Below are 57135 nucleotides of genomic sequence, written 5' to 3'. Positions count from 1 at the left end.
GCAAGTACAAGCGGGTGCGCTTCAAGGGCATCATCTGTGAGCGCTGTGGCGTCGAGGTGACCCGCGCCAAGGTGCGCCGTGAACGGATGGGCCACATCGAGCTGGCCGCACCGGTCACCCACATCTGGTACTTCAAGGGTGTGCCGTCGCGGCTGGGCTACCTGCTCGACCTGGCGCCCAAGGACCTGGAAAAGATCATCTACTTCGCGGCATATGTGATCACCGCGGTCGATGACGAGATGCGGCACAATGAGCTGTCGACGCTCGAAGCCGAAATGGTGGTGGAGCGCAAGGGCGTTGAGGACCAGCGCGACGCCGACCTGGAGGCCCGGGCGCAGAAGCTGGAAGCCGACCTGGCCGAGCTGGAGGCGGAGGGCGCCAAGGCCGACGCCAAGCGCAAGGTTCGCGACGGCGGCGAGCGCGAGATGCGTCAGCTGCGCGACCGTGCCCAGCGTGAGCTGGACCGGTTGGAGGACATCTGGACCACCTTCACCAAGCTGGCGCCCAAGCAGCTGATCGTGGACGAGAACCTCTACCGCGAGCTGCAGGACCGCTATGGCGAGTACTTCACCGGCGCCATGGGCGCGGAGTCGATCCAGAAGCTGATCGAGAACTTCGACATCGACGCCGAGGCCGAGACGCTGCGCGAGGTCATCCGAAGTGGCAAGGGGCAGAAGAAACTTCGCGCCCTCAAGCGGTTGAAGGTGGTGGCGGCGTTCCAGCAGTCGGGGAACTCGCCGATGGGCATGGTGCTCGACGCCGTGCCCGTGATCCCGCCGGAACTGCGCCCGATGGTGCAGCTCGATGGCGGCCGCTTCGCCACCTCCGACCTCAACGACCTGTACCGCCGCGTGATCAACCGCAACAACCGGCTCAAGAGGCTGATCGACCTCGGCGCGCCCGAGATCATCGTCAACAACGAGAAGCGGATGCTGCAGGAGTCGGTGGACGCGCTGTTCGACAACGGCCGTCGCGGCCGGCCGGTCACCGGACCGGGCAACCGTCCGCTGAAGTCGCTGTCGGATCTGCTCAAGGGCAAGCAGGGCCGGTTCCGGCAGAACCTACTCGGTAAGCGTGTGGACTACTCGGGCCGTTCGGTCATCGTGGTCGGCCCGCAGCTCAAGCTGCACCAGTGCGGTCTGCCCAAGCTGATGGCGCTGGAGCTCTTCAAGCCGTTCGTGATGAAGCGGCTGGTCGACCTCAACCACGCGCAGAACATCAAGAGCGCCAAGCGGATGGTGGAGCGCCAGCGTCCGCAGGTGTGGGACGTGCTCGAGGAAGTCATCGCGGAGCATCCGGTGCTGCTGAACCGCGCACCAACCCTGCACCGGCTGGGTATCCAGGCCTTCGAGCCAATGCTGGTGGAAGGCAAGGCAATTCAGTTGCACCCGTTGGTGTGTGAGGCGTTCAACGCCGACTTCGACGGTGACCAGATGGCTGTGCACCTGCCGCTGTCCGCGGAGGCGCAGGCCGAGGCTCGCATCCTGATGCTGTCGTCCAACAACATCCTGTCGCCGGCATCCGGCCGCCCGCTGGCCATGCCCCGACTGGACATGGTGACCGGGCTGTACTTCCTGACCACCGAGGTCGCCGGCGAAAAGGGTGAATACGAGCCGGCGGGTAAGGACAGCCCTGAGGCAGGCGTGTATTCCTCGCCGGCCGAAGCGATCATGGCCTCCGACCGTGGTGTGTTGTCGGTGCGCGCCAAGATCAAGGTGCGGCTGACCCAGCTGCGGCCGCCGGCCGAGATCGAGGCCGAGGTGTTCGGCGCCAACGGCTGGCAGCCGGGCGATCCCTGGGTGGCCGAGACCACGCTGGGCCGGGTGCTGTTCAACGAGCTCCTGCCGCTGGGCTATCCGTTCGTGAACAAGCAGATGCACAAGAAGGTGCAGGCCGCGATCATCAACGACCTGGCCGAGCGCTACCCGATGATCGTCGTCGCGCAGACCGTCGACAAGCTCAAGGACGCCGGTTTCTACTGGGCCACCCGTAGTGGTGTCACGGTCTCCATGGCCGACGTGCTGGTGCCGCCCCGTAAGAAGGAGATCCTCGACCACTACGAGGAGCGGGCCGACAAGGTCGAAAAGCAGTTCCAGCGTGGCGCTTTGAACCATGACGAGCGCAACGAGGCGCTGGTGGAGATCTGGAAGGAAGCCACCGACGAGGTCGGTCAGGCGCTGCGGGAGCACTACCCCGCAGACAACCCGATCATCACGATCGTCGATTCGGGCGCCACGGGTAACTTCACCCAGACGCGAACACTGGCCGGCATGAAGGGTCTGGTGACCAACCCGAAGGGTGAGTTCATCCCGCGTCCGGTCAAGTCGTCGTTCCGTGAGGGCCTGACCGTGCTGGAGTACTTCATCAACACCCACGGTGCTCGAAAGGGCTTGGCGGACACCGCATTGCGTACGGCAGACTCGGGCTACCTGACGCGTCGTCTGGTGGACGTGTCCCAGGACGTGATCGTTCGCGAGCACGACTGTCAGACCGAGCGCGGCATCATCGTCGAGCTGGCCGAGCGTCAGCCTGACGGCTCGCTCATCCGTGACCCGTACATCGAAACCTCGGCGTACGCGCGGACTTTGGGTGCCGACGCGGTCGACGAGGCGGGCAATGTCGTCGTCGCGCGTGGTGAAGACCTGGGTGACCCGTCGATCGAAGCCCTGCTGGCTGCGGGCATCACGTCGATCAAGGTGCGTTCGGTGCTCACCTGCACCACCGGCACCGGCGTGTGTGCGACCTGCTACGGGCGGTCGATGGCCACCGGCAAGCTGGTCGACATCGGCGAGGCCGTCGGCATCGTCGCGGCCCAGTCCATCGGTGAGCCGGGCACGCAGCTGACCATGCGTACCTTCCACCAGGGTGGTGTGGGTGAGGACATCACCGGCGGTCTGCCGCGTGTCCAGGAGCTGTTTGAGGCCCGCGTCCCGCGTGGCAAGGCGCCGATTGCGGACGTCACCGGTCGCGTCCGGCTCGAGGACGGTGAGCGCTTCTACAAGATCACCATCGTTCCCGACGACGGCGGCGAGGAAGTGGTCTACGACAAGCTGTCCAAGCGTCAGCGGCTGCGGGTGTTCAAGCACGAGGACGGTTCCGAGCGAGTGCTGTCCGACGGCGACCACGTCGAGGTCGGGCAGCAGCTGATGGAAGGCTCGGCCGACCCGCACGAGGTGCTGCGCGTGCAGGGCCCGCGCGAGGTGCAGATCCACTTGGTCCGCGAGGTCCAGGAGGTGTACCGGGCTCAGGGTGTGTCGATCCACGACAAGCACATCGAGGTGATCGTGCGCCAGATGCTGCGCCGGGTCACCATCATCGACTCGGGTTCGACGGAGTTCCTGCCCGGCTCGCTGATCGACCGTGCGGAGTTCGAGGCGGAGAACCGCCGGGTGGTGGCCGAGGGCGGCGAACCCGCTGCCGGCCGTCCGGTGCTGATGGGTATCACCAAGGCGTCGCTGGCCACCGACTCGTGGTTGAGTGCGGCGTCGTTCCAGGAGACCACGCGAGTGTTGACCGATGCGGCGATCAACTGCCGCAGCGACAAGCTCAACGGTCTGAAGGAGAACGTGATCATCGGCAAGCTGATCCCGGCCGGTACCGGTATCAACCGCTACCGCAACATCCAGGTTCAGCCCACCGAGGAGGCACGCGCCGCGGCGTACACGATCCCGTCCTACGAGGACCAGTACTACAGCCCGGACTTCGGCCAAGCCACCGGTGCCGCGGTTCCGCTGGACGACTATGGGTACAGCGACTATCGGTAGTTAGCTCACGAGAAAGCCCCGGGCCAACCAAAGAGGCCCGGGGCTTTTTCGTGCGCGCCGGCCGCCGCCGTCGTGCCGCCCGCGCGCCGAACGCGCGGCCAGCTTCACGTTCGCGACCGAACGTGCGGCTAGCTTCACGTACGTGCCTAAACTGGCCAGCGTGCCCATCGGTTCGGAATGCGACCAAGACGATCCCTGGGGCGACGGTGACGACCTGCAACAGGCCATACGCCAGTTGTTGCTCGCTGCTCCGCCACTTGAGACGGTCGTCGATCGTGTTGCGCTGCAACGTTATCGGGACGTCGCGATAGTGACGCTGAGTCATCCGCAGGCGCAGAACGCGCTGAACTTGGCGGGCTGGCGTCGGCTCAAGCTGGTATTCGACGGTCTCGCGGGCGAATCCGAGCTGCGAGCAGTCGTGGTTCGTGGCGCGGGGGATGAGGCGTTCGCCGCGGGCGCCGATATCAAGGAGTTTCCGGATACCCGGATGACCGCAGCCGACGCCACCCACTACAACGAGGCCGTGGCCGCCTGCCTCAGGGCGGTGGCCGCGGTTCCCGTTCCGGTGATTGCGGCGATCCACGGGCTGGCCGTCGGCGGCGGTTGCGAGCTGAGCACCGCCTGCGACGTCCGCATCGCGACCGAGGACGCGCGATTCGGCATTCCGATCGGCAAGCTGGGGGTAATCCTCGGGTTCACCGAGGCCGATTCCGTCGCACGGCTCATCGGTCCGGGGGCCCTGAAGTATCTGTTGTTCAGTGGGGAGTTGGTCGGTGTAGCCGACGCCGCGTGCTGGGGGCTGGTCCAAAAGGTCGTCGCCCCAGCGGATTTGGCGGACGCAACGGCACGCCTGGTGAGCCAGATCTGCCGCCAGTCCGCGGTGACCATGCGCGCCTCCAAAGCGGTTGCCGACATGCACGGGCGAGCGCTTACCCCGGCCGATACCGACGCCCTGCTGCGGTTCAATGTCGAGGCCTATGAGGGTGCGGACCTACGCGAAGGCGTGGCGGCCTTCAGTCAGGGCCGCCCACCCAAGTTCGACGGCAGCGGCTGACATGGCGGCGCTGGACGGCGTACGTGTGCTGGACCTGACTCGATACTTGTCTGGTCCCACGCTCACCATGTTGCTCGCGGACTTGGGGGCGGATGTCATCAAGGTGGAGGCACTGCCGGCTGGCGATCCGGCTCGCGAATCTGGGCCATTCCACGGCACCGAGAGCGTCTTCTTCCTCGCGTCCAACCGAAATAAGCGCAGCGTTGCCCTGGATCTGCACACCGCCGAAGGCATGGCGGCATGCCAAGCGCTGATTCGCGATGCCGATGTGTTTGTGCATAACTACAAACCCGGCACCGCCGAAGCCATGGGGCTGGGCGCAGAAGGGCTGCGGGAGCTATATCCGCGGTTGGTGTACGTCTCGGTGAGTGGCTTTGGTCAGCGTCCACCGGGGTCGGCATTGCCTGGGTTCGACCAGACCGCACAAGCGATGTCGGGCTTGATGAGCATCACCGGCACGCCGGAGACCGGGCCGTTGCGGGCAGGTATCGCCGTAACGGACTCGGCGACCGGTGTGTTCGGCGCCATGGGAGTAGTTGCGGCCCTTTATGAACGGGAGCGCACGGGTGTCGGTGCGGTGGTGGAAGCATCGTTGATGCAGTCGATGCTCACCATGCTGTCCTATCAGGCGCAGAAGTACCTCAGTATCGGCGTGGTGCCCGGCCAGGACGGCAACGACCATCCGATCCTGTTTCCGCAGGGCACTTTTAAAACCGGCGATGGCGCGATGACTTTGGCGTGCGGCAGCGACAAAATGTGGCAGCGGCTGTGTGCCGCGCTCGGAACACAGGAATGGACAAAAGAAGAGCGCTTCCTCGACAACAGCGCGCGGATGCAGCATCGCGGTGAGCTGCGCCGACTGATCGAAGGTGTGCTGGCGGCCAAGACGACCAGCGAATGGCTGGAAATCGTTGGCGCATTCGATGTTCCGTGTGGGCCGGTGCTCACGGTTGACCAGGCTTTGGAGCACCCGATCACCGCGGGCCTCGATATGGTCGCCACCGCTCAGCACAGTTCGCTGGGCGCACTGAAACTGCTTGGGCAGTCCATCAATATCGGCGGAGGAGACGAGGGATGGTTGCGATATCCGCCGCCGATGCTTGGCGAGCACACGTCTGAAGTCCTTCGAGAGGCGGGCTATGACGATTCGGATATCGATGCACTGATCGCAAATAAGCAAGCGGTGCAATGGCATTCGACAAAGTAGCCGACCTGTCGCAAGACGGGGGCGAAATCTGGAAGCTCGAGCTCACCGAACTCGCCGGACTTATTCGTACCCGGCAACTCACCTCGGAAGAGGTGACGGACTCGACGTTGCGGCGCATCGAGTCATACGATTCCCGGCTCAAGAGCTATGCGTGCGTCGCCGCGGACGCTGCGTTGCGCGCCGCGCGGGCGGCCGACGCGGACATCGCCGACGGCCGCTACCGTGGTGTGCTACATGGGGTACCGATCGGTGTGAAAGATCTCTGCTACACGGTCGACGCTCTTACCGCGGCCGGCACCACCATCTTTCGGGATTTTCGACCTGACTACGACGCAACGGTTGTCGCGCGGCTGCGCGCCGCCGGCGCGGTGATCATCGGCAAGCTGGCCATGACGGAAGGCGCCTATCTCGGCTATCACCCCAGCCTCCCGACACCGGTCAACCCGTGGGATCCGGACACCTGGGCCGGGGTGTCATCGAGCGGTTGCGGGGTGGCCACCGCGGCGGGATTGTGTTTCGGCTCGGTCGGATCAGACACCGGGGGATCGATCCGGTTTCCGGCCAGCATGTGCGGCGTGACGGGAATCAAACCGACCTGGGGCCGCGTCAGCCGGCACGGAATCGTGGAACTAGCAGCCACTTTCGACCATGTCGGACCTATTGCCCGAAGTGCCCGGGATGCCGCGGCCTTGCTGACGGTTATGGCGGGATCCGACGTCAGCGATCCCACGTCATCGCTGGAGCCGGTACCGGACTACGTGGCTGACCTCGCGCTGCCGCGGCCACCGCGCGTCGGTGTGGACTGGCCGCAGCTGGATTCGTTCGACGGGGACACGAAATCCATGATGGCTGAGGTGGTTACGACGCTGGAGGGTCTTGGATGGCCCGTCGTCGAAGTGGCGCTGCCCGCGCTGGGTCCGATCGTGACCGCGTTCGGGAAATTGCGCGCGGTCGAGACGGCGGTCGCGCATGCCCGTACATATCCGGCGCGTGCCGAGGAGTACGGGCCGACGCTGCGCGCGATCATTGAGGTTGGCCGTGGGCTGAGCGCTGTGGAGTATCAGACGCTGGTCAGGCAGCGTCTCGAATTCACCGGGCGGCTGCGGCGGGTGTTCGAAGACGTGGACATTGTGCTGATGCCCAGCTCCGGAATCGGTTCTCCGACAGTAAAAACCATGCTGCGGCTGGGGCAGGACGCGGAGCTGACCGCCAAGTTGGCGGCACCGACCGCGCCGTTCAATGTCAGTGGTCACCCTGCGATATGCCTGCCCGCCGGAGTCACGCCACGCGGAACACCGCTCGGGGTGCAGTTCATCGGCCGAGAATTCGACGAACAGTTGCTCGTTCGCGCGGGCCACGCATTCCAGCAGAGCACCGCGTTCCACCGCCGGAGGCCAGCGGTGGCTGCATCTCTAGACTGAGCCGCGATGTTCGTCGGCAGGGTGATCCAGAGTTGAAGGGAGGAGGTGAGAGAGCGATGGACGAACCAGGCGTTGTCGAGACTGGTGCGGTGCCCGCCGAAGAGCTGTTGGTTTACCAGGGCGAGGTATTCATCAACTTCCGCAATCACACCTACCAATGGGTGAGTATAAAGCTGTTCGCACTACACGCCGACGCCGATGATGATGCCGTGTTGCAGTTGTTGATTCGTCACGTGCGTTATCGCGCCAGCTACAACGGCACCGGCGACAAAGACATGGAGAACACTCACGGGCCCTACTGGCTACGGGCTATCACGCCGAAATCGTTCTCGCCAGTGTCTGCGACCGATGCCGAACCGTTATTACGAACCTGGGCCGAATACGCGGCGCCGCTACCGGATGCGCGCCGCGACGATATGGAACGCGAGTTGTACCCGCGGATCCGTAGCGCGACTAGTTGCTACTTGTTGCCCGACCTGCGGGACACCGCGCAGCACGACGAAGGATGGGGCTCGTCGGTCGGTTCAGTTACAGGCTTTTTCGAATTCGTATTAATCGATCGGGCCGCCGCGAGTGTCGCATTGGTAGTCGCCAGCGATGACTAGCTCGGCCGGAACTCCTTGAGAACTGTGGCAATGAACCCCTGATACACCGCATCGCTGAGTTGGATGATGTCCTCGGCGAGCCGCGCGCGAGACGCGGCATCGACGAACAGAGTGTGCACAATCAGCCTGCTCGCGTGAAGAGCCTCTGAACCGGCCAGGTAGTGGCTCTGCTGGATCCACACACTTTGATCATCAGTCAGGACGGTACCGCTGCTCCGCATCGCGGCTGTCCGTTCAATTGGAGGCACGGGCAATGCCTTGACGGTGATACCGGTGGCTGCGAGAGCACGTAGCATGCCGTCCGCGTGGTGGAACACGTCATAGAAGACTGGCCAGCCGGTGTAGCCGAATACGCTGATCGAGTCGGCGGCCTCCCACTCGCCATCACCGCGTAGACCGCGTACCGCCATCCGCGCCATTGGCTGTTCTGCGTTGTCGGGCAGCTGAACCAATTGCCACTCCGCGGGAACGCTTAACTGCCGCAACCATTCCGGTATCTCAGCTCCAGATAGCGCGACCACATCTCGAATGTATTCATCGTCGCCCTTCAGTGCATCGACGAGTGAGGATGACGGTAGGCGTTGCCCGTTCGGCGTTGGAGACGATGCGCTCATGGCACGGATGCCTCGCCGCCCTGTCCGCCGGAAAGGATCGTCCACACCAAGACACCCCCGACTACCACCCATCCGAACACTTTCTTGCCTCCTTCGCTGAGGTCGTGGCTAATTTCCGGCAGCAGCGATGAGCTACTTGGCGGTGGAGGCGCCGGGTGGGGCATCAGAGGGTTTGGTTGGTCCGGTTGATCCCACTCAAATAGCGGCGGAGGTTGCACCGGGCCGACTCGAAACCCCGGCGGCGAGGGATCTACTAACCACTGCGGTAGGTCCGTTGGGTCAGTGAACTGCGTCGGGTAAAGCGGGGCTGGGAGAGGATGCCCGGTCTGTGGTGGCGCGGGTGCCATCGGAGGGTGATCAAGCAGCGGCGGAAGTATAGGAGGATCGTCGACAAATGGTAGCGGCAAGTGCACCTTCGGCCCTTGTTTGGCGCCAGGGGGTTTCACTTCGATGACGGGTCCTCCCGAGCCGGAGTTGGGGCGCATTTCGATTACGGTACCGTCCTCGAGCTCTCGTCGCGGGAAGCCAAACGGCGGAACCTCACGGACAGAACCCTTGGTAATCCACTCATAAAACCTTCGTACCTCTTCGGGGGTATCCAGTTCTCGAACGGTCTTGTTTCTGCCGCGGCGCAGTTGCCGCAACACGTCTCGCACGTCGTCCAATGTCTTTGGCGCAGGCCGGCTCTCCCATGGATCGGGCGGACCAGGCGGTGGAGCTGGGTCTCGTTTCCAGTGGTGGTCGACGGCTTGAATCGTGGGTTTTGGCGGCGGCGCGTCAAGCACGGGATTAAGTGGGAAGGCGTCGCGAATCCCGGCGACGGCTGCGGTGACGTTGCCGGCAATTTGCCGGTCGAGGGCGACCAACTGTGCGGCACGCTGGCGGATGTCGGCGGAGAGGGCTTGGGCTTGGGCGTGTCGGGCGGTGCGCTGCGCAGCCGAGCCGCCAACGAGGCGATCGTTAACCGAAAGGTCTTCGTTCACAACGAATTCCGCCGAGTGGGCATCCTCAACCGCGTAACGAATCCGGGAGCGGGCCGCATAGAGGTCCGAGGCCCCGATGCGGGCTACTTTGGCGGCTTCGTGCAGCTGGTCTGCAACCGCGCTGGTCGTCAGCATGTCGGCGTGCGTCGCGCTGCGCAGCGCGTCGGCGGCTTCGCCTTGCCAATCAACCGATAGGGCGTCGCGCCAGACCTGGTTGGCCAGCCCGAAGTTACGTTCGCCGGTGGCCGCCCAGTGGGCGGCTGCTTCGGTTAAGTGTTCGGTGGGCCAGGCCAACAATTCCGACAGGCCCGGAAACCCGGCGACCGCTGACATCGCTACTAGCCGATCACCGGGCGGGTCAGGTCGCCCAGCTGCTCGGCAGAGTGAGCTTCATTGGCGACATAGCCCATACCGGCTTCGGCCACAGCGGTTGCGCGGGTCCCGATCCGCCCGGCCAGCGCTGCCGTAAAAGCAGTATGCCGACGTGGGCGGCAGCGACTGCGGCCGCACTGGCCTGGCTCGACAACCCCAGCCCCACCGGAGCCGATGCTGCCGGTAACTCACCTGCCGAAGCACCCCAACGCCCGGCCATCGCTTGCACACCAGCGTTGTCGATACGCAGTTCTTGCTGCACGCAGCGCAAGTGTAGTTGGACTGTCAGCCAGCGAAAGTCACTCAGCGCGCAGCCTGCGTCGGCGCCACTTACTAAACTGGCTGACGTGCTCATCGGTTCGCATGTCCACCAGGACGATCCCCTGGCCGCCGCCCAAGCAGACGGCGCCGACGTGGTGCAGTTCTTCCTCGGCAACCCGCAGAGCTGGAAGAAACCCAAGCCGCGGGACGACGCCGACAGGCTGAAGGCGTCCACCGTGCCGCTGTACGTCCACGCGCCATATCTCATCAACGTCGCGTCGGCCAACAACCGCATCCGCATTCCATCGCGAAAGATCCTGCAGGACACCTGTGATGCTGCCGCGGAAATCAACGCGACGGCCGTCATCGTGCACGGCGGGCACGCCGACGACGATGACATGGAAGCCGGCTTCGAGCGGTGGGTCAAGGCGCTGCAGTATCTCGAAACCGACGTGCAGGTCTACCTGGAAAACACCGCCGGCGGCGAGCACGCGATGGCCCGTTACTTCGACACCATCGGCCGGCTGTGGGATCACATCGGCGATACCGGCATCGGCTTCTGTCTGGACACCTGCCACGCCTGGGCGGCAGGGGAGCAGCTGATTGACGCCGTCGACCGCATCCGGGCGCTAACCGGACGTATCGATCTGGTGCACTGCAACGACTCCAGAGACGCGGCGGGATCCGGTGCGGACCGGCACGCCAACTTCGGCACCGGTCAGATCGATCCGGAGCTGTTGCTGGCCGTCGTCACCGCCGCCGACGCGCCGGTGATCTGCGAAACCGCCGACGAGGGCCGCAAGGATGACATCGCGTTTCTGCGCGAAGGAACAAGCGGCTGATTTTAAGGCGTGTTCAACCGGGGCCTCGCAGCCTACGGTTAACGCATGCTTCATCGGGTCTTCACCTTCTTGGGCGTTGTACTCGTGCTCGTGGGCTGCGCACACCGGAGCGCGCTGCCACCGGCGGGTTTCGGGACCGGCACCAGCTTCCACACGATTAATGTCGGCGGCGTCGACCGCACCTACCGGCTCTATAAACCCGCTGGCTTGCCCGCGTCGGCGCCGCTGGTCGTCATGCTTCATGGTGGTTTTGGCAGTGCCAAGCAAGCCGAAAGGTCTTACGACTGGGACGAATTGGCCGAGTCGGAGAAATTCGCCGTGGTATATCCGAATGGCTTCCACCGCGCCTGGAACGCCAACGGCGGCGGTTGCTGCGGCAGGTCCGCCCGCGACGGTGTCGATGACGTTGCATTCATCAGCGCGACCGTCGCAGAGATCGCTAAGAACGTCCGCATCGATACCGCCAGGATCTATGCCACCGGGATGAGCAACGGCGCCATCATGTCCTACACGCTGGCGTGCAACACCCAGATTTTCGCCGCGATCGGCCCTGTTTCAGGAACGCAGCTGGATCCGTGCCGGACCCCGCATCCGACGTCCGTCATGCACATACACGGCACCGGGGATCCCCTTGTCCGATACACCGGCGGCCCCGGCGCGGGTATGGCCCATATCAACGGGCCATCTGTTCAGCAGCTGAATGCCTTCTGGCGCAACGTCGACCAGTGCGACGCTCCGTGGGGCAGTACCAACGGTCTGGTCACCACATCGACCGCGGCATGCCCGAACAACCGCAGCGTCGTGCTCGTCACCGTCGACGACGGAGGCCACGAATGGCCCGCGGTGGCCACCCAGATGTTGTGGAAGTTCTTCGCCGCCCATCCGCGGTAGTATTACAGCCCTTGTGCAGTTGTAGAAAAAATGTAACATTGGTGGCATGCCGGATACCCATGTCGTGACCAACCAGGTGCCTCCGTTAGAGGACCACAATCCTGCATCATCGGCGGTGCTCATCGAGGCGCTGATCCGCGAAGGCGGGCAGTGGGGCCTGGACGAGGTGAACGCGCTCGGGGCGATCTCGGGCAGCCGGGAGGCGCAACGCTGGGGCGAGCTGGCCGACCGCAATCGGCCCATTCTGCATACCCACGACCGCACCGGCCATCGCGTGGACGAGGTCGAATACGACCCGGCGTACCACGAGCTGATGCGCACCGCGATCGAGCACGGCCTGCACGCCGCGCCGTGGGCCGACGAGCGGCCGGGGGCTCACGTGGTGCGGGCTGCCAAGACATCGGTATGGACTGTCGAACCCGGCCACATCTGCCCGATCTCGATGACATATGCCGTCGTCCCCGCATTGCGTTACAACCCCGAACTTGCAACCGTCTATGAGCCGTTGCTGACCAGCCGCGTCTACGACCCCGAGCTGAAACTGGCCGCGACGAAACCCGGTATCACGGCAGGCATGTCGATGACCGAGAAGCAGGGCGGTTCCGATGTGCGCGCCGGAACCACGGAGGCGACCCCTAACGCAGCCGGCACGTACAGCCTGACCGGTCACAAGTGGTTCACCTCGGCGCCCATGTGCGACATCTTCCTGGTGCTCGCGCAGGCTCCAAAAGGGTTGTCCTGCTTCATGCTGCCCCGCATACTGCCCGACGGCACTCGCAACCGGATGTTCCTGCAGCGGCTAAAAGACAAGCTCGGCAATCACGCCAACGCTTCCAGTGAGGTCGAGTACGACGGCGCCACCGCCTGGCTCGTCGGCGAGGAAGGCCGCGGCGTCCCCACCATCATCGAGATGGTGAACCTCACCAGGCTGGACTGCACGCTGGGCAGCGCCACCAGCATGCGCACCGGCCTGACCCGCGCCGTCTATCACGCTCAGCACCGAAAGGCGTTCGGCGCCTACCTCATTGACCAACCGCTGATGCGCAATGTGCTGGCCGACCTGGCTGTGGAGGCCGAGGCCGCCACGATTGTGGCGATGCGGATGGCCGGTGCCACCGACAAGGCGGTGCGCGGCGATCAGACCGAGGGGCTGTTGCGCCGCATCGGTCTGGCCGCCAGTAAGTACTGGGTGTGCAAGCGTTCGACGCCACACGCGGCCGAAGCGCTGGAGTGCCTGGGCGGCAACGGGTATGTCGAAGACTCCGGTATGCCGCGGCTCTACCGTGAGGCGCCGCTGATGGGTATCTGGGAGGGTTCGGGCAACGTCAGCGCGCTGGACACGTTGCGCGCCATGGCAACTCGGCCCGAATGCGTCGAGGTGCTGTTCGACGAGCTCGCGCACAGCGCCGGTCAAGACGCCCGCCTGGACAGCCACGTCGAAAATTTGCGGGCCCAGCTGACCGATCTGGACACTATCGCCTACCGCGCCCGCAAGATCGCCGAGGACATCTGCCTGGCGTTGCAGGGGTCCTTGCTGGTGCGGCACGGGCATCCCGCGGTCGCCGAGGCGTTCCTGGCCACCCGCATCGGCGGGCAGTGGGGCGGGGCATTCGGCACCATGCCCGCTGGGCTGGATCTGGCGCCAATCCTCGAGCGTGCTCTAGTTAAGGGATGACGCACTCGATCAGGCCGGTCGATTTCGACAACCTGAAGACGATGACTTACGAGGTAGCCGATCGGGTTGCCCGGATCACCTTCAATCGGCCGGAGAAAGGCAACGCGATCGTCGCCGACACTCCACTGGAGCTGTCGGCGTTGGTGGAGCGGGCCGACCTTGATCCCGAGGTCCACGTCATCCTGGTGTCCGGTCGCGGCGAAGGTTTCTGCGCCGGCTTCGACCTTTCCGCCTATGCCGAGCAGTCGTCGTCGGCCGGCGGCGACGGCGGTTACCGGGGGACGGTGCTGGACGGCAAGACCCAGGCCGTCAACCACCTGCCCAATCAGCCGTGGGACCCGATGATCGACTACCAGATGATGAGCCGCTTCGTGCGCGGCTTCTCCAGCCTGATGCATTGCGACAAGCCGACGGTGGTCAAGATCCACGGCTACTGCGTGGCCGGCGGTACCGATATCGCGCTGCACGCCGATCAGGTGATCGCCGCCGCCGACGCGAAGATCGGCTACCCGCCGACGCGGGTTTGGGGCGTACCGGCCGCGGGACTGTGGGCGCACCGGCTCGGCGATCAGCGCGCCAAACGCCTACTGCTGACCGGGGACTGCATTACCGGCGCTCAAGCCGCCGAATGGGGGCTCGCGGTTGAGGCGCCGGATCCCAAAGACCTCGACGAGCGCACCGAACGCCTGGTCCAACGGATCGCCGCGATGCCGGTCAACCAGCTGATAATGATCAAGCTCACGCTCAATTCCGCTCTGCTGCAACAGGGTGTGGCCACCAGCAGAATGGTCAGCACGGTGTTCGACGGCGTTGCTCGGCACACCCCCGAGGGGCACGCGTTCGTCGCCGACGCGGTCGAGCACGGCTTCCGCGATGCGGTCAAGCATCGCGACGAGCCGTTCGGCGACTACGGCCGGCGGGCTTCGCAGGTTTGAGCCGAGTCTAACCATGCCGAGCATGACAGCCCGCTCAGTCGTTCTCAGCGTGCTGCTCGGTGCCCATCCCGCGTGGGCCAGTGCCAGCGAATTGATTCGCCTGACAGCCGATTTCGGCATCAAGGAGACGACGCTTCGGGTCGCGCTGACCCGCATGGTCAGCGCGGGCGACCTGGTCCGGTCCGCCGACGGCTACCGGCTTTCGGATCGGTTGCTGGCCCGTCAGCGCCGACAGGACGACGCCATGCGCCCGCGGACCCGGGCCTGGAGCGGACACTGGCACCTACTCGTCGTCACCAGCGTCGGCACGGACGCCCGCACCCGCGCGGCATTGCGAACCACCATGCACCACAAGCGTTTCGGTGAGCTCCGCGAAGGGGTGTGGATGCGGCCGGACAACCTCGACCTCGAATTGGGCGCCGACGTCGAAGCCCGGGTGCGGCTCCTCAATGCGCGCGATGACGACCCCGCGCAGCTGGCCGCGCAGCTGTGGGATCTGCCCGGATGGGCAAGCGCCGGATACCGCTTGCTCGACGAAATGGCGCAAGCTACGGGGGTTCCCGAGCGATTCGTGGTGGCGGCGGCCATCGTGCGGCACCTGCTCACCGATCCCGTGCTACCCGACGAATTGCTGCCCGCCGACTGGCCCGGCGCGCGGCTGCGGGTGGCCTACCACGACTTCGCCACCGAACTGGCGGAGCGCCGCGACTTGGCGCAACAAGACGGGACCCAACTCCTGGAGGTGACATGAGTGACCTGGTGCGTGTGGAGCGCAATGGCCCGGTGACCACGGTGGTCATCAACCGGCCGGCGGCACGCAACGCGGTCAACGGCCCAACGGCCGCCGCGTTGTATACGGCCTTCGAGCAATTCGACCGCGATGACGCCGCTGCGGTCGCCGTGCTGTGCGGAGCAGGCGAAACTTTTTGCGCCGGAGCCGATTTGAAGGCGATGGGCACACCGGAGTCCAATGCCGTGCACCGCACCGGACCGGGTCCGATGGGCCCGTCGCGAATGGTGCTGTCCAAACCGGTGATCGCCGCCGTCAGCGGTTATGCCGTCGCCGGCGGTTTGGAATTGGCGTTGTGGTGCGATCTGCGGGTGGCCGAGGAGGACGCGGTGTTCGGTGTCTTCTGTCGCCGGTGGGGGGTACCGCTCATCGACGGGGGCACGGTGCGGCTACCTCGGCTGATCGGACACAGCCGGGCGATGGACATGATCCTCACCGGCCGCGCGGTCAAGGCTGACGAGGCGCTGCAAATGGGCTTGGCCAATCGGGTCGTTCCCAAAGGCCAGGCCCGGCAAGCGGCCGAGGAGATGGCAGCGGAACTGGCAGGGCTACCGCAGCAGTGCCTGCGATCGGATCGGCTATCGGCGTTGCATCAGTGGGGTCTGCCCGAATCCGCTGCGATTGACCTCGAGTTCGCCAGCATCTTCCGGGTCGCCGGCGAGGCCCTGGAAGGTGCCGGACGGTTCGCCGCCGGGGCCGGCCGGCACGGCGCCCCGACGAGTTAGCGGCTCAGCCGCCCTTCTTGATCTCGTTGCCCGAACCGAGGTTGTCGATGGTGGGGTCGCCGTTCTTGTAGGTGATGGTGTTGTTGAGCCCCACCACGCTCAGGCGCTGGTCGATCTTGTCGAAGGTGATCTTGTTGTTCGCTCCGCCGATGGTCACCGATTGGCAGGTGCCGTTGACCGTCAGGGTGTTATCCGAACCGGCCACATTCAGTGACTTGCCATCGGCGCAGTCAAGTGTCGCCGTCGTTCCCAGCGAGCCATAGGTCAGCATGTTGCCGATCTCGATGGAAGCGGTTGTGGTTATCCCACCCGAGGATGTGGGCGCCGCGGTTCCGCTGCTCGACGTCGTAGTCGAGGGCTTGGTGGAGGTGGTGCTCGAGCCTCCGGGCGGGCTGGCGGTCGAGCTGCACGCGGCCACTCCGACGGCTGTCAGGGCGGCGGCCAGGCCGGCGACGAGCCCGGCCGGGCGGGCTGTAGTGGCGGACAGGCAGAAGCGCATGTTTCCTCGATTCAGGTTCGGGTGGCTCACGGGCCTACTCGTTGGATCCGGTTGGTCATGCCTAGTTCGCGGCCTCGATCCCAGATGGCCGGATCGCCGTTTTTGAAGAACACCGTTCCGTCCCAGCCGTAGACGGTGATGTCGTTGATGACGGTGTCGGCGATGACGGTGTTCGACGAGCCCATCATCGTCACCGCCCAGCAGGTGCCCTTGGCGGTGATGATGTTGGCCGTGCCGTTGACGATCAGGGTGGACTCGTTGCAGTCCAGCGTCTGCTCGAGGCCCTGCCCGGTGATGTGCGTGTCGCCGTTTTTGGCGTAAGCGGCCTGCGGCGGGGCTGCGAGTGTGCCAGCGATGGTGATCGCACAGGTAGCCAGCGTTCTGGCAACGGTTGTCCACCTCACTGCGGGTCCCCTTTGTTGGCAGGTGATCTGCTCACTCGAACCAGGTTCGAACCAGGTTCGAACCAGGTTTGAGATTACGTGCATTCACCTGAGCGGCGACAGACCCAAGTTCAACTAGAGTCATTAGTTGATCCCGCAACCGAAGGGCGAATCGCCATGCCAGCTCAGCCGGAACCAACGTCGGCGGGCAGCCGCCCGCGCAGCGGGAAAACGGCGAAGTCGATGGCCCGCCCGGGCAAATTGAGCCGCGAGGGCATCATCGAAGGGGCCCTGACCTTCCTGGATCGCGAGGGCTGGGACTCGCTGACCATCAATGCGCTGGCCACCCAGCTCGGGACCAAAGGGCCGTCGCTGTACAACCACGTGGACAGCCTGGAGGACCTGCGCCGCGCGGTGCGAATCCGGGTTATCGACGACATCATCACGATGCTGAACCGGGTCGGCGAGGGGCGCGCCCGCGACGACGCGGTGTTGGTCATGGCCGGCGCCTACCGCAGCTATGCCCACCACCACCCGGGCCGGTATTCGGCGTTCACCCGGATGCCACTGGGCGGCGACGACCCCGAATACACGGAAGCGACCCGGGGCGCGGCCGGCCCGGTGATCGCGGTGCTGCTGTCCTATGGACTCGACGGCGAGGAGGCGTTCTACGCGGCCCTCGAATTCTGGTCGGCGTTGCATGGCTTCGTGCTGCTGGAAATGACCGGAGTCATGGACGACATCGATACCGACGCGGTGTTCACCGACATGGTGCTGCGACTGGCCGCGGGCATGGAGTTACGCACCACAAACGGCAAAACGTAACCGCTTTGACCTGCCAGACCGCCGACAGGTATTGTGGTACCTCGTGCCTGGCGGCTTGGGGCGCCTGAAGTAAGGGCGTAAATGCCGGGCCAATTCGCATGTCCACGATGCAACTGATCAGGTCGCGGGGTGCATGCATGCGACACGCCCGGCCGTGGGGTGACCCGGCTGAGCAAAACCGCAGTACAAGAAGACTTCACAGGGAACAAAAGAGAAAGCCGGTAGATGCCAACCATTCAGCAGCTGGTCCGCAAGGGTCGTCGGGACAAGATCGGCAAGGTCAAGACCGCGGCTCTCAAGGGCAGCCCGCAGCGCCGTGGCGTATGCACCCGCGTGTACACCACCACCCCGAAGAAGCCGAACTCGGCGCTTCGGAAGGTCGCTCGTGTGAAGCTGACGAGTCAGGTTGAGGTCACGGCCTACATCCCCGGTGAGGGCCACAACCTGCAGGAGCACTCGATGGTGCTGGTGCGTGGTGGCCGGGTGAAGGACCTGCCCGGTGTGCGCTACAAGATCATCCGCGGTTCGCTCGACACCCAGGGTGTGAAGAACCGCAAGCAGGCTCGCAGCCGTTACGGGGCCAAGAAGGAGAAGAGCTGATGCCGCGCAAGGGGCCCGCACCCAAGCGTCCGCTGGTCAACGACCCCGTCTACGGGTCCCAGCTGGTCACCCAATTGGTGAACAAGGTGCTGCTGAAGGGGAAGAAATCGCTGGCTGAGCGCATTGTTTATGGAGCGCTCGAACAGGCCCGCGACAAGACCGGTACCGATCCCGTCATCACCCTCAAGCGCGCTCTCGACAACGTCAAGCCCGCACTTGAGGTGCGCAGCCGCCGCGTCGGTGGTGCCACCTACCAGGTGCCCGTCGAGGTGCGGCCGGACCGGTCGACCACGCTGGCATTGCGCTGGCTGGTCAGCTTCTCACGGCAGCGCCGGGAGAAGACGATGGTCGAGCGTCTGGCAAACGAGATCCTGGATGCCAGCAATGGCCTGGGCGCCTCCGTCAAGCGGCGTGAGGACACCCACAAGATGGCCGAGGCCAACCGCGCCTTCGCGCACTATCGCTGGTGACAAGCCTGCCGGTGATTCCGGCGGGGCGCGTGCGATAGCGAACTAACTGAGCAACGAAAGAGTGGGAAGACTTCTGTGGCACAGAAGGACGTGCTGACCGACCTGACGAAGGTCCGCAACATCGGCATCATGGCGCACATCGACGCCGGTAAAACCACGACGACCGAGCGCATCCTCTACTACACCGGCATCAGCTACAAGATCGGTGAGGTGCACGACGGCGCCGCCACTATGGACTGGATGGAGCAGGAGCAGGAACGCGGCATCACCATCACCTCCGCGGCCACCACCTGCTTCTGGAATGACAACCAGATCAACATCATCGACACGCCGGGGCACGTCGACTTCACCGTCGAGGTGGAGCGCAGCCTGCGTGTGCTCGATGGCGCCGTCGCCGTCTTCGACGGCAAGGAAGGTGTCGAGCCGCAGTCCGAGCAGGTCTGGCGGCAGGCCGACAAGTACGACGTTCCGCGCATCTGCTTCGTCAACAAGATGGACAAGATCGGCGCCGACTTTTACTTCTCGGTGCGCACGATGGAGGAGCGGCTCGGCGCGAACGTCATTCCGATCCAGCTGCCCGTCGGCTCCGAGGGCGACTTCGAAGGCGTCGTCGACCTGGTCGAGATGAAGGCCAAGGTATGGCGCGGCGAGACGAAGCTGGGCGAGACCTACGACACCATCGACATTCCCGAAGAGCTGGCCGAGAAGGCCGACGAGTACCGCACCAAGCTGCTTGAGGCGGTCGCCGAAACCGACGAAGCACTGCTGGAAAAGTACTTCGGCGGCGAGGAACTCACCGTCGCGGAGATCAAGGGCGCGCTGCGCAAGTTGACCATCAGTTCCGAGGCCTACCTCGTGCTGTGTGGCAGTGCGTTCAAGAACAAGGGCGTGCAGCCCATGCTCGACGCCGTGATCGACTACCTGCCGTCGCCTCTCGATGTGCCGCCTGCCGTGGGACACGCTCCGGGCAAGGAAGAGGAAGAGGTCACCCGCAACCCGTCGACCGACGAGCCGTTCTCCGCGCTGGCGTTCAAGGTCGCCACGCACCCGTTCTTCGGCAAGCTCACCTACGTCCGGGTTTACTCGGGCAAGGTCGACTCCGGCAGCCAGGTCATCAACGCCACCAAGGGCAAGAAGGAACGTCTGGGCAAGCTCTTCCAGATGCACTCCAACAAGGAAAACCCCGTGGAGACGGCAAGCGCGGGCCACATCTATGCGGTTATCGGACTCAAGGACACCACCACTGGTGACACCCTGAGCGACCCGAACCAGCAGATCGTGCTCGAGTCGATGACCTTCCCGGACCCGGTCATCGAGGTGGCCATCGAGCCGAAGACCAAGAGCGACCAGGAAAAGCTGAGTCTGTCGATCCAGAAGCTCGCCGAAGAGGACCCGACCTTCAAGGTGCACCTGGACCAGGAGACCGGCCAGACCGTGATCGGCGGCATGGGCGAGCTGCACCTGGACATCCTGGTGGACCGCATGCGCCGCGAATTCAAGGTCGAGGCCAACGTCGGCAAGCCGCAGGTCGCGTACAAGGAGACCATCAGGCGGCTCGTGGAAAAGGTCGAGTACACCCACAAGAAGCAGACCGGCGGCTCTGGCCAGTTCGCGAAGGTGCTGATCAACATCGAGCCGTTCCACGGCGAGGACGGCGCCACTTACGAGTTCGAGAGCAAGGTCACCGGTGGGCGCATCCCGCGCGAGTACATCCCGTCGGTGGACGCCGGCGCGCAGGACGCCATGCAGTACGGCGTGCTGGCCGGCTACCCTCTGGTGAACCTGAAGGTCACCCTGCTCGATGGTGCCTTCCACGAGGTCGACTCGTCGGAGATGGCGTTCAAGATCGCCGGTTCCATGGTGCTGAAAAAGGCTGCGCAGCAAGCGCAACCGGTGATCCTGGAACCGATCATGGCCGTCGAGGTCACCACGCCCGAGGACTACATGGGCGATGTGATCGGCGACCTGAACTCTCGCCGTGGCCAGATCCAGGCCATGGAGGAGCGGGCGGGTGCGCGCGTCGTCAAGGCGCACGTGCCGCTGTCGGAGATGTTCGGCTACGTCGGGGACCTGAGGTCCAAGACTCAGGGCCGGGCGAACTACTCCATGGTGTTCGACAACTACGCCGAAGTACCGGCGAACGTGTCGAAGGAAATCATCGCGAAGGCGACCGGGGAATAGACGGAAAAGCCTACGAGTAAGCTGGCCCGGTTAGCACCGCGGCAAAACCGAAAACATCAACACTGCTTTTTTAAGCACCAACAGTCCAGGAGGACACAGAAGTGGCGAAGGCGAAGTTCCAGCGGACCAAGCCCCACGTCAACATCGGGACCATCGGTCACGTTGACCACGGCAAGACCACCCTGACCGCGGCTATCACCAAGGTCCTGCACGACAAGTTTCCGGACCTGAACGAGTCCAAGGCGTTCGACCAGATCGACAACGCTCCCGAGGAGCGTCAGCGCGGTATCACGATCAACATCGCGCACGTCGAGTACCAGACCGACAAGCGGCACTACGCCCACGTCGACGCCCCCGGTCACGCCGACTACATCAAGAACATGATCACCGGTGCCGCCCAAATGGACGGCGCGATCCTGGTCGTGGCCGCCACCGACGGCCCCATGCCGCAGACCCGTGAGCACGTGCTGCTCGCGCGTCAGGTCGGTGTGCCCTACATCCTGGTCGCGCTGAACAAGGCCGACGCCGTGGACGACGAGGAGCTGCTCGAGCTCGTCGAGATGGAGGTCCGCGAACTGCTGGCCGCCCAGGAGTTCGACGAGGACGCCCCGGTGGTCCGGGTATCGGCGCTCAAGGCGCTCGAGGGCGACGCGACCTGGGTCAAGTCGGTTGAGGACCTGATGGACGCGGTCGACGAGTCGATTCCGGACCCGGTCCGCGAGACTGAGAAGCCGTTCCTGATGCCCGTCGAGGACGTCTTCACCATCACCGGCCGTGGCACCGTGGTGACCGGTCGTGTGGAGCGCGGCGTGGTCAACGTGAACGAGGAAGTCGAGATCGTCGGCATCCGTCCGACCACCACCAAGACCACCGTCACCGGTGTGGAGATGTTCCGCAAGCTGCTCGACCAGGGACAGGCCGGTGACAACGTCGGTCTGCTGCTGCGTGGTGTCAAGCGTGAGGACGTCGAGCGCGGCCAGGTCGTCATCAAGCCCGGCACCACCACGCCGCACACCGAGTTCGAGGGTCAGGTCTACATCCTGAGCAAGGACGAGGGCGGCCGGCACACGCCGTTCTTCAACAACTACCGTCCGCAGTTCTACTTCCGCACCACCGACGTGACCGGTGTGGTGACGCTGCCGGAGGGCACCGAAATGGTGATGCCCGGCGACAACACCAACATTTCGGTGAAGCTGATCCAGCCCGTCGCCATGGACGAAGGTCTGCGGTTCGCGATCCGCGAGGGTGGCCGCACCGTCGGCGCCGGCCGGGTCGTCAAGATCATCAAGTAGTTCTCTGCAGCACAAAACCCGGACTGCCGAAATCGGCAGTCCGGGTTTTGCGTTTGTTGTGATCGGTAATCGCCAGTGGCGGGCGCTAATCTGACACGAGCAATCCAGCCCCAGCAAAGTTAAGGAGCAGGCCCGTGTTGGCGCGCTATATCAAGATGCAGTTGCTTGTGCTGTTGTGCGGTGGCCTGGTGGGCCCGATCTTCTTGATCGTCTACTTCACCCTCGGGATGGGCAGCCTGATGGCGTGGATGTTCTATGCCGGCCTCATCGTCACCGTGGCTGACGTGCTCGTCGCGCTCGCGCTGACCAACTGGGGGGCCAAGACCGCCGCCAAGACGGCCGAACTCGAGCAGAGTGGGGTGCTGGCACTCGCGCAGATCACCGGGCTCACCGAAACCGGCACGCGGATCAACGAGCAACCCGTGGTCAAGGTCCACCTGCACATCTCGGGCCCCGGAATCATGCCGTTCGACAGCGAAGACCGGGTTATCGCCAGCGTGACCCGGCTGGGCAACCTGACCGCGCGCAAACTCGTCGTGCTGGTCAATCCCACGACGCAGCAATATCTGATCGACTGGGAGCGAAGCGCTTTGGTCAACGGTCTGGTGCCCGCCCAGTTCACCCTTGCCGAAGACAACCGGACCTACGACCTGAGCGGCCAGGCCGGCCCGTTGATGGAAATCCTGCAGATCCTCAAGGCCAACGGCATCCCGCTCAACCGCATGGTCGACATCCGGTCGAACCCGGCGTTGCGGCAGCAGGTCCAGGCCGTGGTTCGCCGCGCCGCTGAACAGCAGGCTGGGCCAGGCGCTCAGCCCGCCGCCTCGCAGGCGTCGATCTCCGACCGGCTGCAGGAGCTGGAGTCGTTGCGAGCCAGCGGCGCGGTCAACGACCAGGAATACGCCAGCCGGCGCGCCCAGATCATCGCCGAAATCTGACCCGCCCCCGGCCCTCCGGCTCTCCGGCCCTTGCGGCCCCGCGGCCCCCCGGCCGCGACGAGCGTAACGCCACTGCGAGAAATCGCCCCGAATTTCGCGGTGGCGATACGCTGGCGGGCTCCGGCCGCACCGCCCTGCCCGAGGCCAACTAGAACACGTTTCAGTTTCGCTGCTAGCCTAGGCCGATGGCATCACTGCAAGGACGGGTCGCATTCATCACCGGCGCCGCCCGTGCCCAGGGCCGCTCGCACGCGGTGCGGCTGGCCCGCGAAGGGGCCGACATCATCGCGTCGGATATCTGCGCGCCGGCGTCCGACACCATCACCTACGCGGCGGCGACCCCCGAGGACCTCAGCGAGACCGTGCGCGCGGTGGAAGCCGAGGGCCGCAAGGTGCTCGCTCGCGAAGTCGACATTCGCGACGACGCCGCACTGCGGCAACTGGTGGCTGACGGCGTCGAGCAGTTCGGGCGGCTCGACATCGTCGTTGCCAACGCCGGAGTGCTGGGCTGGGGCCGGCTCTGGGAACTCACCGACGAGCAATGGGACACCGTCATCGACGTCAACCTGACCGGCACCTGGCGCACCCTGCGTGCCACCGTGCCCGCGATGATCGACGCCGGCAACGGCGGCTCCATCGTGATCGTCAGCTCGTCGGCGGGCCTGAAGGCCACCCCGGGTAACGGCCACTACTCGGCCAGCAAGCACGGACTCACGGCACTGACGAACACCCTGGCGATCGAGGTCGGCGAATACGGAATCCGGGTCAATTCCATCCATCCCTACTCGGTGGAGACCCCGATGATCGAGCCCGAGGCGATGATGCAGATCTTTGCCAAGCATCCCCGCTTCGTGCACAGCTTCCCGCCAATGCCGTTGCAGTACAAGGGCTTTATGACGGCTGACGAGGTATCGGATGTCGTCGTGTGGCTCGCTGGTGACGGGTCGGGCACACTGTCCGGACAGCAGATCCACGTGGACAAGGGCGCGTTGAAGTACTGATTGTCGACCGTGCTATGAACTCCACGTGAGCAAAGACGGAATCGTGATCGTCGGTGGCGGCCTGGCCGCGGCCAGAACCGCCGAGCAACTGCGCCGGGCGGGCTATGAAGGCCTGCTCACGATTGTCAGCGACGAGGTGCATCTGCCCTACGACCGGCCGCCACTATCCAAAGAGGTGCTGCGCAGCGAGGTCGACGATACGGCCCTCAAACCGCGTGAATGGTACGACGAGAAAAACATCACGCTGCGCCTCGGCGCGGCAGCCACCGGGATCGACACCGCGGCCCAGACCGTGACGCTGGCCGACGGGACGGTGCTGGGATACGACGAGCTTGTGATCGCGACCGGTTTGGTGCCACGCCGCATTCCCAGCTTCGCGGACCTCGACGGCATCCGGGTGCTGAGGTCGTTCGACGAATGCATGGCGCTGCGCACCCATGCTTCGTCTGCCAAGCACGCGGTGGTCGTCGGCGCCGGCTTCATCGGCTGCGAAGTCGCGGCCAGTCTGCGCGGGCTTGGTGTGCAGGTGGTGCTGGTCGAGCCGCAGCCCCAGCCGTTGGCGTCGGTGCTGGGCGAGCAGATCGGCGCGCTGGTTACGCGGCTGCATCGCGAGGAGGGCGTCGATGTGCGCACCGGCCTCGGGGTGGCCGAGGTCAAGGGCCAGGGGCATGTCGACACCGTGGTGCTGACGGACGGTGCGGAGCTGCCCGCCGACCTGGTGGTGGTAGGCATCGGGTCCAAGCCGGCGACCGATTGGCTCGACGGCAGCGGCATCGCGGTCGATAACGGTGTGATCTGCGACGAAGCCGGACGCACCAGCGCGCCCAATGTATGGGCGCTCGGCGACGTCGCCTCGTGGCGCGATGCCACCGGACATCAAGCGCGCGTGGAACATTGGAGCAATGTCGCCGACCAGGCCAGGGTCGTGGTGCCGGCCATGCTGGGCAGCGACGTGCCGTCCAACGCCGTCGTGCCGTACTTCTGGAGCGACCAATACGACGTCAAGATCCAATGCCTCGGCGAGCCGGAGGCCACCGACATCGTGCACTTGGTCGAAGACGACGGCCGCAAGTTCCTGGCCTACTACGAGCGCGACGGTGTGCTGGTCGGCGTGGTCGGCGGCGGGTTGCCCGGCAAGGTCATGAAGGTGCGCGGCAAGATCGCCGCCGGCGCACCGATCTCGGAAATGCTGGAGTCGACTTAGAACTCGCCCAGATAAAACCGCGCGCCCTGATTGTCGGCGCACTCGGCGCTCACTCCATACGGCTGACGGGCCGGTTCTTGCAACACCGTGCCGCCTGTTTCGCGCACCCGCGCAACCGCGACATCGATATCGGCGACCGTCCACATCGGCACGGTGACCGAACCGGCGTTTCGCGGGCCCCGCTGCAATGCAGTGTCGGTGTCGGCCACCTGCAGCATCAGGCTGACCGAAACAGCTTGCGGTGCAGGAGCTTTCAATCCCAGTTCGGGATACTCGTCGGCCAGGTACAGTACCCCGCCGGCCAGCTCGAGCTCGGCGTGGCCAATTCGCCCGTCCTCCATCACTATCGGGTCCCCAACCACGACCGCGCCGAAAGCGTCGGCATACCATGCGATGGCCGCCCGGGCGTCGCCGACACACAGGTAGGGCAGTGCGGCCGGGCGCGGGATTGTGTCGGTTGCTTCGGTCACGAGAATTCCTTCCGGGAGAGGACGAGAAACTACTGCCAGCGCACCGGCGGCCCGTGCGGATGGCACTCACCCAAGACCTGGACCCGGCCACCCGGCCAGCAGGCGGCGCGCACCAGGAACCTGATCGGGGTGCCAGGCCCATTGCGCGCGGGCTCGAGGGTCAGGTGCGCGAACGGCGAGCGAGCATCGGCTCGTTCGAGCAAACCATTGACCGCGTCGCGGATCGCGGCCCGCTCACCGACGGACAGGTATTGCCACGTGATCGAATGCCACAGCACCGTGAGCGCGCCCTCGGCCAGCTTCAGTTCCCCGACCGCTTCGGCCGCCGACCGCTGCTCGAGGCGAGCCGGAACATCGCGGGCCACCGCGATGGCACCGCGCAACCGGTTCAGCCGGGCAGCCTGGTCCGGCCAGACGTAGCTCAGCACGCTCAGCTCGCCGTCGGCGCCGGTGACGTCGATCGGCGCGATGTCATACCCGTGCCGTTCGACGATCTGCACCACGCCGGGCGGCGGCGCGGCACCGTGCCACGCGTCGTCGATCGCCACCGGGGAATCCGGCGGTCCCCACTTGCCCCCGGTGTAGCGATAGTGGTAGCGATCTGCGCGCAGGTTCAGTCCGGCGCTGGATCCGATCTCGAAAAGCCTTATAGGAAACGCGAATTCGCGATTGACACGCAACAAACCGCCGATCAGCGCCGCGGACCGGCCCACCTCGTTGGTCTGTGGGGGCTGTTCGAGTGCGCCGCGCAGGGAGTCGGCGTGGGTGGTAGCGGTGGCAAGGATTTCGGGCCAGGCGGCTTCGGCGTCCCAACGGCCGCCGGTGCTGGGATACCAACGGCGCAGGGCCGGCGCCCGGCCGTCGAGCACCAGCCGGTGCAGCCCGCCGAGCAGCCGCAGCGGCATCGCTTGGCGGGCCGGAGCATCCTGCTGACCGGACAGAATCCTCCCGAACACGCCGCCCGCTTCGATGTCGCGGGCCACCAACTCGAACAGCTCGCCATACATCGGCGAACCGGAGGAGGCGCAGAACCGCCCCTGCGCGCGCAGGGTGTGCAGCAGGTGCTCGGCGTTCATGCTTCGAGCCGGTCCAGTCCGGAGCTGACGACGTCGAATGCGTCGCCCAGTGCCTGTTCCAAGGTCACGCCTTCGTCGCTCAGCCAGTGTTCGTAAGCGCTCAGAGCGACCCCGAGCAACGTCCACCCGACCGTCTGTGGAATCAGGCCGGTGGTCTTGGCGCCGGTTCTGCGCGCCACGAACTCGGCGATCACCTCCCGCCAGCCGGCATACATGGTCATCGAATATGCCTGCAGCTCAGGGGTTTGCAGGATGACCCGCATGCGCTGGCGGTGCCGGATGGTCTCGCACGCATCGAAGGTGTTGAACGCCAGCAGTGCGTCGCGCAGCGCATCGCTCAGCGCAACCTGGGGGTCGACCTGGTCCAGCAACTCCCGCAGGTGGGTCAGGTGGGTGTCGAAGTCACCCCACGGGATGGCGTTCTTGGAGGCGTAGTAGCGGAACAAGGTGCGCCGGGCGATGCCGGCGGCCTGGGCGACGTCGTCGGCGCTGACCTCGTCGAACCCCCGGGCGGCGAACAAGTCGATGGCGACGTTGCTGATGTGGTGCGGTGTGGTCGAGCGCCGCCGGCCCACCCGCGACTCCTGCAGCATCGGACCCGCCCTTCCATTTCGGCACTGGATGCCATATCCTGACGACGATTGTGACCGGAACCACCCTTCATTGTCGAGACCCCGTCACGAAAGGCAATCCACATGGACCGCGAGAACGAGACCGACACCGAACTCGTCACCGAAACCCTGGTCGAAGAAGTCTCCATCGATGGCATGTGCGGGGTCTACTGAGCGGGACGGCGTGTTCGACGCTGATCGCGGCTGGCGGTTGCATGCCCAGGTGGCGGTTCGGCCCGAGCCGTTCGGGGCGTTGCTGTATCACTTCGGAACCCGCAAGCTGTCGTTCTTGAAGAACCGCACCATTCTCACAGTGGTGCAGTCGTTGGACGATCACCCCGACGTCCGGTCCGCATGCCGGGCCGCCGGGGTGAACGACTGCGATCAGGACCCCTATCTGCACGCCCTGGGTGTGCTGGCCGATTCCAAGATGCTGGTGCCCAAGGAGGCTTCGTGACGGTACCCCGGCTGATCGAGCAGTTCGAACGCGGTTTGGACGCCCCCATCTGCCTGACCTGGGAACTGACCTACGCCTGCAACCTGGCGTGTGTGCATTGCCTGTCGTCCTCGGGCAAGCGCGATCCGCGTGAGCTGTCCACCCGGCAGTGCAAGGACATCATCGACGAGCTGGAACGCATGCAGGTGTTCTACGTGAACATCGGTGGCGGCGAACCGACTGTGCGTCCGGACTTTTGGGAGCTGGTGGACTATGCCACGCAGCACCGCGTCGGGGTGAAGTTCTCGACCAACGGTGTGCGGATCACTCCCGAGGTGGCCGCGCGGTTGGCCGCCAGTGATTACGTCGACGTTCAGATCTCCCTCGACGGCGCCACCGCGGAGGTCAACGACGCGGTTCGCGGACCCGGGTCGTTCGCCATGGCGGTGCGGGCGCTGGAAAACCTCGCTGATGCCGGATTCCGTGATGCCAAGATCTCGGTGGTGGTCACCCGCCACAACGTCGACCAGCTGGACGAATTCGCCGCGCTGGCAAGCCGTTACGGTGCCACCCTGCGGATCACCCGGTTGCGTCCGTCCGGGCGGGGTGCCGATGTCTGGGATGAGTTACACCCCACCGCGGCCCAGCAGGTCCAGCTGTACGACTGGCTGGTCGCCAAGGGGGAGCGGGTGCTGACCGGTGACTCCTTCTTCCATCTGGCGCCGCTGGGTCCGTCCGGCGCGCTGGCCGGCCTGAACATGTGTGGCGCCGGGCGGGTGGTCTGCTTGATCGACCCGGTGGGCGATGTGTACGCGTGCCCATTCGCCATTCATGACCGCTTCCTGGCCGGAAACGTATTGTCCGACGGCGGATTTGACCAACTATGGAAAAACGCCCCGCTGTTCCGCGAACTCCGCGAACCCCAGTCCGCGGGTGCGTGCGGCAGCTGCGGGCACTACGACAGCTGCCGGGGTGGCTGCATGGCCGCCAAGTTCTTTACCGGCCTGCCCCTCGACGGCCCGGACCCCGAATGCGTACAAGGCCACGGCGCGCCGGCGTTGACGAAGGAACGGCAAACCCCCCGGCCTCGCGTCGACCACTCCCGCGGACGGCCAGTATCGCTGACCCTGTCGATGAGACCGCCGGCGCGGCTGTGCAACGAAAGTCCGGTGTAGTTGTGGCCGAAGAATGGTTCGAAACGGTCGCCATAGCGCAGCAACGCGCAAAGCGCCGGCTGCCGAAATCGGTGTATTCCTCTTTGATTTCAGCAAGCGAAAAGGGAATCACGGTCGCCGACAATGTCGCAGCTTTCAGCGAACTCGGCTTCGCGCCTCACGTCGTCGGCGCGACGGAAAAGCGTGACTTGTCGACCACCGTTATGGGACAAGATATTTCATTGCCGGTACTCATTTCACCGACCGGCGTCCAAGCCGTCGATCCAGATGGCGAAGTCGCCGTCGCGCGGGCCGCGGCCGCCCGCGGCACGGCGATGGGGTTGTCCTCGTTCGCCAGCAAGCCGATCGAGGAGGTGATCGCCGCCAATCCCAAGCTCTTCTTTCAGGTCTACTGGCTGGGCGGCCGCGATGCGATCGCGCAGCGGGTCGAACGGGCGCGCCAAGCCGGTGCCGTCGGTCTGATCGTCACCACCGACTGGTCCTTTTCGCACGGGCGGGACTGGGGCAGTCCCAAGATCCCCGAAGAGATGAACCTGCGGACCATGCTGCGGATGTCTCCGGAAGCGATCACCAAGCCGCGCTGGCTGTGGAAGTTCGGCAAGACGCTGCGCCCGCCGGACCTGCGGGTGCCCAACCAGGGCGGGCGTGGCGAACCGGGCCCGCCCTTCTTCGCCGCCTATGGCGAGTGGATGGGCACGCCCCCGCCCACCTGGGAAGACATCGCGTGGCTGTGCGAACTGTGGGGCGGACCGCTCATGCTCAAGGGCGTGATGCGGGTTGACGATGCCAAAAGAGCTGTGGACGCAGGTGTTTCGGCGATATCGGTGTCCAACCACGGCGGCAACAATCTGGATGGCACACCGGCCTCGATTCGCGCGCTGCCCGCGGTGGCGGCAGCCGTCGGCAACCAGATCGAGGTTCTGCTCGACGGCGGCATCCGGCGGGGGAGCGACGTGGTCAAAGCCGTCGCGCTGGGAGCGCGGGCGGTGATGATCGGCCGGGCTTACCTGTGGGGTCTGGCCGCGGCCGGCCAGGCCGGCGTCGAGAACGTGCTCGACATTCTGCGCGGCGGTATCGACTCGGCACTCATGGGCCTCGGCCACGCCTCGATTCATGACCTGGCGCCCAGCGACATTCTGATTCCGGACGGTTTCGCCCGCGAGTTGGGCGCCTAATACCACAGAGTCGCTCGCGCTGGAATGACGTTTTTGAAAACACTGATACGGGCGTGGCACCCGTGGCGGACGAGCAGAGTTTTTGCCCGCGATTCAACAGCGTGGAAAAAAAATTCGGTAGATAGGGCAACAATCGGTGCACACCAGGTGAATTCGTCCTACCATCGGCGAGTGCCCGTACTCGGCGAACTGGGGAGTGCGACGTCGAGGCAACTAGAAATTTTCACCTCGCCGTCAATAATGATTCCGCTGGGGTCCACCGAACAGCATGGCCCCCACCTCCCGCTCGATACCGATACCCGGATCGCGACCGCAGTCGCCCGGGCCGTCTCCGCGCGCCTCGACTGGCCGGTGGCACCCGCCATCGCCTACGGCGCCAGCGGCGAGCACCAAAGTTTCGCCGGAACGATCTCGATCGGCACCGAAGCCCTGACGACGCTACTGGTGGAGTACGGCCGGTCGGCCACCTGCTGGGCCGAGCGCCTAGCGTTCGTCAACGGTCACGGCGGCAACATCGCCGCCCTGAGCCGCGCGGTCGCCCTGCTGCGGTCCGAGGGCCGCGATGCCGGATGGTGCCCCTGCACGTCGGCGGGCGCGGACGCCCACGCCGGACATACCGAAACATCACTGCTGCTGCACCTTTCGCCGGCGTACGTGCACGCCGACCGATCGCTGCCGGGTAACGGCGCGCCGCTGTCGGATTTGCTGCCGTCGATGCGCCGCGGGGGAGTCGCGGCCGTCAGCCCGATCGGAGTCCTGGGCGACCCGACCACCGCGACCGCCGCCGAGGGCGAACGGATATTTGCGGAGATGGTCGACGATTGTGTGCGTCGAGTCGCCCGGTGGGCGCCCGGCGCCGACGGGATCCTGAGATGACGGTGACCCGGCTTCCGGACGGGTTCGCAGTGCAGGTCGACCGTCGCGTGCGAGTGCTTGGCGACGGGTCGGCGCTGCTCGGTGGCTCACCGACGCGGCTGCTTCGGTTGGCCCCGGCCGCCCAGGGCATGATCTGCGACGGCCGCCTCAAAGTCCGCGATGAAGTCAGCGCCGCGCTGGCGCGCACCCTGCTGGATGCGACGGTTGCCCATCCACGGCCGGCCAGTGGTCCGTCCCATCGGGACGTGACCGTCGTTATACCGGTCCGCGACAACGCATCTGGGCTACGCCGATTGGTGACGTCGCTACGCGGACTCCGCGTCATCGTGGTCGACGACGGATCGGCGTGCCCGGTGGAGCTGGACGACTTCACCGGTGCGCACTGTGACATCGAGGTGCTGCACCACCCCCGCAGTAAGGGGCCGGCCGCTGCGCGCAACACCGGGCTCGCGGCCTGCACCACCGACTTCGTGGCGTTCCTGGATTCCGACGTGGCGCCGCGGCGCGGTTGGCTGGAGGCGCTGCTGGGCCACTTCTGCGATCCCACCGTCGCGCTCGTCGCACCCCGCATCGTCGGCCTGTCACAAGGCGAGAATGTGGTAGCTCGCTATGAGGCGGTGCACTCGTCGCTCGACCTCGGCCAGCGGGAAGCGCCGGTGCTGCCACACAGCACGGTGTCCTACGTCCCCAGCGCGGCCATCATTTGCCGCAGCTCGGCCATTCGCGGGGTCGGCGGCTTCGACGAAACGCTGCATTCCGGTGAAGACGTCGATTTGTGCTGGCGGCTCATTGAGGCAGGGGCACGATTGCGCTACGAGCCGATCGCGCTGGTCGCTCACGACCACCGCACCGAATTGCGCGACTGGCTGGCCCGCAAGGCGTTTTACGGCGGTTCGGCGGCCCCGCTGTCGGTGCGCCACCCGGACAAGACGGCGCCGGTGGTGATTTCCGGCTGGGCCTTGATGGCGTGGATACTCATGTCCCTCGGTACCGGTCTGGCGCGGGTGGCATCGGTGGTCATCGCGGTATTGACTGGTCGCCGGATCGCCAGGGCCATGCGCAGTACCGAGACGTCGTTGTGCGACGTTCTCGTCGTCGCGACCCGGGGGTTGTGGGCGGCGGCGCTGCAACTGGCATCGGCGCTGTGCCGGCACTATTGGCCGCTGGCACTGCTCGCGGCGATTCTGTCCCGCCATTGCAGACGGGTCGTGTTGATCGCGGCTGTCGTGGACGGGGTGGTGGACTGGCTGCGCCGCCGGGATGCCAGCGACGGCGACACCGAACCGATCGGGGTGCTGACCTTCCTGTTGCTCAAGCGCGTCGACGACCTGGCCTATGGCATCGGCCTGTGGTACGGGGTGCTGCGCGAACGCAATGTCGGTGCGCTCAAACCGCAGATCCGGACGTAACCGCCGCCTTGACCGCAGCCGCCCGGCACAGCGATGTCCTGATCGTCGGTGCGGGAAGCGCTGGTTCGGTTGTTGCCGAGCGCCTTTCGGCCGATCCTGAGTGCGCGGTGACGGTACTCGAGGCGGGCCCCGGGTTGACCGATCCGCAGTTGCTGGCACTGACCGCCAATGGGCTGCAGCTGCCGATCGGCATCGGCAGCCCGCTGGTGCAGCGTTTCCGTACACAACTCACCGATCGACCGGTGCGCCGGTTGCCGATCGTGCGCGGCGCAACGGTCGGTGGTTCCGGGGCAGTCAATGGTGGTTACTTCTGCCGCGCGCTGCCGCGCGATTTCGATCACTATTCGATCCCCGGCTGGGAATGGTCGGATGTGCTGCCACATTTTCGGGCAGTCGAGACCGACCTGGATTTCGACGGACCGGCCCACGGCGACAGCGGCCCCATACCGGTTCGCCGGACAGGGGAGATGACCGGCACCACGGAGCGGTTCATCGCCGCCGCGCGGCGCGCCGGATTTCCCTGGGTAGCTGACCTCAATGACCCTGAGCCCGAACCGGTTTCAGGCCTGGGCCCGGTTCCGCTCAACATAGTCGACGGCGTGCGCACCGGCGCTGGTGCCGGCTACCTCATGCCCGCGGTGGGGCGCCCCAATCTGACACTGCACGCACAGCGGAGGGTGGTGCGCCTGCGGTTCTCCGGTAGTGCCGCAGTGGGCGTCGACACGGTTGGCCCGGCCGGCCCCGAGACCTTCACCGCGGATCGAATTGTGTTGTGTGCGGGCGCGATTCAAACCGCGCAGCTGCTGATGCTCTCCGGTATCGGTGATGCCGCACTGCTTCGGGCCGTCGGAGTGCCAGTGGTTTCGGCGCTGCCGGTAGGGCGGGCCTGCAGCGATCATCCCGAGTGGGTACTGCCTACCACGTGGCCGGTGGCCCCGGGCCGGCCGGTGCTCGAGGTGGTGCTGTCCACCGACGATGTCGAGATACGGCCATATACCGGGGGTTTCGTCGCAATGACCGGCGACGGTGCCGCGGGACATCCTGACTGGCCGCATATCGGAGTGGCGCTCATGGCGCCGCGGGCGCGGGGGCGCATCACACTGGTCTCGGCTGATCCCGGTGTGCCGCCGCGCATCGAGCACCGCTACGACAGTGCGTCCGAGGATGTGACGGCGCTGCGCCGCGGAACGGAATTGGCACGCGAATTAGTAGACGTGACAACAAATGTCGGCGAGCACGCATGGTCGACATCCCAGCACTTGTGCGGTAGTGCCCCAATGGGCGCCGACGGCGACCCGCGTGCCGTCGTAGACCACCGCTGCCGGGTGCTCGGGGTCGACAACCTGTGGGTGATCGACGGGGCGATCCTGCCCGTGGTTCCCAGCCGCGGTCCACACGCAACCATTGTGATGCTGGGCCACCGTGGCGCGGAATTCGTTGTGTGACAGGTTATGTGCCGAAGGGCCCGTCTTCGCCGAACAAGGACCCGCCCACGCCGCCGGCCCCGGGAGCCTTATGGGTGACGCCCGTGCCGGCGTTACCGCCGTTGCCGCCACTTCCGATCAGCTGGGCATCGCCGCCTTTTCCTCCACCGCCCCCACTGGCCGCAACGGTGAACCCGTCGCCGCCGGCGCCGCCCGTTCCACCATCGCCAATCAGCCCGCCTTTACCTCCCGCGCCGCCGTCGCCGCCGGCGCCCTGGCCGGCATTTCCGCCGCCCCCGGGACCGCCGCCACCGCCGTCGCCGCCATGGCCGAACAAGAAGCCGGCGTTGCCCCCGGCGCCGCCGTTTCCGCCGAGCCCGCCGGACCCGCCGATCGCCGTGCCGTTGGTGCCGCCCTGACCGCCGCGGCCGCCGTCCCCACCGTCCCCGGCGAGGATGCCGCCCTTGCCGCCGTCCCCGCCGGCGCCACCGATTATTCCGCCGCCGCCGGCCCCGCCGGCGCCGCCGTTACCGCCGAGTATGCCGGCATTGCCGCCGGCCCCGCCGTTGCCGCCGAAGTTACCGTTTGGTGCGGAATTTCCGCCCGCACCGCCGGCTCCGCCGTTGGCGAAGAGCCCGCCATCGCCGCCCCGGCCGCCCACACCGCCGCTGCCCAGCAGTCCGGCTATACCACCGGCGCCACCGGCTCCGCCGGGCGCGAAGAGTCCACCCGCGCCTCCGTTACCGCCGGTCCCTGCCGTGCTGAAGAAGGTGTTGGCGCCGGCTCCGCCGGTACCGCCCGCTCCTCCGGCCCCACCGAGTAGTCCGCCGGCGCCGCCGTTACCGCCCGCGCCCGCAACGTTTGCCGCGTTTGCCCCTCCGCCGCTTCCGCCGGCGCCGCCAGCGCCGCCGAATAAACCGCCGGCGCCGCCGTTGCCGCCGCTCTTGCCGAGTGCACCTGACCCGCCGGCGCCGCCATTGCCGACTAGCCATCCGCCGTCACTGCCGCTCGCTCCAGAACCCGATACACCGTTGGCGCCGTTGCCAATTAGCGGGCGGCCCGTCAACAGCACGCTGGGCGCATTGATTGCAGCCAACAGCTCGGTCTCGAGCGCTTTCAGTGGCGAGGTGCTAGCCGCCTCGGCACTGGAATAAGAACCCGCAGCCGCGGCCAGGGCACGCACAAACTGGTCGTGAAACAACGACGCTTGTGCGCTGAGGGATTGGTACTGCTGGGCGTGCGACCCGAATAACGCTGCGACGGCCAGCGAAATCTCATCGGCGCCCGCCGCAATGACCTGGGTGGTTGTGCTCGCTGCCGCGCTGCTTACCGCGCCGAGTGTCGACCCGATGCCGGCGATATCTTGTGCGGCCACTGCTATTGCATCCGGCGCCGCGATCATGAATGCCATTTCGCCCTCCCGGGTCGGCTCGGCTTTCGGAGCAAATCGTATATCGATTTCAGCTGGACCATTGCGCGTATCTGCTATTTGCCGACAGCAGACCGCACTACGGCCAGCTGACGGCCGTCGCGTCCCGGGGCCCATAGGGCGATCACGACCGCGGCGACGGCCGAGATCACCGCCATAGCGGTGGTCGATGAGTGCATCGCCGTCAAGAACGCGGTCTTGCTGATCTCAGCCAGCTGCTTTCCCTGCGGCCCAAGTTTGTCGGCGATTTCAACCGCCTTGGCCAGCGAGTCGGAGGCGGGGCCGCGCACCGCCGCCGGGAATTCGGTGAGCCTGGGCGCCAGCTCATGGGTGTAGCGCCCAGCCAGTATCGAGCCGGCCACGGCGATGCCCAGCGCCCCACCCATCTCCCGGGTGGTGTCGTTGACCGCGGAGGCCACCCCCTGTTTCTGGTCGGGGACCGCTGCCATGATGGCTGAAGTCGTTGGCGCGGTGCAGAATCCGATACCCGTAGCCAGAATCAGCGTGGGCCATGCCAAGTCCAGATATGTCGAATGGACGTCCAGCCATTGCATGCACAAAAAGCCGACCGCCGTCAGGGCGGTGCCCAGCGACAGCACGACTCGCAATCCCAATTTCGGTACATACCAGAAGGACAACGCAGAGAAGATGCCCAGCGGCACCATGAACGGTCCGAAGGCCACCGCCGTCATCAACGGCGAATAGCCCATTATCTGCTGCACATACTGCATGCCGAGGTAGAAGAATCCGAAGGTGCCGCCGAACATCACGACAATCGTCGCCACCCCGGTCGCGAACGCCGGGTCATTGAACAACCGCACGTCCAAAAGTGGCTGCCGCTTGCGGAATTCGACCACACCGAAGATCGCGGCGATAAGTGTGCCGGCGACGAGCCCGCCCCAGACCACATAGTCGCTCCAGCCGCGATGGGGTGCTTCCAAGATGGCGAAGACCGCAATCGCAACCGCCGCGCCGATCAATGCCGCGCCGAGCCAGTCGACCTGGGGTGCCTCGGTGTCCCGGGACGGGGCGACGGTGCAGGCCATGGCGAAGATCGCCAGCCCGCAGGCGCCCAGTGCCCAGAAGATGGAGTGCCAATCCCAAAAGTGCAGCAGCAAGCCAGAACCCAGCATGCCCAACACTCCGCCCGAACCGGCAACGCCTGCCCAGATGCCGACGGCCTTGAGTCGCTGTTCTTTTGGGTAGGCCACGGTGAGCAACGACAGCGTCGCGGGCATGACGAACGCCGCACCGACGCCTGCCACCGCACGACCGGCGATGATGTGCGTCGGGTTGTGCAGCATCGCGGGGGCGATGGAGCCCAGTGTGAAGATCAGCAGGCCGGCAAGTAGTGCACCGCGGCGGCCATAGCGGTCGCCGATCGCCCCAGCGGGCAGCAGCAGGCAAGCCAGTGCCACGGTGTAGCCGTCGACCACCCATGTCAACTGCGTCTGTGTCGCCGACGTAGCTACGGCTAGATCACCCAGCGCCGTGTTCAGCGCCGTCATCGACCCGACAACCAACCCCACGGCCATGCATGCCACGGCCAGGGTCCAGACACGTGCCGTGCGCCGATCGCCCGTCGGACCGGCATGCTGTTCAGGCCGATCAAGAAGATGGACCATTAGTGGTGCGCCTCCTCCCCGGGGCGTACTAATTTACGAGACTAACAGTCTCGTACATAGACCAATAGTCTTGTTCTGAAACCATCTGAAACCAGGAGGTGTCTCACAATTTCCGACGCGAACGCCGATCCGCGTCCCGCACGGTCGCGTGCTCGTTTGCTCGAAGCCGCCGCCGCCTTGTTGCTGGAGGGGGGCCCGGGGGCGGTGACCGTGGACGCGGTCACCCGTACCGCCAAGGTAGCCCGGGCCACCCTGTATCGCCACTTCCCAAGCGGCAATGATCTGTTGGCGGCAACCTTCAACAGTCTGATACCGCCGGCACCCATGCCGCCGGATCGCGGCTCGCTGCGGGACAGGTTGCTCGCGGTCGTGCTGGCCCAGGGCGAGTTCATCGCCGAAGCGCCCGCCGTGATGACCGCGATGTCCTGGCTGGCCCTGGGGCCAGACCTGCAAGAGTTGCCGGAGCCACGCCACAATCAGGGCGCCGACAGTGCGATCAATACGCTGCGGGAGCGCATCGCCCGGCAGTACGCGGCGCCTTTCGATGCCCTGTTCGACAGCGCCGCGGCGGCCGAGCTCGGTGAGGTGGACCGGCCCCGGGCGATTGCGCTGCTGATCGGCCCGCTCGTACTAGGACGGCTGAGCACCCTGCCGAACTTCGACTATCGCGAATGCGCACGCGCCGCTGTCGACGGCTTCCTCTATGTTCAGCGCGGACTCAGCGCAGCGAGTATCGAATCGGCAGGTGCTTGAGTCCCCCGACGAACGTGGTGGCGATGAGTTCCGGTTCGCCGTTGAGTTCAATGGATTTCAGCCGCGGCAACAATTCGGTGAAGAAGCTGCTGACCTCCATGCGGGCCAGTGCAGCCCCCAGGCAGAAGTGCACGCCGAAGCCGAATGCCAAGTGTTTGTTGGGGTTTCGCCCGACGTCGAAGCGGAACGGATCGTCGAACACCTCCTCGTCCCGGTTGGCCGAGACGTAGGACAGATATACCGATTCGCCTTTGGCGATGGGCACCCCGCGCACCGTGGTGTCCGCGGCGGCGGTGCGCATGAACTCCTTGACCGGTGTGATCCAGCGGATCATCTCGTCGGTGGCCAGCGGCATCAGGTCCAGGTTGGCGGTCAGCCGAGTGAGCTGGTCGGGGTTTTCGATCAGTGCCTGCAGCCCGCCGGCGATCGTCGCGCTGGTGGTGTCGTGCCCGGCGGTGGCGATGATCACGTAGTAGGACGCCGTGTCGATCTCGGAGAGCGGCTCGCCGTCCACTCGGGCGTTGGCGATCGCCGATGCCAGGTCCTGCGTGGGGTTTGCCCGACGGGATGCGGTCAGATCATTGAAGTAACTGAAGAATTCGAGCAGGACGGGCAGTTGTTCTTCCGGTGTGGTGCCGCGCTGGAACTCGGTGTCGTCACCGCCGAACAGTTCCTGGGTCAGGCTGAGCATCCGGGGAAAGTCGGATTCCGGCAGGCCGAGCAACGACATGATCACGAAGAGCGGGAAATTCTTGGCGACCTCGGCAACGAAGTCACATTCGGTCCCGGCCTCGAGCATCTTGTCGACATGGATCTTGGCCAACTCGTCGACGCGGACCTTCAGCGCCCGCATCGCCTTGGGCCGAAACCAGTCGGCTCCAATGGCGCGCACCACCCGGTGCTCGGGGTCGTCCATGTGGACCAGCGTGCGCAGCCCCATACCCGCGTTCAGCAGGGATTGCGACAGGTCGTCGGCCTCGGCGGGGGCCAGCAGCGGCCGCGGGGCGCTGAGAAACAGGTCGTTGGCCCGCTCGATCTCCATGACGTCGGCGTGTTTGGTGATCGCCCAGAACGGCCGGAACGGGGGACGGTCGACCCAGGACACCGGCGCGTGCGCGCGCAGGTGCGTCAGCGCGGCGTGCAGCCGTGGCTCGTCGGTGTAGGCAGCCGGTATCGCGAAGACTTTCGCTGCCGGATCCACGATCGGTGTGCTCACTGTGCTCCTAGGGCCCGGGCCGAGCCTACGGCGCCGTAATGGTCGCGTCAGTGGGTTCGCCTGAGATTTGGCCCAAGCGGTGATCTGAGGCATACTGTTCAGGTTGTCCTGCGCCGGGTTTGCGCCTGGCAGGGCATACGACCAGCGCCCAAATGGGCGCGTCCGGTCCCAACCTTGGAGAGCGACCAAATTTCGGCCGCGACCAAGGCTGCGTGCGGGTGACACGCCCGAGCGCGGGGGTCGGTGGACCACGACTAGTAAACAGCGGCGCAGTAACCGGCGCGACGCTACTCGGCCCGGAAAAGGGCCGGGGCGACCGGCGCGCTGGGGGCACCAGGCCCAGACGGGCCTCAAGTGGAGATGAGGTAGGAAAAGCGTGGCGGGACAGAAGATCCGCATCAGGCTGAAGGCCTACGACCATGAGGCTATTGACGCTTCGGCACGCAAGATCGTCGAAACCGTCGTCCGCACGGGTGCCAGCGTCGTAGGTCCGGTGCCGCTGCCGACCGAGAAGAACGTGTATTGCGTCATCCGCTCCCCGCATAAGTACAAGGACTCGCGGGAGCACTTCGAGATGCGTACTCACAAGCGATTGATCGACATCCTCGATCCCACGCCGAAGACCGTTGACGCCCTCATGCGTATCGATCTTCCGGCAAGTGTCGACGTCAACATCCAGTAGGAGCTCGGCTAGCAATGGCAAGAAAAGGCATTCTGGGCACCAAGCTGGGCATGACGCAGGTGTTCGACGAGAACAACCGAGTTGTCCCGGTGACGGTGGTCAAGGCGGGGCCGAACGTGGTGACCCGCATCCGCACCCCCGAACGCGACGGATACAGCGCCGTGCAACTCGCCTACGGCGAAATCAGTCCGCGCAAGGTCAACAAGCCGGTGACCGGTCAGTACAGCGCCGCCGGTGTGAACCCGCGGCGCCACCTGGCCGAGCTGCGGCTGGATGACGCCGACGCGATCGCCGAGTACGAGGTCGGCCAGGAGCTGACGGCGGAGATCTTCGCCGACGGCACCTACGTCGACGTGACGGGCACTTCCAAGGGCAAGGGCTACGCCGGCACGATGAAGCGACACGGTTTCCGCGGCCAGGGCGCCAGCCACGGTGCCCAGGCGGTGCACCGCCGTCCGGGTTCGATCGGCGGCTGCGCCACTCCGGCCCGGGTGTTCAAGGGCACCCGGATGTCTGGCCGGATGGGCAACGACCGGGTGACCGTGCAAAACCTGTTGGTGCACAAGGTCGATGCCGAGAAGGGCGTCCTGCTCATCAAGGGCGCGGTTCCCGGCCGCACCGGCGGACTCGTGGTTGTCCGCAGCGCCATCAAGCGAGGTGAGAAGTAATGGCCAACAGCCTCAAGATCGACGTCAAGACGCCCGCCGGCAAGGTGGACGGCTCCATCGAACTGCCCGCTGAGCTGTTCGATGTCCCGGCCAACATCGCGCTGATGCACCAGGTGGTTACCGCGCAGCGCGCGGCGGCCCGCCAGGGTACGCACGCGACGAAGACGCGCGGCGACGTCAGCGGCGGTGGCCGTAAGCCCTACCGGCAGAAGGGAACCGGTCGCGCCCGGCAGGGTTCGACGCGGGCCCCGCAGTTCACCGGCGGTGGCGTGGTGCACGGTCCGCAGCCGCGCGACTACAGCCAGCGCACGCCCAAGAAGATGATCGCCGCGGCATTGCGCGGGGCGCTGTCCGACCGGGCCCGCAACGGGCGCATCCATGCGGTCACCGAAGTGGTGGAGGGCCAAACACCTTCCACGAAGAGCGCCAAGGCTTTTCTGAGCACCATCACCGACCGCAAGCAGGTGCTGGTGGTCATCGGGCGGGCCGACGAGGCCGGCGCCAAGAGCGTGCGCAACCTGCCCGGCGTGCATCTCCTGGCACCCGACCAGCTGAACACTTATGACGTGCTGCGCGCCGACGATGTGGTGTTCAGCGTCGAGGCACTCAATGCCTACATCACGGCGAACACGGCTAGCCCCGAGGAGGTAACGGCGTAGATGGCGACCATCGCTGACCCCCGCGACATCATCCTGGCTCCGGTCATCTCGGAGAAGTCCTACAGCCTGCTCGACGACAATGTGTACACCTTTGTGGTGCACCCCGATTCGAACAAGACGCAGATCAAGATCGCTGTCGAGAAGATCTTCTCGGTCAAGGTCGCATCGGTGAACACCGCGAATAGGCAGGGCAAGCGCAAGCGCACCCGCACCGGATACGGCAAGCGCAAGAGCACCAAGCGCGCCATCGTCACTCTGGCCCCGGGCAGCAAGCCGATCGACCTGTTCGGAGCACCGGCCTAGCCCGGGCTGGCCGCGCGCGAGAGAGAGATCTGATTAGACATGGCAATTCGTAAGTACAAGCCGACGACCCCGGGTCGCCGTGGCGCCAGCGTGTCCGATTTCGCCGAGATCACGCGGTCGACTCCGGAGAAGTCGTTGGTGCGGCCGTTGCACGGTCACGGCGGGCGCAACGCGCACGGCCGGATCACCACTCGTCACAAGGGTGGCGGCCACAAGCGCGCTTACCGGGTGATCGACTTCCGCCGCAACGACAAGGACGGCGTCAACGCCAAGGTCGCGCACATCGAGTACGACCCGAACCGCACCGCGCGTATTGCGCTGCTGCATTTTCTGGACGGCGAGAAGCGGTACATCATTGCGCCGAACGGACTTTCGCAGGGCGACATCGTGGAGTCGGGAGCCAACGCCGACATCAAGCCCGGCAACAACCTGCCGCTGCGCAACATCCCGGCCGGCACCTTGGTGCACGCCGTCGAGTTGCGCCCCGGCGGTGGGGCCAAGCTCGCTCGCTCGGCGGGCTCCAGCATCCAGTTGCTCGGCAAGGAAGCCAGCTACGCCTCGCTGCGTATGCCCAGCGGTGAGATCCGCCGGGTCGACGTTCGTTGCCGCGCGACCGTCGGCGAGGTAGGCAATGCCGAGCAGGCGAACATCAACTGGGGCAAGGCCGGCCGGATGCGGTGGAAGGGCAAGCGCCCCTCGGTCCGTGGCGTGGTGATGAACCCGGTGGACCACCCGCACGGTGGTGGTGAGGGTAAGACCTCCGGTGGCCGTCACCCGGTGAGCCCGTGGGGTAAGCCCGAGGGCCGCACCCGCAATCCGAACAAGGCCAGCAACAAGATGATCGTCCGACGCCGTCGCACCGGCAAGAAGCACGGGCGCTAGGAAGTCTGGGGAGTAGCCAACAATGCCACGCAGCCTGAAGAAGGGCCCGTTCGTCGACGACCATCTGCTCAAGAAGGTCGACGTGCAGAACGAGAAGAACAGCAAGCAGGTCATCAAGACCTGGTCGCGCCGTTCGACCATCATTCCGGACTTCATCGGTCACACCTTCGCCGTGCACGACGGCCGCAAGCACGTCCCGGTGTTCGTCACCGAGTCGATGGTCGGCCACAAGCTCGGTGAGTTCGCGCCGACGCGCACCTTCAAGGGGCACATCAAGGACGACCGGAAGGCGAAGCGGCGATGAGCACCACCACTGAGTTTCCGTCGGCGACGGCCAAGGCACGCTTTGTGCGGGTGTCGCCGAGAAAGGCGCGCCGGGTCATCGACCTGGTGCGGGGGCGTTCGGTTTCCGACGCGCTCGACATTCTGCGCTGGGCGCCGCAGGCCGCCAGCGAGCCGGTCGCCAAGGTGATCGCCAGCGCAGCGGCCAACGCGCAGAACAACAATGGGCTGGACCCGGCCACCCTCGTGGTTGCCACCGTCTACGCCGACGAGGGGCCGACGGCCAAGCGCATTCGTCCGCGGGCCCAGGGCCGCGCGTTCCGGATCCGCCGTCGCACCAGCCACATCACGGTGATCGTGGAGAGCCGCCCGAGCAAGGACCAGCGCTCGTCGGCGTCCTCGCGGGCCCGCCGCGCCGAGGGCAGCAAGGCCGCCGCGAAGGCTGGACCTGGGTCCGCCGCCAAGAAGGCACCGGCCAAGAAGGCGCCTGCCGCCAAGAAGACTGCTACCAAAGCGCCGGCCAAGAAAGCTGCTTCTGGTTCGGGCGCGAAGACTTCTGAGGCTTCTGAAGCGAAGGGAGGCTCAGACTAGTGGGCCAGAAGATCAATCCGCACGGCTTCCGGCTGGGCATCACCACCGACTGGAAGTCGCGCTGGTATGCCGACAAGCAGTACGCCGAGTACGTCAAGGAGGACGTCGCGATTCGCCGGCTGCTGTCCAGTGGTCTGGAGCGCGCCGGTATCGCCGACGTCGAGATCGAGCGGACCCGCGACCGGGTCCGGGTCGACATCCACACCGCCCGCCCCGGCATCGTCATCGGCCGCCGTGGCACCGAGGCCGACCGGATTCGCGCCGACCTGGAGAAGCTGACCAAGAAGCAGGTTCAGCTGAACATCCTTGAAGTGAAAAACCCTGAGTCCCAAGCACAATTGGTGGCCCAGGGCGTTGCCGAGCAGTTGAGCAACCGGGTGGCGTTCCGCCGCGCGATGCGCAAGGCCATCCAGTCGGCCATGCGTCAGCCCAACGTCAAGGGCATCCGGGTGCAGTGCTCGGGCCGTCTCGGCGGAGCGGAGATGAGCCGCTCGGAGTTCTACCGAGAGGGCCGCGTCCCGCTGCACACCTTGCGGGCGGACATCGACTACGGCCTGTACGAGGCCAAGACCACCTTCGGCCGGATCGGCGTGAAGGTGTGGATCTACAAGGGCGACATCGTCGGTGGCAAGCGGGAGCTGGCCGCCGCCGCGCCGGCGGGCGCCGAGCGTCCGCGTCGCGAGCGCCCGTCGGGCACCCGCCCGCGCCGCAGCGGTGCTTCGGGCACCACGGCCACCGGTACTGACGCGGGCCGCGCCGCCGGCGGCGAAGAAACAGCGGCTCCAGAAGCAGCCGCGCCCGCTGAAACACAGAGTGCAGCGCAGAGCACGGAGAGCTGAATCATGTTGATTCCCCGCAAGGTTAAACACCGCAAGCAGCACCATCCCCGCCAGCGTGGCATCGCCAGTGGCGGTACGACGGTGAACTTCGGCGACTATGGCATCCAGGCTCTTGAGCACGCCTATGTCACCAACCGGCAGATCGAGTCGGCTCGTATCGCCATCAACCGGCACATCAAGCGTGGCGGCAAGGTCTGGATCAACATCTTCCCGGACCGCCCGCTGACCAAGAAGCCCGCCGAGACCCGGATGGGTTCGGGTAAGGGCTCGCCGGAGTGGTGGGTGGTCAACGTCAAGCCGGGCCGGGTGCTGTTCGAGCTGAGCTACCCCAATGAGCAGACCGCCCGGGCCGCATTGACCCGTGCGATCCACAAATTGCCGATCAAGGCACGCATCGTTACCCGAGAGGATCAGTTCTGATGGCAGTGGGAATTTCGCCTGGCGAACTGCGTGAGCTCACCGACGAGGAGTTGAACGAGCGCGTACGCGAGTCCAAGGAAGAGCTGTTCAACCTGCGCTTCCAGATGGCTACCGGGCAGCTCACCAACAACCGCCGGCTCCGCACGGTGCGTCAGGAAATTGCGCGCGTCTACACGGTGCTGCGCGAACGAGAACTGGGTCTGGCTGCTGGGCCCGATGGTTCCGACGAGAAGGATGCGTGATGGCTGAGGCGAAGACTCCCGCCAAGAAAGCGGCTGCCAAGGCAGCTCCTAAGTCGGCCGCTGCCAAGGATGCTGCGGCAAAAGACAAGGGCCCCAAGCACACTCCGGCCAACCCGAAGACTCGTGGCCGTCGTAAGACGCGCATCGGGTACGTGGTGAGCGACAAGATGCAGAAGACCATTGTGGTCGAGCTGGAAGACCGTATGCGACACCCGCTGTACGGCAAGATCATTCGGACCACCAAGAAGGTCAAAGCGCACGACGAGGAGAGCATCGCCGGCATCGGCGACCGCGTGGCGCTGATGGAGACCCGTCCGCTGTCGGCTACCAAGCGCTGGCGGCTCGTCGAGATCCTGGAGAAGGCCAAGTAGCCCCAATCCGCTCAAAGCCCCAGCAGCTGTTCGGCGTTGCCGTGGGCGATTTGCGCGCGGTCCTGCGGGCTCACCGGAATGCCGGCCAGGAAGGCTGTCGCCTCGGGCATCGGTGAATACGGGTAGTCGGTCGCGAACATGATGCGGTCGACGCCGACCTGCAGCAGCAACGCCAAAAACTGTGGGGTCCAGTTGAATCCGGCGAAGGTGTAGTACACGTTGTGGCGCAGGTAATGCGACATAGGGTAATTGAGGTTCGTCGCGGCGGCGGTCAGCACAACATCCAGTCTCGGGAGCATGGCCGGCAGCGCTTCACCCATATGACCGATGATGACCTGCAGCCGCGGGAACCGATCGAACGCGCCGCTGAGGATCAGCCGTAACAGGTGCGTCGCGGTTTCGATGTGCCAGCCCCATGCAGCAGTCGAGAGCAGGAACGCGACCGACGCCGGGTAGTTGCCCGCGTAGAGCGGCTCGAATACCGAGGCCGGCGGTGGAGTCGGATGCAGGTAAAGCGGAGCCCCCAGCTCCTCGGCCCGCTGAAGAATCGGCCAAAAGAATTCGTCATCGAGGCGGCGTCCTTGGCAGTGGCCGTTGATGATGGCGCCCACGAATCGGTATTCGCGTACCGCCCGCTGCAACTCGTCGGCTGCGGCAACCGGATCTGCAGTGGGCAGCGCGGCAAAACCGGCGAACCGCTCCGGATGGCGCTGAATTGCCCGCGCGAGTTGATCGTTGACCTCACGCGCCGCGGCGATGGCGTCCGGGGCGCGCAGCTGCTCGAGTCCGGGTGAGGTCAGCGACAGCACTTGAACATCGACCCCCGCCGCATCCATCGCGGCAATGCGCCCGTCGGACAGGTCGTATAACCGTTCGACGAGCTGCGACGGACTGGCGGGGAAGGTCTGCGACGTCGACGACGCCAAGTGATCGACGAACTCCCGGCCGGGCCCTTCGAAAGTGCCGGGAGTCGCAAAATGCTCTTCCAAAGCGATGATTCGCACGATTCCGGCCCTTTCGGATGCCACGCCAGTACTTCTTGGTCGCTGACCGTCGATGCTATGCCAGCTTGGCATGCAGCCAGCGGGTGGTCTCGGGATCAGCCGTTGTCAGCACCAGCCCAGCGCGGTGCAGTTCGTCACGTACTGTGTCGGCGCTCAGCTTTTCCGCCGTTATCGACTGGCGCCAGCGACGGCCGTCGGCCTCCAGGGTGAACTCACCCTCGGTGATGCGCCCCGTGTTGGAGTGAATGGTCAGGGTCGTTGTTACCGCGCCGAAGGTGAGCGACTGGATGAAACCCGCCGGTCGCGACGCGATCAACGCCGGTGGTGCCCAATTCAGTATGGCCTGGCCGTTAGGTGCCAGATGACGGGCAACCGCGGCCAACACCGACCTGCGCGGCTGGGTCCCCGGGTAGTTGATGATGCTGCCGATCAACAGCACGCAATCGAACTTTTCGGCCAACGCCAGATCCTCGAAAGATGCTTGCACTTTTCGCGCGTGTTGGACGTGCACCAGCATTGCGGCCGAACTATCGACGGCGGTGACCCGGTGACCAAGCATGACAAGAGGGTCGGCGATGCGGCCGGTGCCCGCGCCTAGGTCCAGTACTGAGCTGTTGGGCCCCAACTGAGCTGCGATGTATTCGAGCTCTGACGTCGACGGCAGCCGACGATAGATTTCGACCGCGGTGCCGTCGGCTGCGAGCGCGCTGGGATCGGGTGGTGTCGCCCCGTCATCCATCGGGTTGTCCCTTCTGGCGCGAATTGCGCCCTTCGGCAGCCCGTGTCTCAGGTGATTCTGAGGCGGGCTCATTACCCTGTCGGCAGGTGTAATCTGCACGCGATGTCCAGGTAAGTCCACTATGGGAGTGAGGCCTGCGAAGGTGACCGAGTTTAACGGGAAGATCGAACTCGACATCCGCGATTCGGAACCGGATTGGGGCCCCTACGCTGCCCCGACGGCACCGGAGAACTCGCCGAACATCCTCTATCTGGTTTGGGACGACACCGGCATCGCGACCTGGGACTGTTTCGGCGGCCTGGTCGAGATGCCCGCCATGAGCCGAATCGCCGAGCGCGGGGTGCGGCTTTCGCAGTTTCACACCACCGCGCTGTGCTCGCCGACCAGGGCGTCGCTGCTGACCGGCCGCAACGCGACCACCGTCGGCATGGCCACCATTGAGGAGTTCACCGACGGATTCCCCAACTGCAACGGCAGGGTTCCGGCCGACACCGCGCTACTGAGCGAGGTGCTCGCCGAACGCGGTTACAACACCTACTGCGTCGGAAAGTGGCACCTCACGCCGTTGGAGGAATCCAGCATGGCCGCCACCAAGCGGCACTGGCCGACTTCGCGGGGTTTCGAACGCTTCTACGGCTTCATGGGCGGTGAAACCGACCAGTGGTACCCCGACCTGATGTACGACAACCACCCGGTGAACCCGCCCGGCACGCCCGAGGACGGCTATCACCTGTCGAAAGACATCGCCGACAAGACAATCGAATTCATTCGCGACGCCAAGGTGATCGCTCCTGACAAGCCGTGGTTCAGCTACGTATGCCCCGGCGCCGGGCATGCCCCCCACCACGTCTTCAAGGAATGGGCCGACAAGTACGCCGGCAAGTTCGACATGGGCTACGAGCGCTACCGCGAGATCGCACTGGAAAAACAGAAGTCGATGGGCATCGTGCCGCCGGACACCGAACTGTCGCCGATCAACCCCTACCTCGACGTGAAGGGCCCCAACGGCGAGGCCTGGCCGTTGCAGGACACGGTGCGGCCCTGGGACACCCTCAATGACGAAGAGCGCAAACTCTTCAACCGGATGGCCGAGGTGTTCGCCGGCTTCCTCAGCTACACCGACGCGCAGATCGGCCGAATCCTGGACTATTTGGACGAATCCGGCCAACTGGACAACACGATCATCGTGGTGATCTCCGACAACGGGGCCAGCGGTGAGGGCGGACCGAACGGATCGGTCAACGAGGGCAAGTTCTTCAACGGCTATATCGACACCGTGGAGGAGAGCATGAAGCTCTTCGACCACCTCGGTGGCCCGCAGACCTACAACCATTACCCGATCGGGTGGGCGATGGCCTTCAACACCCCCTACAAGCTGTTCAAGCGCTACGCCTCGCACGAGGGCGGCATCGCCGACACCGCAATCATCTCCTGGCCCAACGGAATTGCCGCGCACGGCGAGGTCCGCGACAACTACGTCAACGTCTGCGACGTCACGCCGACGGTTTATGACCTGCTGGGCATGGCTCCGCCGGAGACGGTCAAGGGCATTCGGCAGCGGCCGTTGGACGGCGTGAGTTTCAAAGCGGCCCTTGCTGATCCGGGCGTTGACACCGGCAAGGAGACCCAGTTCTACACGATGCTGGGCACCCGCGGAATCTGGCATAAGGGCTGGTTTGCCAACACCATTCACGCCGCAACACCGGCAGGCTGGTCGCACTTCGACGCCGACCGGTGGGAACTGTTCCACATCGAGAAGGACCGCAGCCAGTGCCACGACCTGGCCGCCGAACATCCCGACAAGCTCGAGGAACTCAAGGCGCTGTGGTATTCGGAGGCCGACAAGTACAACGGGCTGCCGCTGTCGGATCTCAACATCGTCGAGACGATGATGCGGTCGCGACCGTATCTGGTCACCGATCGATCCAGCTACCTCTATTACCCCAATTGCGCCGATGTCGGCATCGGCGCTGCCGCCGAAATCCGTGGCCGCTCGTTCACCGTGGTGGCCGATGTAACCATCGACACCACCGGCGCCGAGGGTGTGCTGTTCAAGCAGGGCGGTGCCCATGGCGGCCACGTGCTGTTCATCCAGGACGGGCGGCTGCACTACGTCTACAACTTCCTGGGTGAGCGCCAACAGCTCATTTCGTCGAACGGGCCGATCCCGCTCGGCAGGCACCTGCTCGGCGTCTGTTACACGCGGACGGGAACCGTGCCCAACAGTCACACCCCGATCGGTGACGGCGCGCTGTTCTTCGACGAGCATGAGGTCGGCTCGTTGACCGAGATCACGACGCATCCCGGAACATTCGGACTGGCCGGTGCCGGCATCACCGTCGGACGCAACGGTGGCTCGGCGGTATCCAGCCGCTACAAAGCCCCGTTCAGCTTCACCGGCGGCACCATCGCCCAGGTCACCGTGGATGTGTCCGGACGGCCGTACGCGGACGTGGAAAAGGAACTCGCGCTTGCGTTTTCGCGCGACTAGGGGTTTCGCGAGGCCGTTGGTTGCGCTTCTCGGCGCGGCGATCCTGCTGTGCCCAGGTGCCACCGGCTGCGCGCGGGTAACCGGTGGCTCTGCGGCATCCACACCGGCTTCCGACCCCGCGGAGCCGGTGCCCGGCATCGCCCCGACGATGCGCGACCACATTCCGCCCAATGCGGTGTCGTGCGTCGCGTCGCCGATTGGTAGCGGCCACCCGACGGTGGCTACCGGTTCCGACCCGGCGGCTCCGCGCATCACGATCGTCGTCCCCGATGGGTGGGGGTCGGCCGCCGGCAGCGGGGACACGGCATTGACGTTGACCGGGCCGGCCGGCATGTCCGCGACGGTGACCATCGCCCCGACCGAGCTGACCCCGGACAGTGCGTTCCTGCGCTACACGGCCGGCCTCGGCGGGTCGATGACGCGTCAGAAATTCGCTGTCCACGGTTCCCCGTTCTGCGGCTACAGCAGCCAGCAGCTGACCGGCACGCTGCGTGGGCCCTCCGGTGGGATCGACTTCGCCGACCGCATCACCCACATCTGGACCAACACCAAGCAGTACTTGGTGAGCATCCACTTGGAAGCGCCTAGCGGCGCCTCGGGATTCGACACGGCGAAATCGACGTTGACACAGGACTTCACCGTCGTCATACCCTAAAGGGCTATGACTACTCAGCCTCCGTCACCACCGGCGCCGACGGGCGAGGCCCGGGCGCACGCACGCCGCGTCGCGATCGGTTTGGCCATCCTCGTGGGTGTGGTCGTTGTCTACACGCTGTCGCTGGTTGCGGTTCACCTGCTTGCCAAGTCCGCTCCTGCGCTGCCGCCGGTGGACCTGAGTAAGCACGAGGCCGAGGACACCATTGTGCAGGTGCGCCTGGACGAGCTGAAGACGGTCGCGAATCGGCTCAAGGTGAATGTTCTTGTCTATCCCAAGGATTCGCTGTACGACAAAGACTTCGGCGTACTGACCGCCAATGCCGCGGTGCGGCTGTACCCCGAAAACGATCTGGGTGACCTGCAGTACCCGGTCGGGAAGGCGCCGGCACAGGTCGCCACCACGATTGTGGCGCACGGCGACCCGGGTAACTGGCCATTCGATTCGTACAGGACGGAAGTGATCGCTTCCGACGTGTTCACCGGTTCGGGCCAGAGCCGCGAAAAGGTAAACGGCCGCATCGAAGTGAGCGGCTCATTGGACGGCTGGGATGCAACCGTCACGCGCGTGCACGATCCCGACGAACAGGATCCCGAAGTCAAGGACGACGTGGTCATCACGTTGCAGCGGTCCAAGAGCTCGCTGATCTTCGATGTCGGAATCTGCCTGGTTTTGCTCGCCCTGCCGGCTTTGGCGTTGTGGGTGGCCATTCCGATGGCGCTGGGCCGGACGTCATTCCTGCCGCCGTTCGCGACGTGGTATGCCGCGATGCTGTTCGCCATCGTCCCACTGCGCAATATCTTCCCGGGGTCGCCGCCGCCCGGCTCGTGGATCGACCAGGCGTTTGTGCTGTGGGTGTTGATCGCGCTCGTGGTCGCGATGTTCCTGTTCGTCGTTGCCTGGTCCCGGCAGCGAGATAGAAGACCGCCCGGCTAGCTGATTGCTTCCACCGCGGCGGGGTGTCGCTCGGCGGTCAATGGCGAGGCCGATCCGGCGAAGTCGGCTTCCCGGTGAGGAATTCGTTGATTCCCGCGCATGTCGACATTTACGGCTATCGAACTGACCGCTGGATAAACATGAGATGAACGCTGCGCGGGCGGCACGGGTTCGTTTACCATCTGTCGATGACCACCGAGGCTCCGCCGACACCGCCGTCTCCGCCGTCTCCGCCACCCCCGTCGACACACGCAGCGCCGTCGTCCGACAAGCGAGGCAAACGCCTGCTGCTCGGGATGGGCATCCTGGTGGCGTTCATCATCGTCTATGCCCTGTCGCTATTCGGCGTGCACTGGCTGGCGAGATCGCATGGGCCGCTCAAGGCCCCGGACCTGGGTACCACCGATGACACCGTGGTGCTGGTCCGGCTCGAAGAACTCAAGACCGTCGCGAACCGACTCTCGGTGAAGGTCCTGGTGATCCCCGAGGACAACATGTTCGACAAGCGTCTCGACGTGCTGACCACCGACACGTCCGTGCGCTTCTACCCGGAGAACGACCTCGGCGACCTCGTCTACCCGGCGGGTAAATCGCCCGCGCAGGTCGCGACCACGCTCGAGGCGCACGGCGATCCGGGCAACTGGCCCTTCGACTCCTACACCACCGACACAATTTCCGCCGATGTGCTTGTCGGACAGGGCAACGACCGCAAGTACATTCCGGCCCGGGTGGAGGTGACCGGTTCGCTGGAAGGCTGGGACGTGAGCGTCCAGCGCGTCGGCGAAGCCAGCCAGGACTCGGATCGTCCGGACAACGTCATCATCACCCTGCACCGGTCCAAGGGCCCGCTGATCTTCGACCTGGGAATCTGCCTGGTTCTCTTCGCGCTGCCCGCTCTGGCGTTCGCGGTGGCCATTCAAATCGCCTTGGGCAAGCGGAAATTCGTGCCGCCCTTCGTGACCTGGTTCGCCGCCATGCTGTTCGCCGTCATACCGATCCGCAACTTCCTGCCGGGCGCTCCGCCGCCGGGTGCGTGGGTCGATCAAGCACTGGTGCTGTGGGTCTTGATAGCGCTGGTGGCCGCGATGGCCATGTACATGATCACCTGGTATCGACAATCGGATTGACCCGCACGCTCACCGAGCTGGTCGAGCTGCCGGGCGGATCATTCCGCATGGGCTCGACCAGCTTCTACCCGGAAGAGGCGCCGATCCACACGGTGACCGTGGGTCCGTTCGCGGTGGAGCGGCACCCGGTGACCAACGCGCAATTCGCCGAATTCGTCGCCGCCACAGGCTATGTGACGGTTGCCGAGCAGCCCATGGACGCCGCGCTGTACCCCGGGGTAGACCCCAACGACCTGTCGCCCGGCGCCATGGTTTTCCGTCCCACATCCGGCCCGGTCGACCTCCGTGACTGGCGCCAGTGGTGGGACTGGGTGGCGGGGGCCAACTGGTGCCATCCTTTTGGACCGGACAGCGATATCGCCGACCGGCCCGATCATCCCGTCGTGCAGGTGGCCTATCCCGACGCTGCCGCTTACGCGCGATGGGCCGGGCGGCGGCTGCCGACCGAGGCCGAGTGGGAGTACGCCGCCCGCGGCGGAACTACGAGCACGTATTCGTGGGGCGAGCAGGCCATGCCCGACGATCAGCTGATGGCCAATACCTGGCAGGGCCGGTTTCCGTACCGCAACGACGGCGCACTGGGATGGGTGGGCACTTCTCCGGTCGGAACGTTCCCGCCCAACGCATTTGGGCTCGTCGACATGATCGGCAATGTTTGGGAATGGACGGCTACCGAGTTCACCGGGCATCACCGGCTCGATCAGCCGCCGAAAGCGTGCTGCACACCGCAGGGACCGGCGAATCCGGCCGTCAGCCAGGCGTTGAAGGGCGGGTCGCACCTGTGCGCGCCGGAGTACTGCCATCGCTATCGGCCGGCGGCGCGGTCACCGCAATCACAGGACACCGCCACCACCCACATCGGATTTCGCTGCGTGGCCGATTCGGCGTCCGCCGAACGCTGAGGCGACCGGAGGGTTACCGCCGCGTTGCCCGCGGATGACGGGTTTGCTGTACCCGCGCGGTGGCCGGCGGCTGGCTAGAGTAGCCGAGCGAAAAGCGCGACCCGCGAGCTATGCCGGTTGCTACCATCTGACTCCGTGTCTTCAGAGGGCCCGACGCCGCCTGCGCCCGAGCCCAAACGCATGTCGCGAAGAAAACACCTTGTGCTCGATGTTTGCATCATCGTCGGTGTTGCCATTCTCTACGTGCTGTCATTGGTTGGTTACCACTGGCTGGCCAGCTCGCCGGGTCCGTTGCCCAAGCCCGACGTGGGGACCACCGACGACAGCGTCGTGCTGATCCGATTCGAGCAGCTGCACACGGTGTCCAATCGACTTGCCGTGAAAGTGCTTGTGATGCCGGATGATTCGATGATCGACAAGCGTCTAGACGTGTTGACCGTCGACACATCGGTGCGCCTGTACCCGGAGAATGACCTGGGCGATCTGCAGTATCCGGTAGGTAAGTCTCCGGCACAGGTGGCCACCACAATCGAGGCGCACGGCGACCCCGGCAACTGGCCGTTCGACACCTACACCACCGACACGATCCAAGCGGACATCCTGGTCGGGGCCGGGGAAAACCGTCGATACAAACCCGCCCGGGTTGAAGTGACCGGGTCATTGGAGGGCTGGGACATCAGCGTTCAGCGCGTGGGGGATACCAGCCAAACCTCGGACCGCCCGGACAACGTGATCATCACCCTGCACCGCGCCAAGGGCCCCCTGGTCTTCGATCTCGGGATCTGCCTGGTGCTGTTCACCCTGCCGACGTTGGCGTTGTTCGTCGCCATTCAGATGCTGACCGGCCGCCGAGAATTCCTGCCGCCGTTCGGCACCTGGTATGCCGCGATGCTGTTTGCCGTGGTGCCGCTGCGCAACATCCTTCCCGGCTCGCCGCCGGCGGGTTCTTGGATCGATCAGGCCGTGGTGATCTGGGTGCTGATCGCGCTGGCCACGGCGATGGTGGTGTACATCATTGCCTGGTACAAGCACTCGGCCAAGCCAAAGTAGCAACGGTGTTAAATGCGTGTAGCGGTGCTGTTTTGCCGCTGCCAGCAAACACTGCCATTGCTAACATCTGGCTTCGTGCCGGTTCAAGAGCTTGCCCTGCCCGAGGTCATCTTCGGTGAGTCGGCGCGCAAACCTCGGCGACGACACCTCGTGGTCGATGTCTGCATCATCGTGGGTGTCGTCGTTGTCTACCTGCTGTCGCTGGTCGGCTATCACTGGCTGGCCACGGCTCCGAGTCCGCTCGCCGAGCCGGACCTGAGCACGGCCGATAACAGCGTGGTACTGGTAAGGATTGAGCATCTGCACCCGGTCGAGCATCGACTCGACGTGAAAGTTCTTGTGATGCCCGATGATTCGATGCTCGACAAGCGCCTCGGTCTGTTGGCCGTCGACACCTCCGTGCGCTTCTTCCCGCAGAATGACTTGGGCGATCTGCAGTATCCCAAGGGGAAATCGCCGGCGCAGGTGGCCACCACCATCCAGGCGCACGGGGAACCTGGCGACTGGCCGTTCGACACCTACCGAACCGACACCATCCAGGCCGACATGCTCGTAGGGGCCGGTGATAGCCGCGACTACAAGCCCGCCCGGGTGGAAGTGACCGGGTTGCTGGAAGGCTGGGATGTGGCCGTCACCCGAGTCGGGCGCAACAGCAGCGACCCCGCTCGCCCGGACAATGTCATCATCACCTTGCAGCGGGCCAAAGGACCGCTGGTCTTCGATCTGGGCATTTGTCTGGTCCTCATTACGTTGCCGACGTTGGCGTTGTTCGTGGCCATCCAAATGCTCACTGGCAGAAGGAAATTCCTGCCGCCGTTCTCCACCTGGTACGCCGCGATGCTGTTCGCCGTGGTGCCCCTGCGCAATATCCTTCCGGGTGCACCACCGGCGGGGTCCTGGGTCGACCAGGCCGTCGTGATCTGGGTGCTGATCGGTTTGGCGACGGCGCTGATCCTCTATATCGCCGCGTGGTACCGAAGCGCGGACTAGCTGTTTCGAGGTTGCCGGCGTTTGTCAGACCCTTGTGGCAAGATCGCACATATGTTCGATGAATCGTCGGGTGGGTCTTCGCCGGAGGTGCTGGCTCGTTTTGACGAGATGTTCGAGCGGTGTTATCCGTCGAAGACGGCGCGGTCGGCGGGGTTGATCGATCGGATCTGTGCGGGCGCGCGTGCGGAGAATCAGGCCGCGGCGGCGCAGTTGGTGGCCATTGGGGAGTTGTTCGGGTACCGGTTGTCGCGGTGTGGCGAGACCGAGCTGTGGGCGGTGGACACCGAGGCGGCTTTGACTGCGGAGTTGGCTGCGGCGTTGCGGATCAGCCAGGGTCTGGCGGCCAGTCAGGTGCGCTATGCCCGGGCGTTGCGCGAGCGGCTGCCGCGTACCGGGGCGGTGTTTATCGCCGGGGAGATCAGCTATCTGGTGTTCCGCATGATCGTGTATCGCACCGATTTGATCACCGATCCCGCGGTGCTGGCCGCCGTGGATGCCCAACTCGCGGTGGGGGTGGGGCGCTGGCCGTCGATGAGCAAAGCGCGGTTGGCCGGGCAGGTCGACAAGATCGTGGCCAAGGCCGATGCCGATGCGCTGCGGCGGCGCACCCAACGGCAGCACGACGAGCGCGAGATCGTGATCGAGGACCGCCTCGAGGGCGGTATTTCAGAGATCCGCGGCCAGCTGGCCACCCCGGATGCCCGGGCGCTGGATCAGCGGTTGAACGCGCTGGCGGCCACGGTGTGTGAGCACGATCCGCGCAGCCACGCCCAGCGTCGCGCCGATGCGCTGGGCGCGGTCGCCGCTGATGCCACCCGGCTGCGGTGTCGGTGTGCGCGCGCGGACTGTGCTGCCGGCAAGCGCCCGGCGGCTTCGCCGGTGGTGATTCATGTGATCGCCGAACAGGCCACCCTGGACGGCATGAGCAGCGCGCCGGCCTCGCTGCTGGGCGCTGACGGGTTGATCACCGCGCAGTTGATCACCGAGTTGGCCGCCTCGGCCAAACAGGTGCCGCTGATCCACCCGCGTGATGCCGCCCCCGAGCCGCACTACACCCCATCGAAGGCGCTGGCCGACTTCGTGCGCTGCCGGGACTTGACGTGTCGCTGGCCCGGCTGCGATCAACCCGCCACCAACTGCGATGTCGACCACACCATCCCCTATGCCCAAGGTGGGCCCACCCACGCCTCAAACCTCAAGTGCTACTGCCGCATTCATCATCTGGTCAAAACCTTCTGGGGCTGGACCGAACAGCAACTGCCCGATGCCACCTTGATCCTGACCTCGCCCACCGGGCACACCTATGTCAGCACCCCCGGCAGCGCCCTGCTGTTTCCCAGCCTGTGTGCCCCTACCGCCGAAATCACCCTGCCCGACACCGACCCCACCACCGGCTACTGCCCCGAACGCGCCGCGATGATGCCTCAACGCCGCCGCACCCGCGCCCAAGACCGCGCCTACCGCATCGCCACCGAACGCCGCCACAACCACCAAGCCCGCACCACCCCCCGCACCACCGGTCGCGCCGACCCCGACAATTACTTCGGCCTACCCGCACCCAACCCCGACGACGAACCACCGCCCTTCTAGACGGCGGCGGGCCGACGCCGCTCGCCCATAACTTCAGGCGGCCGCCAGCGCAGAACTGCACCGTTCAGCGTCGGGTACGCACCACCGTTACACTCTGCGCGTGACCGACAAATTGCGGGTCGACCCTGGTGATCTTCGGGTTGCCGGCACCGCCTGGGACACGGAGTCGTTCGGGCTACACGCTGCACCGCCATCGGTCGACACCTCCGGTGGCTGGCCCACAATGTTCGGTGTCGCCGGCGTGACGGGTGCGGCCCAGGCCTGTACTGCCGCACTGCACACCCAGATCACCGCCACCGCCGCGGCGACCCAGATCGCCGCCACCGGCTACCAGGCCACCGACTCAGACGCGGCGCACACGCTGAAAAACGTGGTCACCACAACGATCAACGCGACTGCGCGGTAGCGCAGGAGTTGATCCCCACCCAGTCGGCGCTGCGCGCCTACGACGGTCAAGTCCAGGGGCGTGGTGTACGACGTCGTCGCGTGATTCCTCGATGTCGTG

59 protein-coding genes and 1 pseudogene (1 of these 60 only partly in view) are annotated in these 57135 nt (G+C 65.5%); 48 read left to right on the top strand and 12 right to left on the bottom strand.

Translation table 11 applies throughout. The features are described 5' to 3' along the window. The 5 genes from BST12_RS09515 to BST12_RS09495 all read left to right on the top strand — a co-directional run. On the top strand, nucleotides 1-3764 hold the 3' portion of the coding sequence (locus BST12_RS09515) for a DNA-directed RNA polymerase subunit beta' (RefSeq protein WP_083112865.1). It extends 187 nt beyond the left edge of the window; only the last 3764 of its 3951 coding nucleotides appear in the window; its start codon lies off the left edge, out of view; its stop codon occupies nucleotides 3762-3764. A gap of 142 nt (nucleotides 3765-3906) precedes the next feature. Beyond that, on the top strand, nucleotides 3907-4818 hold the full coding sequence (locus tag BST12_RS09510; protein ID WP_342746497.1) for an enoyl-CoA hydratase/isomerase family protein: 912 nt from the start codon (nucleotides 3907-3909) through the stop codon (nucleotides 4816-4818). Between the two features lies 1 nt (nucleotide 4819). Continuing rightward, nucleotides 4820-6025, top strand: a complete 1206-nt coding sequence (locus BST12_RS09505) for a CaiB/BaiF CoA transferase family protein (protein ID WP_083112864.1) — start codon at nucleotides 4820-4822, stop codon at nucleotides 6023-6025. After that, nucleotides 6007-7446, top strand: a complete 1440-nt coding sequence (locus tag BST12_RS09500) for an amidase (RefSeq protein WP_083112863.1) — start codon at nucleotides 6007-6009, stop codon at nucleotides 7444-7446. The genes BST12_RS09505 and BST12_RS09500 overlap by 19 nt, the downstream gene beginning before the upstream one ends. An 89-nt stretch (nucleotides 7447-7535) precedes the next feature. Further along, entirely contained in the window at nucleotides 7536-8051 is a 516-nt protein-coding gene (locus tag BST12_RS09495) for a hypothetical protein (RefSeq protein WP_139801571.1), read from the top strand. Here the strand turns inward: BST12_RS09495 and BST12_RS09490 are convergent. Then, the gene (locus tag BST12_RS09490) at nucleotides 8048-8665 is read right to left on the bottom strand and encodes a hypothetical protein (RefSeq protein ID WP_139801570.1); all 618 of its coding nucleotides are present in this window, start codon (nucleotides 8663-8665) and stop codon (nucleotides 8048-8050) included. The two genes, BST12_RS09495 and BST12_RS09490, sit on opposite strands and share 4 nt — an antisense overlap. Before the next feature lie 737 nt (nucleotides 8666-9402). Between BST12_RS09490 and BST12_RS09485 the strand changes: the two genes are divergently transcribed. Continuing rightward, the gene (locus BST12_RS09485) at nucleotides 9403-9843 is read left to right on the top strand and encodes a hypothetical protein (protein ID WP_139801569.1); all 441 of its coding nucleotides are present in this window, start codon (nucleotides 9403-9405) and stop codon (nucleotides 9841-9843) included. A 163-nt stretch (nucleotides 9844-10006) separates the two neighbouring features. Here BST12_RS09485 and BST12_RS09480 read toward each other — a convergent pair whose 3' ends face one another. Further along, nucleotides 10007-10282 carry a hypothetical protein gene (locus BST12_RS09480; protein WP_245850195.1) on the bottom strand — a complete coding sequence of 92 codons (276 nt, stop codon included), beginning with the start codon at nucleotides 10280-10282 and terminating at the stop codon, nucleotides 10007-10009. 85 nt (nucleotides 10283-10367) lie between these two features. Here BST12_RS09480 and BST12_RS09475 point away from each other — a divergent pair, with 85 nt between their 5' ends. The 6 genes from BST12_RS09475 to BST12_RS09450 are packed head-to-tail and all read left to right on the top strand — an operon-like array spanning nucleotide 10368 to nucleotide 16139. Beyond that, entirely contained in the window at nucleotides 10368-11123 is a 756-nt protein-coding gene (locus BST12_RS09475; protein WP_083112859.1) for a deoxyribonuclease IV, read from the top strand. 45 nt (nucleotides 11124-11168) lie between these two features. Beyond that, nucleotides 11169-12014 carry an extracellular catalytic domain type 1 short-chain-length polyhydroxyalkanoate depolymerase gene (locus BST12_RS09470; protein ID WP_083112858.1) on the top strand — a complete coding sequence of 282 codons (846 nt, stop codon included), beginning with the start codon at nucleotides 11169-11171 and terminating at the stop codon, nucleotides 12012-12014. 46 nt (nucleotides 12015-12060) lie between these two features. Next, complete coding sequence (locus BST12_RS09465) at nucleotides 12061-13689, top strand: acyl-CoA dehydrogenase family protein (RefSeq protein ID WP_083112857.1); 1629 nt, start codon at nucleotides 12061-12063, stop codon at nucleotides 13687-13689. Beyond that, nucleotides 13686-14624, top strand: a complete 939-nt coding sequence (locus tag BST12_RS09460; RefSeq protein WP_083112856.1) for a crotonase/enoyl-CoA hydratase family protein — start codon at nucleotides 13686-13688, stop codon at nucleotides 14622-14624. Before BST12_RS09465 ends, BST12_RS09460 begins: the two co-directional genes overlap by 4 nt. Before the next feature lie 13 nt (nucleotides 14625-14637). Next, on the top strand, nucleotides 14638-15375 hold the full coding sequence (locus BST12_RS09455) for a PaaX family transcriptional regulator C-terminal domain-containing protein (RefSeq protein ID WP_083112855.1): 738 nt from the start codon (nucleotides 14638-14640) through the stop codon (nucleotides 15373-15375). Beyond that, nucleotides 15372-16139: a crotonase/enoyl-CoA hydratase family protein gene (locus BST12_RS09450; RefSeq protein ID WP_083112854.1), complete on the top strand. Its 768-nt coding sequence runs from the start codon at nucleotides 15372-15374 to the stop codon at nucleotides 16137-16139. The genes BST12_RS09455 and BST12_RS09450 overlap by 4 nt, the downstream gene beginning before the upstream one ends. A gap of 4 nt (nucleotides 16140-16143) precedes the next feature. On the opposite strand, the gene BST12_RS09445 is transcribed toward BST12_RS09450, so the two are convergent. Further along, on the bottom strand, nucleotides 16144-16638 hold the full coding sequence (locus BST12_RS09445) for a DUF3060 domain-containing protein (RefSeq protein ID WP_083112853.1): 495 nt from the start codon (nucleotides 16636-16638) through the stop codon (nucleotides 16144-16146). 26 nt (nucleotides 16639-16664) lie between these two features. Next, on the bottom strand, nucleotides 16665-17042 hold the full coding sequence (locus BST12_RS09440; protein ID WP_083112852.1) for a DUF3060 domain-containing protein: 378 nt from the start codon (nucleotides 17040-17042) through the stop codon (nucleotides 16665-16667). A gap of 222 nt (nucleotides 17043-17264) precedes the next feature. Between BST12_RS09440 and BST12_RS09435 the strand changes: the two genes are divergently transcribed. From BST12_RS09435 to BST12_RS09400, 8 genes are all read left to right on the top strand, one after another. Next, entirely contained in the window at nucleotides 17265-17846 is a 582-nt protein-coding gene (locus BST12_RS09435) for a TetR/AcrR family transcriptional regulator (protein ID WP_139801580.1), read from the top strand. Nucleotides 17847-18071: 225 nt separating this feature from the next. Further along, a complete protein-coding gene (gene rpsL / locus BST12_RS09430) occupies nucleotides 18072-18446 on the top strand; it encodes a 30S ribosomal protein S12 (protein WP_003879423.1) in 375 nt (124 codons plus the stop codon). Beyond that, nucleotides 18446-18916: a 30S ribosomal protein S7 gene (gene rpsG, locus BST12_RS09425; protein ID WP_036352615.1), complete on the top strand. Its 471-nt coding sequence runs from the start codon at nucleotides 18446-18448 to the stop codon at nucleotides 18914-18916. Before rpsL ends, rpsG begins: the two co-directional genes overlap by 1 nt. 75 nt (nucleotides 18917-18991) lie before the next feature. After that, nucleotides 18992-21097, top strand: coding sequence for an elongation factor G (fusA, locus tag BST12_RS09420; RefSeq protein WP_083112850.1), 2106 nt, complete (start codon nucleotides 18992-18994; stop codon nucleotides 21095-21097). Between the two features lie 101 nt (nucleotides 21098-21198). Next, nucleotides 21199-22389 carry an elongation factor Tu gene (gene tuf / locus BST12_RS09415; protein WP_083112849.1) on the top strand — a complete coding sequence of 397 codons (1191 nt, stop codon included), beginning with the start codon at nucleotides 21199-21201 and terminating at the stop codon, nucleotides 22387-22389. Nucleotides 22390-22523: 134 nt separating this feature from the next. Next, nucleotides 22524-23327 carry an SHOCT domain-containing protein gene (locus tag BST12_RS09410; protein WP_083112848.1) on the top strand — a complete coding sequence of 268 codons (804 nt, stop codon included), beginning with the start codon at nucleotides 22524-22526 and terminating at the stop codon, nucleotides 23325-23327. A 185-nt stretch (nucleotides 23328-23512) separates the two neighbouring features. After that, the gene (locus tag BST12_RS09405; RefSeq protein WP_083112847.1) at nucleotides 23513-24328 is read left to right on the top strand and encodes a mycofactocin-coupled SDR family oxidoreductase; all 816 of its coding nucleotides are present in this window, start codon (nucleotides 23513-23515) and stop codon (nucleotides 24326-24328) included. A gap of 25 nt (nucleotides 24329-24353) precedes the next feature. Beyond that, nucleotides 24354-25532: an NAD(P)/FAD-dependent oxidoreductase gene (locus tag BST12_RS09400; protein WP_083112846.1), complete on the top strand. Its 1179-nt coding sequence runs from the start codon at nucleotides 24354-24356 to the stop codon at nucleotides 25530-25532. Here the strand turns inward: BST12_RS09400 and BST12_RS09395 are convergent. The 3 genes and pseudogenes from BST12_RS09395 to mftR all read right to left on the bottom strand — a co-directional run. Next, nucleotides 25529-26056, bottom strand: a pseudogene (locus tag BST12_RS09395) (VOC family protein); the annotation flags it as partial. The gene BST12_RS09400 and the pseudogene BST12_RS09395 sit on opposite strands and share 4 nt — an antisense overlap. Beyond that, complete coding sequence (locus BST12_RS09390; RefSeq protein WP_083112844.1) at nucleotides 26032-27078, bottom strand: DUF2332 domain-containing protein; 1047 nt, start codon at nucleotides 27076-27078, stop codon at nucleotides 26032-26034. The pseudogene BST12_RS09395 and the gene BST12_RS09390, both read right to left, overlap by 25 nt. Continuing rightward, nucleotides 27075-27671 (bottom strand): mycofactocin system transcriptional regulator, encoded by a 597-nt coding sequence (mftR, locus tag BST12_RS09385; protein WP_083112843.1) that lies wholly within the window; start codon nucleotides 27669-27671, stop codon nucleotides 27075-27077. The genes BST12_RS09390 and mftR overlap by 4 nt, the downstream gene beginning before the upstream one ends. 102 nt (nucleotides 27672-27773) lie before the next feature. Here mftR and mftA point away from each other — a divergent pair, with 102 nt between their 5' ends. From mftA to mftG, 7 genes are all read left to right on the top strand, one after another. Beyond that, nucleotides 27774-27863: a mycofactocin precursor MftA gene (mftA, locus tag BST12_RS09380; protein ID WP_083112842.1), complete on the top strand. Its 90-nt coding sequence runs from the start codon at nucleotides 27774-27776 to the stop codon at nucleotides 27861-27863. Further along, nucleotides 27841-28146, top strand: coding sequence for a mycofactocin biosynthesis chaperone MftB (gene mftB / locus BST12_RS09375; protein ID WP_083112841.1), 306 nt, complete (start codon nucleotides 27841-27843; stop codon nucleotides 28144-28146). The genes mftA and mftB overlap by 23 nt, the downstream gene beginning before the upstream one ends. After that, nucleotides 28143-29300 (top strand): mycofactocin radical SAM maturase, encoded by a 1158-nt coding sequence (mftC, locus tag BST12_RS09370; protein ID WP_083112840.1) that lies wholly within the window; start codon nucleotides 28143-28145, stop codon nucleotides 29298-29300. Before mftB ends, mftC begins: the two co-directional genes overlap by 4 nt. Before the next feature lie 2 nt (nucleotides 29301-29302). Further along, nucleotides 29303-30475 carry a pre-mycofactocin synthase MftD gene (gene mftD, locus BST12_RS09365; RefSeq protein ID WP_083112839.1) on the top strand — a complete coding sequence of 391 codons (1173 nt, stop codon included), beginning with the start codon at nucleotides 29303-29305 and terminating at the stop codon, nucleotides 30473-30475. A 147-nt stretch (nucleotides 30476-30622) separates the two neighbouring features. Further along, entirely contained in the window at nucleotides 30623-31351 is a 729-nt protein-coding gene (mftE, locus tag BST12_RS09360; RefSeq protein WP_083112838.1) for a mycofactocin biosynthesis peptidyl-dipeptidase MftE, read from the top strand. Beyond that, nucleotides 31348-32760 carry a mycofactocin biosynthesis glycosyltransferase MftF gene (gene mftF / locus BST12_RS09355; protein ID WP_083112837.1) on the top strand — a complete coding sequence of 471 codons (1413 nt, stop codon included), beginning with the start codon at nucleotides 31348-31350 and terminating at the stop codon, nucleotides 32758-32760. Before mftE ends, mftF begins: the two co-directional genes overlap by 4 nt. Nucleotides 32761-32768: 8 nt before the next feature. Beyond that, a complete protein-coding gene (mftG, locus tag BST12_RS09350) occupies nucleotides 32769-34205 on the top strand; it encodes a mycofactocin dehydrogenase MftG (protein WP_083112836.1) in 1437 nt (478 codons plus the stop codon). A 4-nt stretch (nucleotides 34206-34209) separates the two neighbouring features. Here mftG and BST12_RS09345 read toward each other — a convergent pair whose 3' ends face one another. Both BST12_RS09345 and BST12_RS09340 read right to left on the bottom strand, forming a co-directional pair. Beyond that, nucleotides 34210-35595, bottom strand: a complete 1386-nt coding sequence (locus BST12_RS09345) for a PE family protein (protein ID WP_083112835.1) — start codon at nucleotides 35593-35595, stop codon at nucleotides 34210-34212. Between the two features lie 74 nt (nucleotides 35596-35669). Beyond that, a complete protein-coding gene (locus BST12_RS09340) occupies nucleotides 35670-37148 on the bottom strand; it encodes an MFS transporter (RefSeq protein ID WP_245850194.1) in 1479 nt (492 codons plus the stop codon). 246 nt (nucleotides 37149-37394) lie between these two features. Here BST12_RS09340 and BST12_RS09335 point away from each other — a divergent pair, with 246 nt between their 5' ends. Then, nucleotides 37395-37991, top strand: coding sequence for a TetR/AcrR family transcriptional regulator (locus BST12_RS09335; protein WP_264062305.1), 597 nt, complete (start codon nucleotides 37395-37397; stop codon nucleotides 37989-37991). On the opposite strand, the gene BST12_RS09330 is transcribed toward BST12_RS09335, so the two are convergent. Then, a complete protein-coding gene (locus BST12_RS09330) occupies nucleotides 37957-39192 on the bottom strand; it encodes a cytochrome P450 (protein ID WP_372511006.1) in 1236 nt (411 codons plus the stop codon). The genes BST12_RS09335 and BST12_RS09330 overlap by 35 nt on opposite strands. A gap of 391 nt (nucleotides 39193-39583) precedes the next feature. On the opposite strand from BST12_RS09330, the gene rpsJ reads away from it, so the two are divergent. From rpsJ to rpsQ, 11 genes are read left to right on the top strand one after another with little or no spacing between them, the layout of a single operon-like run. Beyond that, on the top strand, nucleotides 39584-39889 hold the full coding sequence (rpsJ, locus tag BST12_RS09325; RefSeq protein WP_003873519.1) for a 30S ribosomal protein S10: 306 nt from the start codon (nucleotides 39584-39586) through the stop codon (nucleotides 39887-39889). 14 nt (nucleotides 39890-39903) lie between these two features. Continuing rightward, complete coding sequence (rplC, locus tag BST12_RS09320) at nucleotides 39904-40557, top strand: 50S ribosomal protein L3 (RefSeq protein WP_083112831.1); 654 nt, start codon at nucleotides 39904-39906, stop codon at nucleotides 40555-40557. After that, nucleotides 40557-41216: a 50S ribosomal protein L4 gene (gene rplD / locus BST12_RS09315; protein WP_083112830.1), complete on the top strand. Its 660-nt coding sequence runs from the start codon at nucleotides 40557-40559 to the stop codon at nucleotides 41214-41216. Before rplC ends, rplD begins: the two co-directional genes overlap by 1 nt. Then, nucleotides 41217-41519, top strand: coding sequence for a 50S ribosomal protein L23 (rplW, locus tag BST12_RS09310; RefSeq protein ID WP_067378148.1), 303 nt, complete (start codon nucleotides 41217-41219; stop codon nucleotides 41517-41519). 39 nt (nucleotides 41520-41558) lie between these two features. Continuing rightward, nucleotides 41559-42401, top strand: coding sequence for a 50S ribosomal protein L2 (gene rplB, locus BST12_RS09305; RefSeq protein ID WP_083112829.1), 843 nt, complete (start codon nucleotides 41559-41561; stop codon nucleotides 42399-42401). Nucleotides 42402-42423: 22 nt separating this feature from the next. Then, nucleotides 42424-42705 carry a 30S ribosomal protein S19 gene (gene rpsS / locus BST12_RS09300; protein WP_019514048.1) on the top strand — a complete coding sequence of 94 codons (282 nt, stop codon included), beginning with the start codon at nucleotides 42424-42426 and terminating at the stop codon, nucleotides 42703-42705. Next, nucleotides 42702-43274, top strand: coding sequence for a 50S ribosomal protein L22 (rplV, locus tag BST12_RS09295; RefSeq protein WP_083112828.1), 573 nt, complete (start codon nucleotides 42702-42704; stop codon nucleotides 43272-43274). The genes rpsS and rplV overlap by 4 nt, the downstream gene beginning before the upstream one ends. Then, entirely contained in the window at nucleotides 43274-44113 is an 840-nt protein-coding gene (rpsC, locus tag BST12_RS09290; protein WP_083112827.1) for a 30S ribosomal protein S3, read from the top strand. Before rplV ends, rpsC begins: the two co-directional genes overlap by 1 nt. A 3-nt stretch (nucleotides 44114-44116) precedes the next feature. Further along, a complete protein-coding gene (gene rplP / locus BST12_RS09285; protein ID WP_083112826.1) occupies nucleotides 44117-44533 on the top strand; it encodes a 50S ribosomal protein L16 in 417 nt (138 codons plus the stop codon). Further along, nucleotides 44533-44775, top strand: a complete 243-nt coding sequence (gene rpmC, locus BST12_RS09280) for a 50S ribosomal protein L29 (RefSeq protein WP_083112825.1) — start codon at nucleotides 44533-44535, stop codon at nucleotides 44773-44775. Before rplP ends, rpmC begins: the two co-directional genes overlap by 1 nt. Continuing rightward, a complete protein-coding gene (gene rpsQ, locus BST12_RS09275) occupies nucleotides 44772-45146 on the top strand; it encodes a 30S ribosomal protein S17 (protein ID WP_139801568.1) in 375 nt (124 codons plus the stop codon). The genes rpmC and rpsQ overlap by 4 nt, the downstream gene beginning before the upstream one ends. Nucleotides 45147-45157: 11 nt before the next feature. Here rpsQ and BST12_RS09270 read toward each other — a convergent pair whose 3' ends face one another. Both BST12_RS09270 and BST12_RS09265 read right to left on the bottom strand, forming a co-directional pair. Next, complete coding sequence (locus tag BST12_RS09270; RefSeq protein WP_245850190.1) at nucleotides 45158-46174, bottom strand: amidohydrolase family protein; 1017 nt, start codon at nucleotides 46172-46174, stop codon at nucleotides 45158-45160. 31 nt (nucleotides 46175-46205) lie between these two features. After that, a complete protein-coding gene (locus tag BST12_RS09265) occupies nucleotides 46206-46889 on the bottom strand; it encodes a class I SAM-dependent methyltransferase (RefSeq protein ID WP_083112823.1) in 684 nt (227 codons plus the stop codon). Nucleotides 46890-47031: 142 nt separating this feature from the next. On the opposite strand from BST12_RS09265, the gene BST12_RS09260 reads away from it, so the two are divergent. The 9 genes from BST12_RS09260 (at nucleotide 47032) to BST12_RS09220 (ending at nucleotide 57036) form a co-directional block, all read left to right on the top strand. Beyond that, nucleotides 47032-49380 (top strand): arylsulfatase, encoded by a 2349-nt coding sequence (locus BST12_RS09260; protein WP_245850188.1) that lies wholly within the window; start codon nucleotides 47032-47034, stop codon nucleotides 49378-49380. A gap of 16 nt (nucleotides 49381-49396) precedes the next feature. After that, the gene (locus BST12_RS33295) at nucleotides 49397-50035 is read left to right on the top strand and encodes a hypothetical protein (RefSeq protein ID WP_245850186.1); all 639 of its coding nucleotides are present in this window, start codon (nucleotides 49397-49399) and stop codon (nucleotides 50033-50035) included. Between the two features lie 6 nt (nucleotides 50036-50041). Then, a complete protein-coding gene (locus BST12_RS09250) occupies nucleotides 50042-50971 on the top strand; it encodes a DUF4436 domain-containing protein (protein ID WP_083112821.1) in 930 nt (309 codons plus the stop codon). 188 nt (nucleotides 50972-51159) lie between these two features. Further along, nucleotides 51160-52098 (top strand): DUF4436 domain-containing protein, encoded by a 939-nt coding sequence (locus BST12_RS09245; RefSeq protein WP_083112820.1) that lies wholly within the window; start codon nucleotides 51160-51162, stop codon nucleotides 52096-52098. Between the two features lie 47 nt (nucleotides 52099-52145). Further along, nucleotides 52146-53000: a formylglycine-generating enzyme family protein gene (locus BST12_RS09240; protein WP_083112922.1), complete on the top strand. Its 855-nt coding sequence runs from the start codon at nucleotides 52146-52148 to the stop codon at nucleotides 52998-53000. 180 nt (nucleotides 53001-53180) lie between these two features. Beyond that, nucleotides 53181-54050, top strand: coding sequence for a DUF4436 domain-containing protein (locus BST12_RS09235; protein ID WP_083112819.1), 870 nt, complete (start codon nucleotides 53181-53183; stop codon nucleotides 54048-54050). Nucleotides 54051-54125: 75 nt separating this feature from the next. Beyond that, the gene (locus BST12_RS09230) at nucleotides 54126-55040 is read left to right on the top strand and encodes a DUF4436 domain-containing protein (protein ID WP_372511001.1); all 915 of its coding nucleotides are present in this window, start codon (nucleotides 54126-54128) and stop codon (nucleotides 55038-55040) included. A 51-nt stretch (nucleotides 55041-55091) separates the two neighbouring features. Next, the gene (locus tag BST12_RS09225; RefSeq protein ID WP_083112817.1) at nucleotides 55092-56630 is read left to right on the top strand and encodes an HNH endonuclease signature motif containing protein; all 1539 of its coding nucleotides are present in this window, start codon (nucleotides 55092-55094) and stop codon (nucleotides 56628-56630) included. Between the two features lie 100 nt (nucleotides 56631-56730). Then, on the top strand, nucleotides 56731-57036 hold the full coding sequence (locus BST12_RS09220) for a type VII secretion target (RefSeq protein ID WP_245850184.1): 306 nt from the start codon (nucleotides 56731-56733) through the stop codon (nucleotides 57034-57036). The last annotated feature ends 99 nt before the right edge of the window (nucleotides 57037-57135 follow it).

It is taken from the genome of Mycobacterium angelicum (assembly GCF_002086155.1).
GTDB lineage: Bacteria > Actinomycetota > Actinomycetes > Mycobacteriales > Mycobacteriaceae > Mycobacterium > Mycobacterium angelicum.
Note: the sequence above shows the minus strand (reverse complement) of the source record. Positions and strands in the feature narration are given on the sequence as shown.

Bases quoted from the DNA above. Each gene is read 5' to 3' on its own strand.
- mftF (WP_083112837.1), top strand. From the start codon at position 31,348: ATGACGGTGACCCGGCTTCCGGACGGGTTCGCAGTGCAGGTCGACCGT.
- BST12_RS09235 (WP_083112819.1), top strand. From the start codon at position 53,181: ATGTCGCGAAGAAAACACCTTGTGCTCGATGTTTGCATCATCGTCGGT.
- BST12_RS09490 (WP_139801570.1), bottom strand. From the start codon at position 8,665: ATGAGCGCATCGTCTCCAACGCCGAACGGGCAACGCCTACCGTCATCC.
- BST12_RS09505 (WP_083112864.1), top strand. From the start codon at position 4,820: ATGGCGGCGCTGGACGGCGTACGTGTGCTGGACCTGACTCGATACTTG.
- rplW (WP_067378148.1), top strand. From the start codon at position 41,217: ATGGCGACCATCGCTGACCCCCGCGACATCATCCTGGCTCCGGTCATC.
- BST12_RS09470 (WP_083112858.1), top strand. From the start codon at position 11,169: ATGCTTCATCGGGTCTTCACCTTCTTGGGCGTTGTACTCGTGCTCGTG.
- BST12_RS09435 (WP_139801580.1), top strand. From the start codon at position 17,265: ATGGCCCGCCCGGGCAAATTGAGCCGCGAGGGCATCATCGAAGGGGCC.
- BST12_RS09405 (WP_083112847.1), top strand. From the start codon at position 23,513: ATGGCATCACTGCAAGGACGGGTCGCATTCATCACCGGCGCCGCCCGT.
- rplB (WP_083112829.1), top strand. From the start codon at position 41,559: ATGGCAATTCGTAAGTACAAGCCGACGACCCCGGGTCGCCGTGGCGCC.
- rplP (WP_083112826.1), top strand. From the start codon at position 44,117: ATGTTGATTCCCCGCAAGGTTAAACACCGCAAGCAGCACCATCCCCGC.
- rpsG (WP_036352615.1), top strand. From the start codon at position 18,446: ATGCCGCGCAAGGGGCCCGCACCCAAGCGTCCGCTGGTCAACGACCCC.
- BST12_RS09390 (WP_083112844.1), bottom strand. From the start codon at position 27,078: ATGAACGCCGAGCACCTGCTGCACACCCTGCGCGCGCAGGGGCGGTTC.
- BST12_RS09250 (WP_083112821.1), top strand. From the start codon at position 50,042: ATGACTACTCAGCCTCCGTCACCACCGGCGCCGACGGGCGAGGCCCGG.
- BST12_RS09225 (WP_083112817.1), top strand. From the start codon at position 55,092: ATGTTCGATGAATCGTCGGGTGGGTCTTCGCCGGAGGTGCTGGCTCGT.
- rplV (WP_083112828.1), top strand. From the start codon at position 42,702: ATGAGCACCACCACTGAGTTTCCGTCGGCGACGGCCAAGGCACGCTTT.
- BST12_RS09240 (WP_083112922.1), top strand. From the start codon at position 52,146: ATGGGCTCGACCAGCTTCTACCCGGAAGAGGCGCCGATCCACACGGTG.
- BST12_RS09265 (WP_083112823.1), bottom strand. From the start codon at position 46,889: ATGGATGACGGGGCGACACCACCCGATCCCAGCGCGCTCGCAGCCGAC.
- BST12_RS09500 (WP_083112863.1), top strand. From the start codon at position 6,007: ATGGCATTCGACAAAGTAGCCGACCTGTCGCAAGACGGGGGCGAAATC.
- rpsL (WP_003879423.1), top strand. From the start codon at position 18,072: ATGCCAACCATTCAGCAGCTGGTCCGCAAGGGTCGTCGGGACAAGATC.
- mftA (WP_083112842.1), top strand. From the start codon at position 27,774: ATGGACCGCGAGAACGAGACCGACACCGAACTCGTCACCGAAACCCTG.
- mftB (WP_083112841.1), top strand. From the start codon at position 27,841: ATGGCATGTGCGGGGTCTACTGAGCGGGACGGCGTGTTCGACGCTGAT.
- BST12_RS09455 (WP_083112855.1), top strand. From the start codon at position 14,638: ATGCCGAGCATGACAGCCCGCTCAGTCGTTCTCAGCGTGCTGCTCGGT.
- BST12_RS09450 (WP_083112854.1), top strand. From the start codon at position 15,372: ATGAGTGACCTGGTGCGTGTGGAGCGCAATGGCCCGGTGACCACGGTG.
- rpsS (WP_019514048.1), top strand. From the start codon at position 42,424: ATGCCACGCAGCCTGAAGAAGGGCCCGTTCGTCGACGACCATCTGCTC.
- BST12_RS09340 (WP_245850194.1), bottom strand. From the start codon at position 37,148: ATGGCCGTGGGGTTGGTTGTCGGGTCGATGACGGCGCTGAACACGGCG.
- mftR (WP_083112843.1), bottom strand. From the start codon at position 27,671: ATGCTGCAGGAGTCGCGGGTGGGCCGGCGGCGCTCGACCACACCGCAC.
- BST12_RS09345 (WP_083112835.1), bottom strand. From the start codon at position 35,595: ATGGCATTCATGATCGCGGCGCCGGATGCAATAGCAGTGGCCGCACAA.
- BST12_RS09445 (WP_083112853.1), bottom strand. From the start codon at position 16,638: ATGCGCTTCTGCCTGTCCGCCACTACAGCCCGCCCGGCCGGGCTCGTC.
- rplC (WP_083112831.1), top strand. From the start codon at position 39,904: ATGGCAAGAAAAGGCATTCTGGGCACCAAGCTGGGCATGACGCAGGTG.
- BST12_RS09460 (WP_083112856.1), top strand. From the start codon at position 13,686: ATGACGCACTCGATCAGGCCGGTCGATTTCGACAACCTGAAGACGATG.
- rplD (WP_083112830.1), top strand. From the start codon at position 40,557: ATGGCCAACAGCCTCAAGATCGACGTCAAGACGCCCGCCGGCAAGGTG.
- rpmC (WP_083112825.1), top strand. From the start codon at position 44,533: ATGGCAGTGGGAATTTCGCCTGGCGAACTGCGTGAGCTCACCGACGAG.
- BST12_RS09245 (WP_083112820.1), top strand. From the start codon at position 51,160: ATGACCACCGAGGCTCCGCCGACACCGCCGTCTCCGCCGTCTCCGCCA.
- BST12_RS09465 (WP_083112857.1), top strand. From the start codon at position 12,061: ATGCCGGATACCCATGTCGTGACCAACCAGGTGCCTCCGTTAGAGGAC.